The sequence below is a fragment of the Rhodoferax sp. LB1P47 genome, from assembly GCF_056521445.1.
Map to the genome: position 1 here is coordinate 230,687 of NZ_JBWMAU010000002.1, position 56,491 is coordinate 287,177.

Consider the following 56,491-nt stretch of genomic DNA (forward strand, 5'->3'; position numbering starts at 1 on the left):
CGCGCTGTACCAAGCAAAGCAGGCCGGCAGAAACCAGGTGCGCACTTTTACCCCCTCCGCTGCATAGGCCCCCACGGAATACGTGCATGGCCGATACCGACTTCCGCGCAACACCTTACCCCACCGACCGCACAGCGGCAGCAGCCATGTTTCACCTTCTGCAACAGCAGGCACAGGCCCACGCCACCCCGCTGCGCCCACCGCCGCCCGAGCCCACTACCTGCTGCGGGCGCGGCTGCAATGGCTGCGTGTGGGAGGGCTACTTTGCGGCGGCCACGTTCTGGCGCGAAGACGCGTTAGAAGCATTGGGAGCATGGGGCCGCTAAGAACCTGGGCGAGGGGAACCAAATCCCCGGCGCCAGGGTCTGTCCTGCCCCCTAGCCACTCTTCCTGCCCATGCTGCGCGCCCTGAAAGATATTTTTGAAAAACTGGTCGCTACGGCTACCGAACCCGCCCCCGCCGAGCAGCAAAGCGCGCTGAACCTGGCCACCGCCGTGCTACTGGTCGAGGTGATGCGGGCCAACCCGGCCAAGACCGCCGTAGAGCGCCAGGCCGTGGTGCTCATGCTGCAACAGCGCCTGCAACTCAACGGCGCGGCATTGACACAACTCATGCTGCAAGCCGAGCAATCAGCGGCCAGTGCCTACGACTACCAGCGCTTCACCACCCGCCTGAACGGGCTCTGCACGCAAGCCCAGAAAATCCAGATCGTGCAAGACATGTGGCAGGTGGCCTATGCCGACGGGCAGCTGGGCGCGGTGGAAAACAGCGTCATCAACCAGATGGCCGGGCTGCTGCATGTCACGCACGGCGAATACATCGCCGCGAAGATGCGCGCCAAAGAAACGGCAGGGCTGCTGTAGCCCGACTGGGGCCTGGCACATTGCCGTCGGCTGCTATGCTTTGGACATCGGTCCGTCGGTACGGATTGCGGTTACGCCCCGCCAGCGCACAACACCACACCAGCCCTCGCCATGCCACTTTCTTTGCTTTTTCGTGCCCACGCGTGGCCTAGGCTGCTCACAGCCACGGCTTTGCTCGCGGCACAAGCAGCGCTGGCATGGCTGCCGTGGGGCTGGCCTGTAGTGGTCGTGCAAGTGGCACTGGTGGCGCTTTGCGTGGCCTGGGTGGGCAGCTTGCGCAGCGCCGCACACGGCCATGCCACAGCGGATGCCAGCCCGGCACACGCCGCTGCCAGGCTGGCCTTGCAGCGGCTGGAAAAGGCCCTGGACGTGCTCCCCGACCATGCCACCTTTGCCTTGTTCGATGCGCAGGACCGGCTGGTCATGGTCAATGCACGCTGCCGCAAGATGTACCCCCAAACATCGCACGCGATGGTGCCGGGGGCCCGCTTTGAAGACCTGCTGCGCCAGGCCATTGCACAAGAAGAAGTGCCCGCAGAACTGCGCAACGAAGCCTGGGTGCAACAGCGGCTGCTTGAATTCCGCGCTGGTTCTGCCGTCACCACCCAAGAGCTACCGCACGACCGCTGGACCCGCGTCCACCAGTACAAATTGCCCGATGGCAGCACCGCCACGCTGCGCAACGACATCACCGAAACCGTGCGCAAAGAGCGCGCCCTGGAGCAAGCGCGGCAACAGGCCCAGCGGGCCCAGTCGCAACTATCCGAGGCGCTGGAGGCCATGCCCATCGGAATGGAGCTGTACGACGAGGAAGACCGGCTGGTCTACTTCAACCGCAAAATGGGCGAGATGCGGCCCTGGTTCTCACTAGAGGAAGGGCGCGGCCTGACCCACGAGGCGCTGCTGCGCATCGGCCTGCGCCAGGGCTTTCCGTTCGAGGCGATGGAGCACGAAGAAGCCTGGCTGGCGGCCCACCTGGCCGACCGTGGCCAACGCAGCACCCCCGAAGTACGCGCCTACCCCAACGGAGTCTGGGCGCATGCCTACGAAACCCGTACCCCCTCGGGCTATCTGATCACCGTGCGGCTGGACATCACCGAGCTGGTGCAGCAACGCCAGGCACTGGAAAAAGCCAACCAGCAACTGGCCCAGCTGTCGGCCACCGATGCACTGACCGGCATCGCCAACCGGCGGCATTTCGATGCCGTGCTGGCCACCGAATGGCTGCGCGGTGCGCGCCAGCAAGAGCCGCTGGCCTTGCTGCTGATCGACATTGACCACTTCAAACTCTACAACGACCACTACGGTCACCTGGCGGGCGACACCTGCCTGCGCCGTGTGGCCCAACTGCTGGCCACCTGCGTGCGCCGCGCGGGCGAGCTGGTGGCCCGCTACGGCGGCGAGGAATTTGTGCTGCTGCTCCCCGGCACCGACCGGGAGCACGCCCGCATGGTCGCCCAGCACTGCATGGACGCCCTGGCGCAAGAGCATATTCCCCACGCCAGCTCGCTCACCGCCGACCATGTGACCCTGAGCATTGGCATTGCCTACACCATCCCCGATGCCGACCGCAAGGCCGACACCCTGGTGGATGCCGCCGACACCGCGCTGTACCGCGCTAAAAATGCTGGTCGGCAGCAGTTTGAAGTGAGCCAGTTGTAGGCGACCAGCGCGTTCAGGCTCACGCCAACCCGAAAAATCTAGCAACTACCGCCACCGCGCGGCATTTCCCACCACTGCAGCGCCTTGATTTAGCTACCGTATCAATAGCTAAACGCACACATCCGACATGCGCAAAGCGTTAAAAATTAGCAACACCATTACGGCACGCCGGGTTATTACGGCACCGCCATCGGCCATGCGGGCGATTTTTCAAAAAAACCTAACATGTATCCATTAGTATCGTGAGCTGTGGGTGTTTATTTGTAACTTAACGGAAGCATGGCATGCGTGGTGATCAAGACAACGGCGGTATCGTATTTGGCTCGTTTTTTCAGTACCACGGCTGGCTAGCGCCCGGTGTCAAACTGTTCCGCAGCATCAGTTTTCCGGCCAAGGCCGCCTGGGTGAGCGTGATGTTCATGGTGCCGCTGCTGTACATGCTGACGGTGATCCGCAGCGACTCCCAGGCCCAAATCGAATTTGCCCGCAGCGAACAACAAGGCCTGACCTATGTAAAGCCGGTACTCGGCCTGATGGAGGCCGTGCAGGACTTCCGCCGGGCGGCCACCGACGGCCAGGGCATGGCCGAAGCACAAGACAAAGTCAAAACCGCTTTCAGCGCCGTAGAACAGGCAGAAAAAGAATCCGGCACCACCTTCCGCACCAACACAGGCTTTGCCGCCTTGCGCAAGGCCTATGACAGCCTGCTGCAAAAACCCAAGGCCGACGATGCCGATGCCACATTTGCCGCCCACACCGTGGTGTTGGATGCCGCCATCACCCTGCTGGGCAATATTGCCGACGGCTCCCAGCTCTCGCTCGACCCCGAGCTGGACACCTACCATCTGATGAATATCTCGGTACTGGTGGGTCCGCAGTACACCGAATTTCTGTCGCGCATTCGCCACCTGAGCGCCTTGACGTTGGCCTCGCAAGAGCCCCCTTCGGCCACCCACCGCCGCCTGACCAGCGACTCGGTGGTGCTGCTGCAATACATGGACGGGGCGATTGAAAACTCCTACCAGCAAGGCATCGTCAGCTTCCCCGAAGTCGCCAAAACCATCGACATGCAAGGCGTCGATGTTGCCCGTGAGGCCTTTCTGGCCGCAGTAGAAAAGCAGGTGCTGATCGACGTCCCCAGCGGCGATGCCGCCGCCATGCTGGTCCTGGGCCGGGCCGTGGGCGAAAAACAAAAAACCATGAACGGGCAGCTCCTGGCGCGCCTGGAATCGCAATTGCAAGCCCGGGTAGACCGGCTGGAGCGTGCTTTCCACACCACTCTGGGCATCGCCGTCTTTTTTGTGCTGGCGGCGCTCTACCTGATGCTGGCCTTCTACAAAGTAATGATGGGCGGCCTGCGCGAAGTGGCCGGACACCTGACCGAAATCACCCAGGGCAACCTGACCACCGCCCCCAAGCCCTGGGGCACGGACGAAGCCGCGCAACTGATGGTGACTATGGGCGACATGCAAACCAGCCTGCGCAAAATCGCCATGGGCGTGCGCGACAGCGCCGGCAGCGTGCAAACCGCCAGCGAAGAAATCGCCTCGGCCTCGCAAGACCTGTCGCAGCGCACCGAAACCAATGCCGCCAGCCTGGAGAAAACGGCCGCCAGCATGGAACAAATCGCCTCCACCGTGAAGCACACCTCGGACACCGTGCAAGGTGCCACCGCCATCGTGCGTGAAAACGCCGCCTCGGCCACCCGGGGCGGGCAGGTGATTGCGCAAGTCGTGAACACTATGGAGGGCATCCGCACCTCCTCTAACCAGATCGGCGAGATCATCGGCGTGATCGACGGCATAGCCTTCCAGACCAACATCCTGGCGTTGAACGCCGCCGTGGAAGCCGCCCGGGCAGGCGAGCAGGGCCGGGGCTTTGCCGTGGTGGCCTCCGAGGTGCGCTCGCTCGCCGGGCGCTCGGCGGCGGCAGCCAAAGAAATCAAAACCCTGATCTCCGCCAGCATCCAGCAGGTCGAAGCGGGCAACAAAGTGGTGGCCGAAGCCGGCGCCACCATCCAAGAAATCGTGGCCAACGCGGGCAAGATCGATGCGCTGATGGGTGAGATCGCCCACGCCACCCGCGAGCAAAGCCTCGGCGTCGCAGAAATTGGCGCCGCCATCAACGAGCTGGACCAGGGCACCCAGCAAAACGCCGCCTTGGTAGAAGAAACCGCCTCCGCCGCCGGCAGCCTGGCCGACCAGGCCCAGGGGCTGGCCGACGACGTGGCGTTTTTTAAATTTAAATAGCACCCCCAGGCTACAGCGCAAGCGCTTTCCGCCACCCCCCTTGCAGGGGGCAACAGCAGCGGCCTGGCAGAGCCAGTTCCGCGCTGTTTCTGGAAGGGGTGGTTATTTCGCGGGTTTATGCCTTTTAGGCTGCTAGCGCATATATCACCTGCGCTAGCAGCTATTTAAACCATAGCACCCTGCGGATCAATGGGCCTTGTCCCAGTTGGGCCCCACGCCCACCTCGGCTAGCAGCGGCACTTTCAGGTCGGCCACACCGGCCATCAGGCGGGGGATTTCGACGCGCACCCAGTCCACCTCGGACTCGGGCACTTCAAACACCAGTTCATCGTGCACCTGCATGACCATCTTGGTGCCGCGCTTTTCGGCATCTAGCGCTTTTTGCACCGCCACCATGCTGAGCTTGATCAGGTCGGCGGCCGTGCCCTGCATGGGGGCATTGATGGCGGCGCGCTCCAGGCCGGCCAGCAGCGCGCCCTTGGCGGTCTGGATGTTGGCCAGTTGCAGGCGGCGGCCAAACACGGTTTCTACGTAGCCCTGCTGCTTGGCCAGTTCGCGGGTGCTTTCCATGTAGGTTTTGACACCGGGGTAGCGGTCGAAGTAGCGGGCGATGTAGTTTTTGGCGGCGGTGTTGTCGATGCCCAGGTTCTTGGCCAGGCCATAGGCGCTCATGCCGTAGATCAGGCCGAAATTGATCACCTTGGCGTAGCGGCGCTGCTCGCTGGTGACTTGCTCTACCGTGACACCAAACACCTCGGCGGCGGTGGCGCGGTGCACGTCCAGTCCGTCGGTAAAGGCGCGTAGCAAGGCGGCATCGCCGCTGATGTGGGCCATGATGCGCAGCTCGATTTGCGAGTAGTCGGCGCTGGCAATCACTTTGCCAGGCGCGGCCACAAAGGCTTCGCGCACACGGCGGCCCTCGGGGGTGCGCACGGGGATGTTTTGCAGATTGGGGTCGTTGCTGCTGAGCCGCCCGGTCACGGCCACGGCCTGGGCGTAGTGGGTGTGCACGCGGCCACTGCGCGGCAGGATCAGCAGGGCCAGTTTGTCGGTGTAGGTGCCTTTGAGCTTGCTCAAGGACCGGTGCTCCAGCAGCTTGGCGGGCAGGGGGTAGTCCTCGGCCAGTTTTTCCAGCACTTCTTCGTCGGTGCTGCGTGCGCCGGTGGCGGTTTTCTTGACCACCGGCATGCCCAGTTTGTCGAAGAAAATTTCGCCCAGCTGCTTGGGGCTGGCCAGGTTGAAGGGCTGGCCCGCCAGTTCATACGCCTCGGTTTCCAGCTGCAAGATGCGCTGGCCCAAAACGTGGCTTTGGCCCGCCAGCGTGGGCGCGTCGATCAGCACGCCGTTGCGCTCGATGCGGTACAGCGCCTCGCTGCTGTCGATTTCCAGCTGGTAGATAAAGGCCAGGGCGGGAACCACTTGCAGCTGCGGCCAGAGCACGCGGTGCACGGCCAGCGTCATGTCGGCATCTTCGCAGGCGTATTCAGAGGTTTTTTCCACATCCACCTGGTTGATGGTGAGCTGGTGCACGCCCTTGCCGCACAGGTCTTCAAAGCTGATGCCGCTGCGGCCCAGGTGGCGCTCGGCCAGGCTGCCCAGGCCGTGCGGTTTATGCACTTCCAGCACATAGCTTTGCAGCATGGTGTCATGCGCGTAGCCCTGCACTTCGATGCCGTGGTTGGCGAACACATGGCGGTCGTACTTGATGTGCTGGCCCAGTTTGGGGCGGCTGGCATCTTCCAGCCAGGGCTTGAGTTTGGCCAGCACCTCCATGCGCGGCAGCTGGGCGGGCGCGTCGGGGTAGTTGTGCGCCACCGGGATGTAGGCGGCCTCGCCGGGTGTCACGCTGACGCTGATACCGACGATCTCGGCCAGCATTTCGTCCAGCGAATTGGTTTCGGTGTCCAGCGCCACCAGCTCGGCGGCTTGCAGCTTGGCCAGCCACCGATCGAAGGCATCCCAGGTCAGGATGGTCTCGAACCCCGGCGTGCGGGTGGGGGCGGCATCTACAACGGGTTCATCGAACAAGCCGGGTTCTGACGGCTTGGCGGTTTTTTCAGGCTTTTCAGCCTTGGGCGTGGGTTCTGCGGCAGCCGCAGCGTCCAGCGTGCGGGCCATGCCCTTGAAGCCAAACTTTTCATAAAAAGTCTTTAAAGCGCCCGTATCCTGTGCGGTGAAAGCTATCGAATCCATAGCAGGCAGGCCGTCGATGTAGCCCGCCAGCTCGCAGTCGGTCTTGATGGTGACGAGGCGGCGGCCCTGCGGCAGCCAGTCGGCGGCGTTGCGCAGGTTCTCGCCCGCCACGCCCTTGATCTCGGTGGCGCGGGCCATCAGCGCGTCCAGGCTGCCGTATTCCATCAGCCACTTGGCGGCAGTCTTGGGGCCGACCTTGGGCACGCCGGGCACGTTGTCCACGGTGTCGCCCACCAGGGTTTGGTAGTCCACCATCAGGCGGGGCGGCACGCCGAATTCTTCGGTCACCCCGGCCACGTCGCGGCGCTTGCCGTTCATGGTGTCGATGATGGTGACGTGCTCGTTGACCAGCTGGCTCAAATCCTTGTCGCCGCTGGACACCACCACCTCGATGCCCTGGTTGCCCGCCAGCACGGCCAGCGTGCCAATCACGTCATCGGCCTCCACCCCCGGCACAGCCACCACCGGCCAGCCCAGCAGGCGGATCACCTCGTGCACCGGCTCGATCTGCGTGCGCAAGTCATCGGGCATCGGGCTGCGGGTGGCTTTGTAGGCGGGATACCACTCGTCGCGGAAGGTCGGACCCTTGGCATCGAACACGCACACCGCGTAGTCGGCCCGCACCTCTTTGCGCAGACTGTTCATCATGTTGATGATGATGCGGATGGCACCGGTTTTTTGCACCGTGCCATCGGGCAAGGTGGTGCTCATGGTTTCGCCACCGGCAAAAAAGGCGCGGTACAGGTAGCTGGAGCCATCGACCAGCAGCAGGGTTTTCTTGTTCGTCATGGGGGGCATTTTGCCTGCGGGGGGGCAGACACTATTGCTTTACACGGGCTAATTACAATCAATTCTTATTACCATTTGCGTTTGAAATTTTGACTATGGCTTTTTCAAGCTGCCGCCGCAGCACCCTGGCCCTGCTGCTGTGCGGGCTGGCCTTTCCGGCACTGGCTGCCGATACATCCGCCAAAGCCGATAAGGCCACCCACCCCCCCACCCACGCTGCCCCGCGCAAGCTGGCCGCCGACCTGGGCAGTGGCGTGGCCGATGGCGTGTTTCCGCGCAACGTGGCGCACTACCAGGGCAGCACGCGGTTGGCCCAGCCACCGGTGCGCGTGGCGGTGCTGTCCACCGGGCAAAACGACGGCCTGCTGACGCTGGGCCTGGTGCCGGTGGGCACCACCCGCGACGACCAGGGCCGCCTGTATGCCGACTACCTGGCCCTGGGCTTTGCGCTGCGCCAGGCCGAGATGCGCCGCACCGCCGACCTAGGTGTGCGCAGCGCCCCCGACCTGGAGGTGCTGGCCGCCTTGCGCCCCGACCTGATTTTGGTCAACAAAGCCATGCTGACCCCGCAGATGCACGCGCTCTACCAGCGCATCGCCCCCACGGTAGTCACACGCGGCAACGGGGTGAATTGGAAGATCGACTTTCTGCTGCTGGCCGATGCCCTGGGCCGCAGTGACCAAGCCCGCGCCTGGCTCCAGCACTACCACGCCGATGCCAATGCGCTAGCCGGGCACTGGCGCGCCGGTGCTGCCCCCAGCGTGTCGTTTGTGCAGGCCAACGCGGCACGCAACCGGGTGATGGGCGTACGCTCGTTCACCGGCAGCATTGCCGAAGATGCGGGCCTGCAACGCCCGGCCAGCCAGCGCTTTGCGGGCAATTCGCAAGACATCAGCGGCGAGCTGCTGGACCAGGCCGATGCCGACTGGATCTTCTACGCCGCCCGCGACAAATCCCTGGGCAGCCTGACCGGCTCGCCCCTGTGGACCCGCCTGCGCGGAGCCGCCCAGGGCCACAGCGTACGCGTGGGGCTGGACCCGTTTTATCTGAACGCCGGCCCCCTGGCCGCCCGCACGGTGCTGGATGCACTGGCACAGACCACCCCTACCCCACTACCAAAACCATGACCGTCTTTCCCGCCGCCACCCCGGCCCGCCGCGCCGCCCGGGGCCTGGGGCTGATCTTGCTGCTGGCCGCCCTGCTGGGCCTGGTGCTGGCCAGTATTTCGCTGGGGGCGCGGCCGATTCCGCTGGCCCGGCTGTGGCAATTGCTGTGGCAGCCCGACGGCAGCGTCGAATCCGCCATCGTCTGGCAGATGCGCATGCCGCGTACCGCGCTGGGCCTGGCCGTGGGTGCGGCGCTGGGCGTGGCGGGCGGCCTGATGCAGGCGCTGACGCGCAACCCGCTGGCCGACCCCGGCCTGCTGGGCATCAACGCCGGGGCCGCGCTGGCGGTGGTGCTGGCCATGTCGGTGCTGGGCGTGGGCAGCTATGTGGGCACGCTGGGCTTTGCGCTGCTGGGCGCGCTGCTGGCGGCGGTGGGCGTGTATGTGCTCAGCAGCGGGGCCGCACCGAGCGCCCAGCGGGTGCGCCTGCTGCTGGCGGGCACGGCCATCAGCGCCAGCCTGGCATCGTGCACCGGCATCGTCACACTGTTTGACAGCACCACCTTTGATGCCTACCGCTTCTGGGTGGTGGGTGCGCTGGACGGGCGCAACGCCGACGTGCTGTGGCCCATGCTGCCGCTGGTGCTGGCGGGCTGCACCATTGCGCTGTGGCAGGCCCGGGCGCTGGACGCGATGGCCCTGGGCGACGAATTTGGCCAGGCGCTGGGCCTGCGGCTCAAGCCGGTGCGCATCTGGAGCTTCATTGCCATCGCCCTGCTGTGTGGTGCGGCCACGGCGGCGGCCGGGCCGATTGCCTTTGTGGGCCTGGTGATTCCGCACGCGGTGCGCCTGCTGGTGGGGCCACACTGGCGCTGGATACTGCCCTACGGCCTGCTGGCCGGGCCGGTGCTGGTGCTGGGCAGCGACATTCTGGGGCGGCTGATTGCCGTGCCCAGCGAGATCGAGGTCGGCATCGTCACCGCCTTCATCGGTGCGCCGGTGCTGCTGGCCCTGGTGCAGCGCAGCCGCACAGGGAGTGCGGTATGAACCTGAACATCAGCAGCGGCATCTGGGCCGAACTGGCGCACCGCCGCACCCGCACGGTGCTGGTGGGTTTGCTGCTGGCCGCTGTGGCCGTCAGCCTGCTGGGCCTGCGCCTGGGCAGTTACGACCTGGCCTGGGGCCGGTTTTTCAGCACGTTGTGGGGGGGCGACGATGGCATGGCCCGCATGGTGCTGCTAGAGCTGCGCCTGCCGCGTGCCCTGGTGGCGCTGGGTGCGGGCGCGGCGCTGGCCACGGCCGGGGCCATCTTCCAAAGCCTGTCGCGCAACCCGCTGGCCAGCCCGGACATCATCGGCCTGACCACCGGCTCAGCCACGGGTGCGCTGGTGGTGATTCTGTGGCTGGGCGACCGGGCACTCAACGTACCGCTGGGCGCGCTGGTGGGCGGGCTGGCCACGGTGGCGCTGGTGTATTTGTTCAGCCTGCAACGCGGCATGCAGGGCCAGCGCTTGGTGCTGATTGGCCTGGCGGTGGCGGCCATGCTGGCCTCGGTGAACGACTTTTTGCTCACCCGCGCCGAGCTGGACCAGGCCCTGGCCGCCAAGATGTGGCTGCACGGCAGCCTACAAGGCAGCGGCTGGCTGCAAGCCCAGCGCCTGGGCCTGGGCTGCGCCGTGCTGCTGCCGCTGGCCTGGCTGCTCAGCCCGCGCCTGCGCCTGCTGGAGATGGGGAATGAGTTGGCCACCAGCCTGGGCCTGCACGTGGGCCGCAGCCACACCTACCTGACCCTGGTGGCCGTGGCCCTGACCGCGCTGGCCATTGCCTGCGCCGGGCCGATTGGCTTCATCGCGCTGGCTGCGCCGCAACTGGCCCGCCGCCTGTGCCGCGCCCCGGGCATCGGCCTGTGGAGCGCAGCCCTGGTGGGCGCCGTGCTGTGCGCCAGCGCCGACCTGCTGGCGCGGCTGCTGCTGGCCCCGTTCCAAATCCCCGTGGGCCTGGTCACCAGTGCGCTCGGCGGAGCTTATTTGACTTACCTTTTAGCCCGTGAGTGGAAGAGCCATGACCTCTAAATCTATGCAAACACCCACCCCCCGCCCGTCCCACGTAGTCGGCGCTTCACGCCTCCGGGGCGAAGACCTGACCCTGGCCTACGGCGACACCCGCGTGGCCGAGCATTTAAGCGTGGACATTCCCGATGGTGCGTTCACCGTCATCGTGGGCCCCAACGCCTGCGGTAAATCCACCCTGCTCAAGGCCCTGGCGCGGCTGCGCACCCCGCAGGCAGGGCAGGTGTATTTGGATGGTGCGCTGATCGGCAGCTACCCCACCCGCGAAGTGGCCCGCCGCCTGGGCCTGCTGCCGCAAACCGCTATTGCGCCCGAGGGCATCCGCGTGGCCGAGCTGGTGGCACGCGGGCGGCATCCGCACCAAAGCCTGTTTGGTGGCTGGACGGCGGCCGACGACCGCATCGTCGCCCAGGCCCTGCGCGCCACCGCGATTGAGGACCTGGCGGACCGGCTGGTCGATGAACTCTCGGGCGGCCAGCGCCAGCGCGTGTGGGTGGCGATGGTGCTGGCGCAAGACACGCAGTTGTTGCTACTGGACGAGCCCACCACCTACCTGGACCTGGCGCACCAGATCGATCTGCTGGAGCTGTTTCGCGACCTGAACCGGCGCGAAGGCCGCACCCTGGTGGCCGTGCTGCACGACCTGAACCATGCCTGCCGCTTCGCCGACCACCTGGTCATGCTGCGCCAGGGCCAACTGGTGGCGCAGGGCGCGCCCAAGGACATCATCACCGCAGCCCTGGTGGAGCAGGTGTTTGACCTGCCCTGCCGCATCATTGAAGACCCGGTGTCGGGCACGCCGCTGGTGATTCCCGTGGGGCGGGTGCGCACAGATTAAGCGTAGGTATCGACGCTCTCGCCCAAGCCCGGAGTGCGGGCGGGTGGGCGCTCGGTGGCCTGTGCCACTTGGGCGGTTTTTTGCTGGTTCAGCTGCTCTTGCTGCTGCTGGCGCTGGATGGCGGCAATCTGCGCCTGCACCATCTGGATTTGGGCCTGTAGCAGTTTGATCCGCTCGGCTTTGGCCTTGGGGTCCCCATCCCCGGTTGCCGCGCTTTTCAACTGCTCCGTGAGCTGGCGCATTTGCTTGAGCAAGCCCGCAATCTGCTGGCCTGCCTGGGAGCCTTGGGTGCGGATCGCGGTGGAGGATGTGATTTGCATGTTTGGGTTATCGGCAGATGGCACGACATCTTGATGCACAAACGGTAGCGGCTTGCAAGCCGCTACACACTCCTAAATACATAGCTACCAGCGCAGGTAGTACCTGCGCTAGAGCCACTTTTTTTATAAATCCAACTTCCAGGTCAGCTTGGCCGTGCGCGGTGCGCCCGCCGCCAGCCGCGTGCCGCCAGCGGCCCAATACTGTTTGTCGGCCACGTTGTCCACGTTCAGTTGCAGACTGGTCTGGTAGTCCCACAGGCGGGTGGCGTAGCGGGCGCCCAGGCTGTACAGGGTCACGCCGCCCAGCCAGGCCTGGTTCAGGTCGTTCACCGGGCGGCGGCCGGTGTAGTAGGCCCCGCCGTTGACCGACAGGCCGGGCACGCTGGCCAGGGCGTACGACAGGAAGGCGCTGCCGGTCTGCTTGGCGGTGTTTTCCGGACGCTTGCCGTTGTAGTTGGCGTTGATGTTACGGAACTCGGCATCCAGCCACTGGGCCGAGGTTTGCCAGGCCAGTTGCTTTGTTAACTGGCCCTGGGTGGCCAGCTCGATGCCGGTGTAGCTTTGCTCGCCGTCGGCGGTGTAGACGTTGCTGGTGTTGGTGTAGTAGCCGGGGCGGTTGATGTTGAACAGCGCGGTGGACAGCAGCGTGCCGCCCGGTGTGCGCCAGCGCATGCCCAGCTCTTTTTGCTTGCTCACGCCGGGGGCCAGGCGCTCACCCACGTTGGCCGTGCCGGTGGGCGCGGTGTCGCCCTGCTCCAGTCCGTCGGCAAAGGAGGTGTAGGCCGACAGGTCGGGGGTGATCTTGTAGACCAGCGCGGCCATCGGCGTGCTCTTGCTGTCGTCGTAATGGGCCGTGCCCTGGTCGCTTTGGTAGCGGCTATGGCGCAGGCCCAGCATGAGCTGCCACTGGGGGGAGAGCTGGATTTGGTCCAGCGCGTACAGGCCCGTGTCTTGCGTATCCAGCGCGGCGGTGGTGGCCGTGGTGGGCACGGTGCCATAGACCACGCTGGTGATGGGCAGCGGGTTGTACAGGTTTTGCGATGCGACGGTATAGGTTTGCTGGTAGATCGGGTCTTGGCCGTAGCGGGTGCGGGTAGCGCCCAGCGTCAGGCCGTGCTGCACGCCCAAGGTGGCAAAGCTGCCGAACAGCTCGGCGCGCAGCATGTCGGTCTGGGCCTGCAAGGTCTGGATGTTGCCGCGTATGCTGCCCGCGCCCGTGGCCACGGCGGCATCGTTGGCAAAGCTGAAGATGGCCAGTTTGCGGTCGCGCTCCACCTGCGACTGGCCCGCCTCTACCGTCAGCGCCCAGTTGTCGCTGAGGGCGTAGTCGGCACGCACCTGGGCGTTGCGGGTGCTGGTTTCAAACTTCGCCATATCGGGGCCGACCAGCTTCTTGGCATCCACCGGGTTGGGGAGGGTAATGGCCCCGTTGACTGCCGTGCGCAGGGCCACGCCGACTTGCTCGGTGGTTTTGCGGTGGTCGAACTCCAGGTCGGCCTTCAGCGTGAGGCGGCTGGTCACACGCCAGTCAAAGGCGGCCGAGGCGAAGCCGCGATTGCCGCTGTCCACGCCGTTCAAATACGAGCCCAGTGCCCCGCTCGCCGCGTTCACGCGCAGGCCAAACTGCTGCTCATCGCCCAGGCGGCGGCCCACGTCCACGGTGGACAAGGCGGTGCCGTATTGGTCGACCACCAGGCCCAGCGAAGTCACCGGCTGGACACCGGCGCGCTTGGTGACCAGATTCACGATGCCAGCGGGCGAGGTAAAGCCGTAGTACAGCGCCGAAGCGCCCTTGAGCACTTCCACGCGCTCCTTGTTTTCCATCGGGATTTGTGAAAAGTTCAGCACCGGCATGGAGCCGTTGAGCCGGTAGTTGCTGCGGTTTTCCACGCTGATGCCCCGGATCACCAGCTGGTCCCAGGTTTCTCCGCCGTTTTGCTGGCGCGTCACGCCCGCCGTGTTGCGCAGCGCGTCATACAGGCCCGCTGCACCTTGCAGCTCCAGCACCTCGCGGGTGACCACATTGACGGTAGACGGCACGTCCATGATGTCCGAGCCACGAAAGCTACCCGCCTCCACCGTTTGGGGCGCAAAGCCCTGGGCCGTGGCGGCCCGCACGGTGACGGGGCGCAGGGTTTGCAGGTCGGCATCTTGCGCCAGGGCCATTGGCGCTCCGTAGGCACCGTAGATGACGGACAAAAGAAAAGAAAGTGGGCGTAATCGGTTGGGGCAGTGCATAGCGGAGTTAAAAAACAAACAATGAAAATTAAGGGTATTCCATTATTTCACGCAAACACAAATACAAACCATTTGCATTTGTGTAAAGACACGCCCCGGTGCGGGTTAAGAACTAGCCGCGTCCCGCACCACCAAACTCCATGCACAATTTATTCCGGACCTGCGCAAAACTCCGGCGCTGCGGACGCCCACTTATATATAACAAAGACTGCACCCATGAAACGCTTGCCCGCCGTGCCCCGCACATTGACCGCCACCGCGATCGGCATCACCGCCGCCCTGCTGGCTGCTTGCGCCACCCCGCCCGAGCCCCAAGGCAGCCTGCGCAAGGAAACCGTTTTGGCCATCACCACCGGCATGGAGCTGGTGAAGTTCAACGCCGGGCAGCCGGGCCGCATCCTGGCGCGCCTGCCGGTCACCGGCCTGGCGGCGGGCGATAGGCTGGTGGGCATGGACTTCCGGGTGGCACGCGGCGTGCTGTTTACGCTGGCCCAGTCGGGCCGGGTCTACACCGTCAACACCAGCACCGGCGCGCTCACCGCCGTGCCTGCGGCCCCGCTGGCACTGACACTGCCCAGCGGCCTTTTTGGCTTTGACTTCAACCCGGCGGTAGACCGCATGCGCATCGTGCATGAGGGCGGCATGAACCTGCGCATCCACCCCGACACCGGTGCGGTGGTAGACGGCAATGCCGCCCTGGCCGGGGTGCAGCCCGACACCCAGCTGTCGTATGCCCCTGGCGACGCGAATGCGGGCAAAGCCCCCAACGTGTCTGCCGTGGCCTATACCTACAACACCGTGAACGAAAAAATCACCACGCTGTACGCGATTGACCGCGCCCTGGGCGTGCTGGTCATGCAGGGTTCGCGCGAGGGCACCACCCCCGCCGTGTCGCCCGATACCGGGCGGCTCACCACCATCGGCACGCTGGGACTGGGGCCGCTGCTGGATGCCACGTTTGACATCTCGGACGTGGGCAACACCGCCCTGGCAGCGGTGCGCTCGCCCCAAGCCCCCAAAACCCGCCTGCATGTGGTGGACCTGGCCACCGGCGGCAGCACCGCCCTGGGCACCGTGGGCAACGGCAGCCCGCTGATCGGCATGGCGATCGCGCCCTGAGCGGACTGGAACGCGCGGGTCTTTACCGACTTTACCGACCCGCCATCAGTTCTTCCCGTGCTGCGTCATAGGCCCGCTTAGGCACTGGCACAGCATTGGGGTTGCCCAAATCCACCATGTGGACGCGGTAGGTTTCGCGGGCGGTGAAGGCAGCGATCGCGGCAATCACCGTCACCGCCAAGGTGATGGCCCCCACGGTGAACGGAATGTCCAGCGCGCCGGGTGGGGCCACGTAGGCAAACAGCGCAGGCAGCAAGGCGGTGACCAGGGTGCCCAAATTTTGCGAAATCGCCATGCCCGAGACCCGGGTGCGGGTGGGGAACATCTCGGGGTAAAAGCTGGGGAACACGGCGTTATAGCCCTGGTACACGATGCCCCACATCAGGATGGACATGCAAATCGCCAGCGGCACGCTGTGGATGCTGATGGCATACAGGTACACATAGGCCAGCAGGCCCGAGGCCAGCGCACCCACGATGATGGGCGGCTTGCGGCCAATCTTGTCCGACAGATTGCCCACAAACGGAATCACCAGCACCGCCACGATGTTGCCCAGCACCGGAATCCACAGGTAGATGTCTTTCTCAAACCCAATGCCGTAGCCGGGCTGCACCGCGTAGGCCGCGCCAAAGATGGTGGTGACCACCGGAATCACGTTCATCAGCGAACAGCACATCACCCGCAACATGTCGCGCCAGCTCTCGGTAATGGCCTGCACGAAGGGGGCCTTGGGCACTTTGCCATCCACGTTTTCTTCGGTGAAGGCCGGGGTTTCGTCCACCTCGCGGCGGATGATGTAGCCCGCCACGATCACCAAAAAGCTCAGCAGGAACGGAATGCGCCAGCCCCAGCTGTTGAACTGCTCGGTGGGCATGTAGTGGGCCAAGGGCAAGAACACGGCGGCCGCCAGAATCTGCCCGGCCTGTACGCCTTGCAGGGTAAAGCTGGCATAGAAGCCGCGCCGCCCAAACGGGGCGTGCTCCAAAATCATCGAGCTGGCCCCCGAGATCTCCCCGGCCACCGCAAAGCCCTGGACCAGGCGCATCAGCACCAGCAAGGCGGGTGCCCACAGGCCGATCTGGTCATAGGTGGGCAGCAGGCCCACGGCCACGGTGGAAAAGCCCATCAAAAACATGCAGATGATCAGCACCTTCTTGCGGCCCTGGGTATCCCCCCAGTGGCCCAGAAAAAACGCCCCGATGGGCCGCGCCACGTAACCCACGCCGTAGGTGGCCAGCGAGGCGATGATGGCCGTCTTGGGGTCGCCCTTGGGGAAGAAGATTTGCGGAAAAATCAGCGCCGCTGCCGTGGCATAGATGAAAAAGTCGTAATACTCCAGCGCCGATCCGATCCAGCCGCTGGCGGTGGCCTTTTTCGACTGGTTCTTGCTATGCGCCGCGCCATCCAGGGTGTTAGCCATGCATGTCTCCTAGGGGGTTGGTGGGTTGAAAAAGCTGCGCCCCGGTAAGAGCCGTGCAGAAAAGGTAACGAGAAGCAGGGGAAAACCCTTGCAGCTTTACTCTAATACGATCGGTGATCGCACAATGGCGTTCGTTAATCGCCCAAACCGAGGGTAAGCCCTAGTCTTTTGCGGTCGGCACGCTGTGTGCGCGGCAACACCCCCGCCCTGCACAACCAAAAAAAAGTATGTTTTAGGCCTCTAGCGCTTATAAAACATGCGCCAATAGCTATGAAACATATAGCACACTAACTTCATACACACTTCACACCCTGCCTTTAATCTCAGCCGCCTGTATGACACCCCACACGCCCCCCTACTCCCGCCGCCGCGCCCAATCCGGCAAACTCTGGCTCACCGCCCTGTGGGCCTGCCTGGGCCTGGGGCTGGTGGGCGGCCTGCTGGTGGCCTTGGCGGCCGCCTGGTACTACCCCAACCTGCCCGATCTGGACAAGGTGACCCGCTACCAACCGCAGCAGGCAATGCAGGTGTTCACCAGCGACGGGGTGGAGATTGCCCAGTTTGGCTCCGAGCGGCGGGTGTTTTTGCCCCTGGCCCAGATCCCCCGGCAGATGCAAGACGCAGTGCTGGCAATTGAAGACGCCCGCTTTCGCGAGCACAGCGGCATCGACCCGATTGGCGTGCTGCGCGCCGTGGTGGCCAACCTCACCGGGGGCCGCCGCCAGGGGGCATCCACCATCACCCAGCAGGTGGCGCGCAACTTCTTTTTAAGCAACCGCAAGACGGCAGAGCGCAAGCTCAAAGAGGCCATGCTGGCGCTGAAGATCGAAAAGTCCCTTACCAAGGACCAGATCCTGGAGCTGTACATGAACCAGATCTACCTGGGCCACCGCGCCTACGGGTTTGGGGCCGCCGCGCAGGTGTACTTTGGCAAGCCGCTGGCCCAGTTGTCGGTGGCCGAGATGGCCTTGCTGGCCGGGCTGCCGCAAAACCCGGCCTACGCCAACCCCATCACCAACCTAGAGCGCGCTACCCGCCGCCAGCAGCTGGTGCTGGGCCGCATGCGCAGTGTGGGGGCCATTACCGAGGCGCAATTTGCCCAGGCCACGGGTGAAAAGCTGGTCATCCGCTCGCCGCTGCAAGTGCCGGTGCACGCCGAATATGTGGCCGAAATGGCCCGCCAGGCGGTGTTTGAGCGCTACGGCCAGCAGGCCTATTCGCAGGGCTTCAAGGTCACCACCTCGCTCATCTCCACCGACCAGCAGGCCGCCTACGCCGCGCTGCGCAAGGGCGTGCTGGCGTTTGACCGCAAGCAGCCCTACCGGGGCCCGGAAGAATGGGAAGAGCTGCCCAGCGACCCGGCCGAAGAAGATGCCGCCGCCGCGATGGCGCTAAAGGACTACAGCGACGACGAAGACCTGCGCGTGGCCATCGTGCTGCTGGCCAGCCCGCAGGCCGTGGTGGCCCGGCTGGCCACCGGCGAGACGCTGCAAATCAGCGGCGAGGGCCTACGCTGGGCCCAGGCCGCCCTTGGCCCCAAGGCCACCGCGCCGCTGGCCATCAAGCGCGGGGCCATCCTGCGCGTACAACACACCGACACTAAAACCGGCTGGTCGATTGCCCAGTGGCCCGAGGTACAAAGCGCGCTGGTAGCGCTGACCCCCGGCACCGGTAGGGTGCGGGCGCTGGTGGGTGGGTTCGACTTTTCGACCCAGCAGTTCAACCACGTCACCCAGGGCTGGCGGCAGCCGGGTTCCAGCTTCAAGCCGTTTTTGTACTCCGCTGCCATCGACCAGGGCGTGATGCCATCCACCGTGGTCAACGACGGCCCGCTGGACCTGCCGGGGGTGAACGGCGGCCCAGGTTGGAACCCACAAAACGACGACGGCCAGTTCCTCGGCGCCATCCCGCTGCGCACCGCCCTGGCCAAGTCGCGCAACCTGGTCAGCGTGCGGCTGGTGCAGATGCTGGGCGTGCAGCCCGCGCGCGAATGGGCCGCCCGCTTTGGTTTTGACATCAACAAACAACCCGACAACCTGACCCTGGCGCTGGGCGCGGGCAGCACCACGCCGCTGCAACTGGCCTCGGCCTACGGCGTGCTGGCCAACGGTGGCCATGTGCTGGCGCCGGTGGTGATCGAGCGCATCACAGACGCGCAGGGCACCGTGCTGTTTGAAGCGCCACCGCCCCCGGTGCTGGCCGACCTGCTGCCCGCCGTGCCCGAACGCAACCTGTTCATCACCAACAGCCTGCTGCAAACCGTGACCGGCAGCGGCACCGCCGCCAAAGCCCAGGCCACGCTGAAGCGCCCCGACCTGTACGGCAAAACCGGTACCACCAACGACTCGGTAGACGCGTGGTTTGCCGGTTTCCAGCCCAGCGTGGTGGCCGTGGTGTGGACCGGCTACGACAAACCCCGCAGCCTGGGCCGCGAATCGGGCAGCAGCGTCTCCCTGCCCATCTGGATCGACTTCATGGGCCGTGCTCTCAAAAATATACCGGTCGCGCCCTTCGCCGCGCCGCCCAGCGTGATGCGCGACGCACTCGACGACTGGACCTACACCGACCCGCCCGAGAAGGGCGAGCTGATCCGCCTGGGCTTTGACGAGCCGACAGAGGCCCCTGGCCCCTAACTCGCCGGTACAGCCGCCTACAATCCAGGCCATGCGCGCTCACCACATCCTTCCCATTTTTCTATTCGGTCTATCGCCCCTATCCTCCATAGGGGCGGCCACCCCTGCTACCCCACTGGACCAGCGTATCCAGCACATCGAAGTGCAGGATGCGGATGTACGCATCCAAGAGCTGCGCGTCGGCGGCGAGACGCAAACCATCACCGTCCAACCCCGCAACGGCCTGCCCGCCTACGAGGTGGTCCCGGCCAACGGCGCACGCAACCGAAGCATTGACGGCCGCGACGGCGGCCAGGGCAGCGTGGGTGTGCGGGTCTGGAAACTGTTGAACTTCTAAGCATGGCGGTCTATACCAAAGTCTCTTTGAAAGAGGCCAACGCGCTGGTGCGCCAGCTGGGTTTAGGGGATGTGACGGCGCTACGCGGCATCCAGGGCGGAATTGAAAACACCAACTACTTCGCCACCACCGACAGCGGCGAGTTCGTGCTCACCCTGTTCGAGCGCCTGACGTTCGAGCAGCTGCCCTACTACCTGCACCTGATGAAGCACCTGGCCCAGCGCGGCATCCCGGTGCCCGACCCGGTGGGCATCCAGGGCGGCGCCAAGGCGGGCAGCATCCTGCACACGGTTAAAAAGAAACCCGCCTCGGTGGTGACCAAACTGCGCGGCAAAAGCGAGCTGGCCCCCGGTGTGCTGCACTGCGCCGCCGTGGGCGACATGCTGGCGCGCATGCACCTGGCCGGGCGCGACTTCGGCATGGCCCAACCCAATCTGCGCGGCCTGCCCTGGTGGAACGACACCGCCCCGGTGGTGATGCCGCATCTGGACCCGGCCCAGGCCGAGTTGCTGCGCAGCGAACTGGCCTTTCAGAACCACGTCGCCGCGTCCAGCGCCTACGCCGCCCTGCCGCAAGGCGCCATCCACGCCGACCTGTTCCGCGACAACGTGATGTTCGACAGCGTGGACGGCGTGCCAAAGCTCAGCGGCTTTTTCGACTTCTACTTTGCCGGCACCGATGCCTGGCTGTTCGACATCGCCGTGTGCCTGAACGACTGGTGCATTGATTTGCCCAGCGGAGCCCACGACGCAGCCCGCAGCGATGCCTTTCTGGCCGCCTACAGCGCCGTGCGCCCCCTGATCGCCGCCGAGCGCCAGCTGCTGCCCGCCCTGCTGCGTGCCGGGGCGCTGCGCTTCTGGATTTCGCGCCTGTGGGACTTTTACCTGCCCCGTGAAGCGGCCATGCTCAAGGCCCACGACCCCAGCCACTTCGAGCGGGTGCTGTCTGAGCGCATCCGCCACCCGGTCACTCTGTAAATTCCCATGAAACTCCAAATCGTCCCCGCGCGCACAGGCACCCTGTGGGTGCGGCTGGGCATCCAGACCTTCTTCAAGCAACCGCTGGCGCTGGCCGGGCTGTTCTTTTTGTGCATGGCCGCACTCAGCATCATCAGCCTGGTGCCGATACTGGGCAGCATCGCCGCGATGGCGCTGTTGCCCACGATGGCACTGGCCCTGATGGCCGCCACCCTAGAGGCCACCAAGGGCAGCTTCCCCACGCCTGCCATTCTGCTCAGCGCCCTGCGTGCCGGGCAGCAAGGCATACGCCCGCTGCTGGTGCTGGGTGCCCTGTACGCGGCGGGGTTCATGGCGGTGCTGGGTATCTCGATGCTGGTCGATGGCGGCGAATTTGTCCGCTTCTTCCTGGGCGACCGCACGGCCGAAGAAGCCAGCAAAGACCCGGTGCAACTGCTCTCGGGCATGCTGACCTTCATGCTGCTGTACATGCCGCTGTCGCTAGCCTTTTGGCACGCGCCCGCACTGGTGTACTGGCACGGCATCAGCCCCGGCAAAAGCCTGTTTTTCAGCCTGGTGGCCTGCTGGCGCAACAAAGGCGCGTACCTGGTGTTCGGCCTGACCTGGTTCGGCGTGCTGCTGGGCGTGGGGCTGGCAGCACAAATCCTGGCCCTGCTGCTGGGCGTGCCCGCTCTGCTGGGGGTGGGCGTGTTTGTGGTCACGCTGCTGGGCAGTTGCGTGTTTTTGACCTCGGTGTACTTCACGTTCCGCGACAGTTTCAGCGCCGATACGGTGGAACCAGCCGCCCCAACTGCTATTGAATAAATAGCTTCTTGCGCAGGTGGCACAAGCGCAAGACACCGATTTCTTATAAATTCAGTCACTGCCCAGGTCCACCGCAGCGGGCTCGGCATCCGCCCGGCGGCCCAGGTAGCCATCAATCTCCTGTGCTGTACTGCGCGCGCTGCGCATCACGCCCACCAGCGTGGCCGAGGCCATGCCTGTCCATTCGCCATAGCCCACCAGCCACAGACCGGGTTGTTGCACCGCCTGGGTGCCGTGCACCGCGACCCGCCCGTCTTGCACCACACCCAGACCCTCCAGGTGGTCTAGTGCAGGCACAAAGCCGGTGCACCACACCACCACATCCACGTCGAACGCCGTGCCATCCGGCCAGACAACGCCGTGCGCCGCCATGCGGGTGAAGGGACGCCGGGCCTGCAAAACCCCGCGCTCCCGGGCAGCGGCCACCGAGGCAATCACCACGATATCGCCCAGGCCGCCCACGGGCTGCTCCAGTGTGCGCCCCTCCTGGGCCGCCTTCCAGCGTGCGGTGGCCCGCTCGAACAGCACCCGGCCATCCACCGCATCGGGCAGGAAAACCGGCGGCTGGGACGTGACCCACAGGGTTTCGGCCACCTGGGACACCTCGGCCACGATCTGCGCACCGGAGTTGCCGCCGCCCACCACCAGCACACGCTTGCCGGCCCATGCCGCCGCGCCCGCGTAGTGCGCAGAATGCAGTTGCACACCCTGGAACACGTCCTGCCCCGGGTAGGGCGGCGTGTAAGGCTTGCGCCAGGTGCCGGTGGCGCTGACCACGGCCTGGCAGGGCCAGGTGCGCGACCCGGCCCGCACCACGAAACCGTGCTCTGCGCGCTCCACACCTGACACCCAGACCGGGCGCTCTACCGGCAGGGCATAGCGGGCTTCGTACTGCCGCAGGTAGTCGATCACGTTCGCGCGCGTGGGGTACATCCCCTGCACTGGCGGCATGGGCCACCCGGCGATGGAGCTCCATGCGGCCGGAGAAAACAGCTGTAGCGACGGCCACGCGTGTTGCCAGGCACCCCCCGCAGCGGCTTCGGCATCCAGGATCACAAAAGAACGTTTGGCGCGGCGCAAAAAATAGGCCACCGACAGGGCCGCCTGCCCTCCACCCACAATGATGACTTCCGGGTGTGCAGTGGACATGTGGGGCTTTCGGTTTCAGATGGATTTTTGGTTCACGCGCTGCGACAGCGCTTCGGCACTCTCTTTTCGCTCGCTGTAGCGGTCGGTCAGGTACGGCGACGCATCCCGCGTCAGCAGGGTGAACTTGAGCAGCTCCTCCACCACGTCCACCACCCGGTCATAGTAGGCCGATGGCTGCATCCGCCCGGCCGCGTCAAATTCTAAAAACGCCTTGGCCACCGACGACTGGTTGGGGATGGTGACCATGCGCATCCAGCGGCCCAGCACGCGCAGCTGGTTCACGGCGTTGAAGGATTGCGAACCGCCGCTGACCTGCATCACCGCCAGCGTTTTGCCCTGGGTGGGCCGCACCGCGCCCTGGGTGAGGGGAATCCAGTCGATCTGGGTTTTCATCACCCCGGTCATTGCGCCATGCCGCTCAGGGCTGGTCCAGACCATGCCCTCGCTCCACAGTACCAGCTCGCGCAGCTCCTGCACCTTGGGATGGGTGTCGGGCGCGTCGTCGGCCAGCGGCAGGCCGTGCGGGTCGAAAGTGCGGGTTTCCGCCCCCATCGCGGTCAGCAGCCGGGCGGCCTCCTCGCTTAACAGGCGGCTGAACGAACGCTCGCGCAGTGAACCGTAAAGCAGCAGGATGCGCGGCGGGTGGGTGCTGGGCGGCGCGCTATGCAACGCCGCTTGGGTGGGCACCTGGAACAGCGCCGGGTCGATGTTAGGCAACACGTCAGGGGACAAGGCGTTCCCCTTGGGCGTTGACGACCTGCTCGCCATCTTCCTTGGCAAACGCGCCCTGCTGGGGCGATGGCAAGATGTCCAGCACCGCCTCGGACGGACGGCACAGTTTGGCCCCCAGCGGGGTGGTGACGATGGGGCGCTCCAGCAGGATCGGGTGGGCGGCGATGGCATCGAGCAGCGCGTCGTCGGTCAAAGCCGGGTCGTCCAGCCCCAGTTCCTCGTACGGCGTGCCCTTCTTGCGCAACACGGCGCGCACCGGTAGCTGCAACTGGGCCAGCAAGGCCACGAGTTGGTCGCGGCTGGGCGGGGTTTTCAGGTACTCGACGATGGTGGGCTCCATGCCCGCATTGCGGATCAGAGCCAGCACGTTGCGTGAGGTGCCGCAGGCCGGGTTGTGGAAAATAGTCGTGGTCATGGTGCTCCTTTAATTTCAAAAAGTCGGGCCAGCCCCAGGCCCGCCAACGCGCCCGCGCACTGCGCCAGCACAAAACCGGGTGCGCTGGCCGGGGCGATACCGGCAAATGTGTCACTCAGCATGCGCCCCAGGACGGCGGCGGGGTTGGCAAAGCTGGTGCTGGCCGTGAACCAGTAGGCCGCGCCGATGTAGCTGGCCACCAGCAGGCTGGCCTTGCCCGCCGGGGCACGCAGAATAGTGAAAATCAGCCCGGCGGTAGCCACCGCTTCGGCGATCCACTGGCCGCTGCCGGTGCGTAGCTTGGCGCTGGTTTGCAGGATGGGCAGGTCGAACATGGCATGCGCCAGCCAGGCACCCAGCACCGCACCGAGCAGCTGAAACACTATAAAAAGAATAGCTGCTTGCGCAGTTTTTATATGCGCTAGATGCCCTTTTGACCACATAAGCAATGTGACCAGCGGATTGAAGTGCGCACCGCTCACCGGCCCCAGGGTTTCGATCAGCACATACAGCGCCCACACCGTCACCAGCGTATTTGCCAGCAGGGCCACGGCCATGTTGCCGCCCGCCAGCCGCTCGGCCATGATGCCGGAGCCAATCACCGCGCACAGCAGCGCGGCGGTGCCCAGGCATTCGGCCAGCAGCTGCTGGGCCAGACTGCAAGGATGGACCGCCCGGCTCACGATTTCGACAAGGAGCGCACGGCGGTTTGCAGCATCAGCTTGTCCACGCTGGCGGCGGGCAGGTTGACAAGCAGCTCCAGACGGCGGCGGATGGCGTGCAGGGTTTGGCGGAACGCATCCAACCGCTGCGCATCCGTGCCCAGCACGTCGGACGGATCGGGGTAGCCCCAGTGCGCGGTGGCGGGCTGGCCGGGCCAGTAGGGGCAAGCTTCACCGGCGGCGTTGTCGCACACGGTGATCACCAGGTCCATGTGCGGCGCGTTCAAACCGCCGAACTGGTCCCAGTTTTTGCTGTGCAAGCCTTCGATGCTGACCCCGGCGGTTTGCAACACCTGCAAGGCCATAGGGTTGGGCTGCTGGTTCTCGCGCGGGCTGCTACCTGCGGAATGGGCCTTGAAACGACCACCTGCAATGTGGTTCAGCATGGCCTCGGCCAGGATGCTGCGGGCCGAGTTGTGGGTGCACAAAAACAGGACGTTGATGGGTTGGGTTGCCATAAAAGACTCCAGTGGGTTAAAAAAATTTGCTACAAAATAAAGAGCTGCATACGATGCTGTGACCAGCACGAAGTGCCGATTTTTTATAAATTTGAACCTAGCATTCCACACAGCCGGTAGCGGCCACCTCGCAGGCCACGCCCTGGCAGCAGTGCTCGGTCAGGTAACCCAGCAGGGCGGTCATCTGGTCGAAGTTGGCGCGGTAGATGAGGTGGCGGCCCCGGGGCTCGCTGGCCACCATGCCCGCGTGGGTGAGTTCTTTCAGGTGGAACGACAGCGCGCTGGGGGCCACACCCAGTTGCTCTGCCATGACACCGGGGGTCAGGCCATCGGCCCCGGCCACGACCAGGGCGCGGAAGGCACGCAGGCGCTGGGCTTGGGCCAAGGCGGCCAACGCACGTACGGCAGCAGCTTCATCGAGTGGAATTGATTTCATATTTCAAGTTTAGTTGAAATATTGAATGGTTATTCCCCCAAACCTGAGTAAGCCACTATGTCATTCAACATTCACATCTTTGTCACATGCACCGATGAAGATGTGCGGGTTCTCCTACAACCCACTGACCCACGCATATGACTACCAACTTCAACGAAGAAGACTCCAACCGCTCGGCCAACCCACACTTTGACGCAGTGCTGGATACACGTCTGAGCCGCCGCAACCTGCTGGTCAGCGGTGCAGGCACGGCCGCCACCACCCTGCTGGGCGCGGCCGCCCTGACCGGCTGCGCCACCGACGGCGCCATGTCATCGGCCGGCAACGAGCGCCTGTTGGCCTTCAACGCCGTGCCCAAGAGCCTGGCCGATTCCGTGAGCGTGCCTGCGGGCTACAAAGTAGAGATCATTTACGCCCTGGGCGACCCGATTCTGGGCGGTGCAACCCCGTTCAAAAACGACGGCAGCGATGCCGACATGGAAAAACGCGCGGGCGACCACCACGACGGCATGGAATGGTTTGGCCTGGATGCCAGCGGCAAGGCATCCAACAGCGCGGTGAACCGGGGCCTGCTGGCCATGAACCACGAAGCCACCACGGACGAAAAACTGTCGTCCTTCTTCATCCACGCCAACGGCGGCAAGTCGGCCCTGCCCCGCCCCGCCGCCGAGGTGGACAAAGAGCTGATGATCCACGGCCTGTCGGTGGTCGAAGTCAGCACCGCAGGCGGTGCCTGGAAGTACCAGCCCGGCTCGGCCCTGAACCGCCGCGTCACCACCATGACCGAAGCCGTGCTGCGCGGCCCGGCGATGGGCAGCGCCCATGTGGTCACCAAATTCAGCACTGACGGCACACGCTGCCGTGGCACTTTGAACAACTGCGGTACCGGCAAAACCCCTTGGGGCACGTTTGTATCCGGTGAAGAAAACTGGTACGGCTACTTCTTCCGCGATGCCAAAGACGACGACAAGCGCGGCAAAAAAGACCCATCCGTTGCGGGCCTGGTGCGCTATGGCCGCGTAGCCGGTGCCGCCAGCCGCCACGGCTGGGAAACCGGTGGCAGCACCGACCAGTACGTACGCTGGAACAACAGCGCCAGCGCTGCCAACGCCCAGGGCGACTACCGCAACGAGATGAACACCTTCGGCTATGTGGTCGAAATGGATGCCTACACCCAGCAGCCCCTGCGCAAGCGCACCGGCCTGGGCCGCTTTGCCCATGAGAGCGTGAGCTTCTCCAAGCCCGTGGTCGGCGAGTCGGTGGTGGCCTACATGGGCGACGATGCCCGTGGCGAATACATGTACAAGTTCGTCTCCACCGCCAAGTGGGATGCCGCCGATGCGAACCCCGCCGACCGTCTGGCAGCTGGCGATAAGTACCTGGACCAAGGCACGCTGTTTGCTGCCAAGTTCAAAGCCGACGGCACAGGTGAATGGCTGGAGTTGTCGATGAACAACCCCTACGTAGCCGCCAACCCCGACTTCGAGTTCAAAACCGCTGCCGACATCGCCGTCTTCACCCGCCTGGCCGCCGACGCCGCCGGTGCCACCAAGATGGACCGCCCCGAGTGGGGTGGCATCAACCCGCGCACCGGCGAGTTCTACATGAGCCTGACCAACAACGCCAACCGCACGGTAGACGGCGAGGTCTCCACCGATGCCGCCAACCCACGCTACTACACCGACATGAAAGACGGCAAGGAAAGCAAGGGCAACGTCAACGGCCACATCATCCGCACCGCCCAGGCCAGCCCCACGGCTACGGCTTTCAAGTGGGACGTGTACCTGTTTGCAGCCGAGGCCGATGCCGACAAGAGCCTGGTCAATCTCTCCGGACTGACCGACGATAACGACATGTCTGCCCCTGACGGCCTGGCCTTCAGCGAGGCCACCGGCCTGTGCTGGATCCAGACCGACGACAGCGCCTATACCGACAAAACCAACTGCATGCTGCTGGCTGGCATGCCGGGCCGCGTGGGCGACGGAACCAAGCAGACCCTGAGCTTCCCGCGTGCCGACGGCAGCGTGAAAAAAGTGGAAACCTATGTGGGCAAAACCCCCACCCCGGCCACGCTGAAGCGCTTTCTGGTCGGCCCCAAGGACTGCGAAATCACCGGCCTGTGCGAAACCCCGGACGGCCGCGCGCTGTTCATCAACATCCAGCACCCCGGCGAAGGCACCAAGATGGCCGACGTGAACACCCCCGCCAAGTACACCAGCCAGTGGCCCGCCAACGCCGGATACGGCGCCGGCCAACGCCCCCGCTCGGCCACCATCGTGATCACCAAGATCGACGGTGGGCGCATCGGCACGTAAGCTAGCGCGGCCCCTGCGGGGGCTGCACACAGCAAAAAGCCCGCAGGCGCGATGCCAGCGGGCTTTTTTAATGCTTGCGGGGTTTACGCCATCTGCAAAAACGCCACCGGGTCGCGCGCAATGCGCAAACCCTGCTCGCGGGCGTGGGCCAGGGCGCTGTCTTCCGTGATGAACGGGTTGTCGAAGTTGAAGGTGCGCTGGCTGGGGATGGGCATGCCGTAATGTTGTTCGATACCCACCCGCGCCAGCCAGGTGCCGTCCATCAGGGGCTTGGCAAACAGCGAGACGACAAAATCGCCGACGTGGAATTCATTCAGGTCTGTCATGGCGGGCTCCGTGGCTTGGTTTTCCACCATGCTGCACGCGGTGTGTGACGCGATGAAGACGGTCGCGTCAGGGCACCGGGGTGAGCTTCGCCACACTCAGCGCCAGCCACTTCACGCCGTGGCGGGGGAAGTTTATTTGCGCACGGGCATCGTCGCCGCTGCCTTCCAGCAGGTTGACCTTGCCTTCGCCAAACTTGGCGTGGAACACCAGCATGCCGACGCGCAGGCCGTGGCTGGGGGCGGCTTTTTGCGGTGGCACGGGGGGGCTGGCAAAAGGTGCAGATTCAGCATTAAATGTGCCTCTGGCGAAGGTACTACCTGCGCCACCAGCTATTGATTTAGGAGTAAATCCATAGGCGGAGGATTTGGAGGTGATCCACTTCAACGCCGATTCGGGCAGCTCGTCGAAGAAGCGGCTGCGCGGGTTGTAGCGGGTCTGGCCGTGCAGCAAACGGCTTTGCGAGAAGCTGAGGTACAGGCGCTGGCGGGCGCGGGTGATGGCCACGTACATCAGGCGGCGCTCTTCCTCCAGGCCCTGGCGGTCGCTGAGGGAGTTTTCGTGCGGAAACAGGCCCTCTTCCATGCCGCCGACGAAGACGGCATCGAATTCCAGGCCCTTGGAGGAGTGCACGGTCATGAGCTGCACCGCCTCCTGGCCGGCTTTGGCCTGGTTGTCACCGGCCTCCAGCGAGGCGTGGGTCAGGAAGGCGGCCAGGGGCGACAGGGTTTCACCACTGTCCTGGTCGATGAAGCCCTCGGCAGCAGGCAGGTTGGGGTCCAGGCCCTGGCTGGCAGGGGATTGGCTGAGTTCGTCCAGCGGCAGGGCCACGGCATCGCGGCCAAAGCCTTGCTGGGAGACGAAGCTTTCCGCCGCGTTGACCAGTTCGTTCAAATTCTCGACCCGGTCTTCGCCTTCGCGATCGGCCTTGAAGTGGGCCAGCAGGCCGCTGTGGTCCAGCACCAGGTCGATGATTTCGCGCAGGGTGCGGCCTTCGGTCTGCTCGCGCAGCACGTCCAGCTTGGCGACAAAGGCACCGAAGTTAGCGCCTGCTTTGCCGGGCACGATGCTCACTGCGTCGTGCAGCGAACATCCGTTGGCACGGGCGGCATCTTGCAGAATCTCCAGGCTGCGCGCACCGATGCCGCGCGGCGGGAAGTTGACCGCACGCAGAAAGCTGGTGTCGTCGTTGGCGTTTTCCAGCAGGCGCAGGTAGGCCAGCGCGTGCTTGATTTCGGCCCGCTCGAAGAAACGCAGGCCGCCAAACACGCGGTAGGGAATGGCGGCGTTGAACAGCGCGGTTTCGATCACCCGGCTCTGGGCGTTGCTGCGGTACAGCACGGCGATTTCTTGCCGGGGCATGCCGTCGCGGACCAGCTGCTTGACCTCGTCGACGATCCACTGGGCTTCGTCCAGATCGCGGGGGTTCTCCACCACGCGCACCGGCTCACCCGGGCCTTGCGTGGTGCGCAGGTCTTTGCCCAGGCGGTTGCTGTTGTGGCTGATGAGCTGATTCGCCGAGTCCAGGATGTTGCTGAAGCTGCGGTAGTTTTGCTCCAGCTTGATCTGCTGGGTCACACCGAATTCACGCACGAAGTCGGCCATATTGCCGACCCGCGCGCCCCGGAAGGCATAAATGCTCTGGTCGTCGTCGCCCACCGCGATCACGCTGCCACCGGGTAGGGCTGTGCCGGTGGCCAAATCTTTGGGGCCGTGGCCGGAGAGCATCTTGATCCAGGCGTACTGCAGCTTGTTGGTGTCCTGGAACTCGTCGATCAGGATGTGGCGAAAGCGCCGCTGGTAATGCTCGCGAATAGCATCCTGGTCGCGCAATAGCTCGTAGCTACGCAGCATCAGTTCGCCAAAATCGACCACCCCTTCGCGCTGGCATTGCGCTTCGTACAGGGCGTAGATTTCAATTTTTTTACGGGTCTGCGGGTCATGGCTCTCCACCGCCTCGGGGCGCAGCCCTTCTTCCTTGCAGTTGCCGATGAACCACTGGGTTTGCTTGGCAGGGTACTGCTGGTCGTCGATGTTGAACTGCTTCATCAAGCGTTTGATGGCGCTGAGCTGGTCTTGCGTGTCCAGAATCTGGAAGCTCTGCGGCAGATTCGCTAGTTTGTAATGCGCCCGCAGCAGGCGGTTGCACAGGCCGTGGAAGGTGCCGATCCACATGCCGCGCACGTTCACCGGCAGCATGGTGCCCAGGCGCAGCACCATCTCCTTGGCGGCCTTGTTGGTGAAGGTCACCGCCAAGATGCCGCCGGGGTTGACGCGCCCGGTTTGCAGCAGCCAGGCAATGCGGGTGGTGAGCACCCGGGTCTTGCCGGAACCGGCCCCGGCCAGAATCAGCGCGTGGCCGGTGGGCAGGGTGACAGCCGCCAGTTGCTCAGGGTTAAGGTTGTGGAGGAGCGGCGCATCCTGTGCGGCCAAGTTAGTATTTGCGGAAAACATAGGCCGATTGTAGGAACCCCATGCAACCCACCCTGCCCTTCTGGGCCACCGCACTGCTGCTGGTGCTGCACCAAGCAGCCAGCGCCCAGGCATCCTGCTCCAGCGATGGCCAACCCGCCCCCACGGCTTTGCTGGAGCGCTTCATCAGCGCCGATTGCGCGGCCTGCTGGGCCGATGTGCAGGTAGCCCAGCCACGCCACGGCATGGTGGCGTTGGACTGGATCGTGCCGGGGGCGTTGGGCGACGATGCGCCCTTGTCGGCCGCCGCCCGCCAGGATGGCCTGGACCGCCAGCGGGCGCTGGTACAAGTACTTCTGCCCGCCGCCACGCTACCAAATTTGCTACAGATCCGCGTGGCCCGTGGCCCGGCGTTGGGGGGCTACATCGGCACATCTATTGCTTTGGAGTCGCCCGAAATTCCCCACGGCCCGCTCACCGCCTGGCTGGCCTTGGTCGAAACCATTCCGGCCGGGGCCGATGGCACGGCGGTCGAACGCAACCTGGTGCGTACTACCTTGGTACTGGACTGGAGCGCAGCGGGTGCGCACACGGAAATCCGGCCCTTGGGCGTGCCCGAAGGCGCGCAGCCCGCCCGCCTGCGGGTGGTAGGCTGGCTGGAAGATGCCCGTGCGCATGTGGTGGCGGTGGCGCAATCGGTGTGCGCACCCAGCGAAGATTAAAGGAGGACTAGAGCCATGTTTTCAGTCTATGGAGTCACAGGGCGGGTGTTCACCGGCACGGTGGAGCAACTGCGCCATATCGACAAGGTACATGCCGTGGCGCGACTGCACGCTATTGAGCCCAACGATCTGGTGGTGGAGCCCGAGTTTTCCGTTCCGCCGTTCGAGGCCGATACACCCCACCCCCACCCCAAGGCCTTGCTACCCGCCACGGCTGTTGCCGCCTACACCCAAGTGAGCCAGCCCGATACACCCCGACAGCCGCTGGACCGGGTGGACTTGTTGATGACCCAACCCGCCATCACCGTCCGCACCGATGTGCCACTGGCCATTGCCGCCGCCCTGCTGGCCCGCCACCGCATCGGCCAAATGCCGGTACTAGATGCAAAAGGCCAATTGGTTGGCATGCTGCTGCGGGCCGATATCTACCCCACGCTGGGCAGCCCCAGTGCCAGCGACTGGGCCGACCGCATGGCCCTGCCTGTGGCCAGCGTGATGTGGACCCCGGTGGCCAGCGTGACGGCTGACACCGACATCCGCCGCGTCGCCCAGGCGCTGCTGGACACGCATCTGCCCGGCCTGCCGGTGGTGGATGACAACGGCATGCTCACGGGTTTTGTTTCGCGCACCGACATCCTGCGCGCCGTGGCCAACGACCCACCCTTGGATGTATGGGGCTGACCCACCGGAGCCAGACAACAAAAAGCCCGCATCGGCGGGCTTTTTGAGGAGCGGTGAACGCGATCAGGCGTGTGCAGCGCGCAACTTCATGGAGAAGTCTTGCAAGGCTTTGATGCCGCTGCTTTCGGCACGGTGGCACCAGGCTTGCAGGTCGATGGTGAGCTGTTCACGCGACTGCGAGGTGTTGAGCCACATCTGGCGCAGCTCTTCGCGCATCACCACCATTTTGTCGAGCACGGGGTGGGCAGCGCGGGCCTGGGCCAATTGCGGTTGGGCAGCAGCGGGCACTTTTTCGGCATCGCGGTGCATCCAACGCTTGGCCGCTTGCAGGGCCGACACATCGCCCTGGCGGGCTTGGATCGCATCCAGTTCGGCCTTGCAGGCACGGCGCAATTCGCGGGCGTAGCCAGCCATGACTTCGTAACGGTTGGTGATCAGCGCTTCCAGGGTTTTCTCGTCGGCTACGGGTTTGACAGCGCCCAGTTGCAGCTTGGGCGGGGTCTTTTTGACCTTGGCCAGGCCCACTTTTTCCAGCGCACAGATGTACATCCAGCCAATATCAAATTCGTAGGGCTTGACCGAGAACTTGGCCGACGTGGGGTAGGTATGGTGGTTGTTGTGCAACTCTTCGCCACCAATGATGATGCCCCAGGGCGAGATGTTGGTGCTCGCGTCAGGTGCTTCAAAATTGCGGTAGCCAAAGTAGTGGCCAATGCCGTTGATGACGCCAGCAGCCCAGAACGGTGTCCACACCATCTGGATGGCCCAAACCGTCAAACCAGCTACACCAAACAAGGCCAGGTTCAAAATCAGCATCAGGCCCACGCCTTGCCAGCTGAAGCGGCTGTACAGGTTGCGTTCGATCCAGTCGTTAGGGCAGCCGTGGCTGAACTTGGCGATGGTTTCCAGGTTTTTGGATTCTTTGCGGTACAGCTCGGCACCGGTCCAGAACACGGTTTTGATGCCGTGCGCTACGGGGCTGTGCGGGTCGTCCTTGGTTTCACACTTGGCGTGGTGCTTGCGGTGGATGGACACCCACTCTTTGGTCACCTGGCCAGTAGCCAGCCAGAGCCAGAAGCGGAAGAAGTGGGCCGGCAGCGCGTGCAGGTCCATCGCCCGGTGCGCCTGGTGGCGGTGCAGGTAAATGGTGATGCTGGCAATGGTGATGTGGGTGGTGACCAGCGTGTACAACACGACCTGCCACCAGGACAGGTTCAACAGACCGTTCGCAAGCCAGTCAACCGCTGCGTTCAACACAGCCCAATCGGGTAACAACATAGGTAAAAAGCCTCAATGTTTTAGAAAAGCCGAGCGGTATCCGTACGCCGACCAAGCCTTCTATTATAAATTGGGGGACTGAAATTACCTAGAGCAGCACCCCCACACATACCCCAGTCTTACGCCTTATTTCTTTTGCCACACGGCGGCAAAGAAGCCGTCTGTTCCGTGGCGGTGTGGCCACAGACGCAAAAACTCGCCGCCACTGACCGGACCGCTGCACAGGGTGGCCGCGTTCTCTACCTTCAGATGGGTCAGGATGTCCGCCGTTTCAAGGGGGGTGAAGTCGGGATTTGCGGCCGAGAAGGCCAGCGCGATCTCTTCGTTTTCAGCCGGCAAGATGCTGCACGTGGCGTAGACCAAGCGGCCGCCGGGCTTAAGCAGTCGGGCCGCGCTTTGCAGGATGGCGGTTTGCTTGACCACCAGCTCTTCCACTGCCTTGGGGGTTTGCCGCCATTTCATGTCGGGGTTGCGGCGCAGGGTACCCAGGCCGGAGCAAGGGGCATCGACCAGCACGCGGTCGATCTTGCCGGTCAGGCGCTTGATGCGGTCGTCGCGCTCATGGGCGATGGCGGCAGGGTGTACGTTAGACAAACCGCTGCGCGCCAGCCGGGGCTTGAGCGCGTCCAGCCGGTGGCCGGAGGTGTCAAACGCGTACAAACGCCCGGTGCTACGCATGCCCGCACCGATGGCCAATGTTTTGCCACCCGCACCGGCGCAGAAGTCCACCACCATTTCGCCACGCTTGGCATCCAGCAGCAGGGCCAGCAACTGCGAGCCTTCGTCTTGCACTTCGATGGCACCACGGGTGAAAGCATCGAGCTTGGTCAGCGCGGGCTTATCGCTTAGGCGCAAGCCAAACGGCGAATACGGGGTGGCGACAGATTTAATGCCAACCTTGGCCAGCTCTTTTTGCACGTCGTCGCGCTTGGCGTTCAGGGCGTTGACGCGTAAATCCAGGCCTGCGCCGTGGACCAGGCTTTCCACCAGCGGCCAAAATTCGTCTTTCAGTTGGTCTTTCAGCGGCTGCACCAGCCACTCGGGCAGGTTGTGGCGGTGGCGGTCCAGCAGGTCTTCAGACTTGACTTTGTCGCAGTTCTCCAACCAAGTTTTCTCTTGGTCGGTCAGCGCACCGTACAAGAAGTCGCGCGGACCGTGGAAACCCAAAATCGCCAGGCGACGCTGCTTGGAGCCACTGCCGGAAGGGGCAAAGTGGTCAAACAGCAGTTTTTTGCGCAAAACCGTGTAGACGGTTTCGGCCAGGGTGGCTCGCTCACGTGGGCCCAGCGACCGGTTGTCGCGGAAAAACCGCGAAACCACCGAGTCGGCAGGGTGTTCAAATTGGAGGGCTTGGCGTACGAGTTCAGAACACTCGTCGAGGAAATCTTTAGGATGCATAACGCATATTGTCCCACGCCGCTTTTTACTGCCCCCTATTTTCATGTCCAACGACAAACTCCCCCCGCTCCTTACCACCCCGCCCGGCCGCTACCGCCACTACAAGGGCATGCTGTATGACGTGCTCGGCACGGTGCGGCACAGCGAAACGCTGGAGCCGATGACGCTGTACCGCGCCCTCTACGGCGAACATGGCCTATGGGTGCGCCCGGCGGCGATGTTTGAAGAAGAAGTGGTGATCGCAGGTGTGCGCCAGCCGCGCTTTACGCTTATCGAGGCAGGCGCAGCGTAGCGACCAACCCGGCGGCAGCACCGTTGCGCAGTTGCAAACTGCCCCGGTGCTTGCGCGCAATGTCATGGCTGATGGACAGGCCCAGGCCGACTCCACCGTGGTGGCGGTTGCGTGAAGCCTCGACACGGTAGAACGGGGCCAGCACCTGTTCTAGCTCGGATTCTGGCAATCCGGGGCCGGGATCCATGACTTCGACCAGCAGGTAATCCGCCGCATCCTTGAGCTGAATGTGCGCTGCGCCGCCGTAGCGGATGGCGTTCTCCACCAAGTTGCCGATGCAGCGGCGCAAGGCCGAGACCTGGGCCAGCAACGGGGCCGCGCTGCCGCTAATGCACACCGTGTGCCCGCAGGCCAGCTGGTCATCGGCCATGCTTTGCACCAGCGACTGCACATCCAACAGCACAAAGGGCTCCTCAAGGGCTGCGCCGCGCAGGTAATCCAACGTGGCGGTGATCATCGCGTCCATCTCGACGACATCGTTTTGGAAGGCTTGCTTTTGCGCCGGATCGTCCAGCCCTTCGGCCCGCAAGCGCAAGCGTGTCAGCGGGGTGCGCAGATCGTGCGACACCGCCGCCACAAAACGGTCGCGCTCTTGCAATTGCTGGCGGATTTGCGCTTGCATCTGGTTAAACACCCGACTGGCCTCGCGGCATTCCAGCGGACCGTCTTCGGGCAAGGCTGGGTGGTCCACATCTTCACCCAAGGCATGGGCCGCGCGGGCGAGGCGGCGGATCGGTTCCGACAACCAGCGGGCGGCAAACCAGGCGGCCAGCACCAAGGCACCCAAGCGCACGCCAACATCCAGCCACAGGCCCGGTACCAAATCGGCCCAAGACGCAGGTGGCGGAGGGCCATGCTTTGGGCGACCGCTATCCGACGGCTCCGGGTTCCAGGCGAACAGGTCTGCGCCCGCGTCTGGCATGGGCATGGGCATGGGCATGGGCATGGGCATGGGCATGGGCATGGGCGGGCGGAGCTGAAACATCATGGTCAATGCCAGCACGTGGCTGACCAATACCGCCACCGACAGCAGCAAGGCCAAGCGGCCAAACAATGTGGCGGGTAGCAGCCGCGCGAAAATCCGCTTCAGAGATGCCACGCAGGCTGACCCAACACGGATTGCGCGGTAAACATATAACCCGAGCCCCGCACTGTTTTGATCAAGGATGGCACATCCTGCGACTGCGTGGTGTCGCTCAACTTTTGCCGTAGCCGCGATACCAGCAGATCAATGCTGCGCTCGAACGCATCCATAGCCCGGCCTCGGGCCTGCTCCATCAGCTGGTCACGGCTCAGCAAGCGGCGCGGTGCCGCCAAAAAGCTGGATAACAAGCGGAATTCGGCGTTCGACAGCGGCACCACCAGACCCGATGGGGCAGTCAAGCGCCGCTCGTGCCGGTGCAGTGCCCAACCATCGAAATACACCACATCGCTGCCCACCTCTTGCAAGATCCGGTCGTGTACGTTGGCCGCACGGCGCAATACGGTGTGGATACGGGCCACCAGCTCACGCGGCTCGAAGGGCTTGCTCATGTAGTCGTCAGCCCCCATCTCCAGACCCAGCACCCGGTCGTAGTGGTTGGTGCGCGCCGTCAGCATGATGATCGGAATACCCGAATGCTGGCGCAGCTCACGCGCCAAGCTCAGGCCGTCCGCGCCGGGCAGCATGACATCGAGCACCACCAGGTCAATCGGCAGCGTGGCCAATTGCTGGCGCATGCTGGGCCCATCACAGGCGGTATGGGTGCAAAAGGAGAAACCCGACAGGTAGTCGCGCAACAACGTGGTGATGCCTTCGTCGTCATCGACGACCAAAATTTGCCGAGTGGGGTTCATAAATTGTTCATTTCTGCGAAAAGTGTAGGCAGACACAAGCCCCCCAAAGGCCAAAACTAGGCGCTCTTTACCCTTCTTTTCCAACGCTCAAACCGGCTTTTGTACCAAGCCAGATACACAGCGGACAAACCAGCTTTACCGGGCAACACAAAAATCAGACGCACGATTCACGCAGCCCCCCTTCACGTTAAAGGACCCGCCATGACCGCCATAAGCCCTGTCAGCAACAGCAGCAACGCCTGGGCCACCATGGCAGCAGAGCGCAAAGCCAAACTGTTTAGCAAAACAGATACCGACAGCAGCGGGGGCGTAAACGGTGCCGAACTGCAAACCTTGATGGACAAGGTGTCTGAGCGCACCGGTGTCACCAATAGCAACACAGCGGCCCAACTGATGGGTGAGTTGGATACCAATGCCGACGGCAGTCTGAATGCCGACGAACTCCAAAAGGGCATCCCCAGCATCGTCCCTCTGCCCAGCACGATGGACTTTGCCCAGACCCGCAGCGACACCAGCACCACCGTGACCACCACGGTGACAACCACCACCACCGTCACTGACGACGACGGCGACAGTGGCACATTTGCCAGCCTGGACACCGATGCCGATGGCCAACTGAGCAAAGCCGAATTCGACGCAGGTGGCCCGCAAGCTGCCGGTGGGCCACCACCCGGCGGCCCACCGCCCTCGGGCAGCAGCACCGACAGCACCACCTACGACCCGCTGGACACCAACCAGGACGGCATCGTCTCGGCCGCCGAAGCCGCTGCCGGGGCCGCAGCGGGCACGCTCAGCGCCGACAGCACCTTGGAGGCTCTGCTCAAGGCCATCGACACCGACAAAGACGGCAAACTCAGCAACACCGAAGCCAATGCTTTTGCCAAGCAAGTGACCACTGCCGTGGAAACGCTGCAAAAAACCGCCAGCACCAACAGCGCCAGTGCAGACAGCATCGACCTGAACCAGTTGGCGCAGCAGTTGCTCAAACAGTACGCCGCGATTGCCGCAGGTTCGGCCAGCAAGACCACCGGCTCCACCTTCAGCGTTACAGCATAAAAACAGGCTCTAGCGCATATTTAATATGCGATGCAAGCTACACTTTCAGTAGTTAATTTGAGTACTTCATCAGCAGATCATGGCGACGCAGTTGCAGCTACCATCTATTGCAATGACCGCGCTGCCACATCCTCCACCATCCGATCCGTCGCCCACGCCCAACCGCAAACAACGCGCCGCCAGCATCACCGTGAACGATGTGGCGCGTCTGGCCGGTCTATCGGCCATGACAGTGTCGCGCGCCATCAACACCCCCGATCGCCTACCGCCTGCCACGCTGGCCAAAGTGCGCGCCGCGATTGCCAGTACCGGCTACGTGCCCAACCTGCTGGCCGGCGGCCTGCGGTCCAACAAAAGCCGCCTAGTAGCGGCCCTGGTACCCACCCTGATCAGCCCGGTTTTCAACGAAACCGTACAAGCACTGACTGCCGCTCTGCGGCTACAGGGTTACCAACTGATGCTAGGGCAAACCGGCTACACCGATCCATTGGAAGACGAACTGCTGGGGGCCATCATTGGCCGCCGACCAGATGGCATTGTGCTGACCGGTGTGGTGCATTCGGACGATGCGCGCCGACGGCTACAGGCCTCGGGCATTCCGGTGGTCGAAACCTGGGACCTGACGCCTGAACCTATAGACATGCTAGTCGGCTTTTCGCACAGCGCGGTGGCCGATGCAGTGTGCCGCTACCTGGTTGGTCGGGGCCACCAGCGCTTGGCCGTCATTGGGGGCGACGACGAGCGCGCTCAGCGTCGCAGCCAGGCTTTTGTAGCCACCGCTCACAGCCTGGGACTGCCAGAGCCATTGGTACATGTCGTCCCCGCGCCCACCACTCTTGGCAGCGGGCGCTCAGGCCTGCAGGCCTTGCTGTCACGCAATGCCGACTTTGATGCGGTATTTTGCAGCTCTGACCTGCTGGCACTGGGCGTGTTGACCGAGGCCCAGGCTCTGGGCATAGCGGTTCCCGGCAGACTTGCGATGGTGGGCTTTGGCGACCTGGCTTTTGCAAGAGATCTGCACCCCGCACTGACCACTGTTCGTATCGACGGCACACGCATCGGCACCGAGGCCGCGCGCTGCATTGTGGACCGCGTTGAAGGTCGCACCATCCCACACCACACCATCGATATCGGCTTCACCATCATCGAACGCGACAGCGTTTAAGCCGACACCAACCTAGGGATACCTCTAGGTCTCCTCGCATTGACAGTCAAATTGTTAACGATAACAATAAAAGTTAACGTTAACACAATCCATTTGATGTTGACACTCATGGCAAGGCACATGCCACAACCCTTGCCGCACTTTGACCCACAGGAGACATAAATAATGAACACACAAAAACCGCTGGGGGCCACGGCCCGTACTAGAGCCCTCCAATGCCATACCAAGACCCAGCTGGCACTGGCCCTGGGTTTGGCTTTGACCCTGGTCAGCTGCGGCGGTAACGACACCGAGGTGGCCCAGCCCTTGATCGGCGCACGTTCCAAGGCCGTGCTGAACGTGGATGGCAAACAATTCAAAGACGCCAACGGCAATGGCAAGCTGGATATATACGAAGACTGGCGGCTGCCGCTAGAGCAGCGTATTGACGACCTGGTAGCCCAAATGACGCTGGAGGAAAAAGTCGGCCTGATGCTGATCGACACCCTGAACGCCGGAACGGCCGGGGCCGCACCGGTATCCGCCGCAGGCTTCATCAATACCCAGAAGATGAGCCGCTTCATCTTTCGCAGCGTGGTGTCCGCCACGCCGACCACCGGCCAAGTCACCCCAGAGCAGGCAGCCAACTTCACGAATACCGTGCAGGAGATGGGCGAGGCCACCCGCCTGGGCATCCCGGTAATATTTAAATCCAACGCCCGTAACCACTACGAGAAAGACCCTCGCTTTGGCATCAGCGAAGCCGCAGGCGCGTTCACCGAATTCCCCAAGGAAGCGGGTCTGGCCGCCGCATCTTTGGGCGCAGGTGATATGTCGGTGGTCCAGCAATTCGCCACGGTGATGGGCGACGAGTGGAAGTCCATCGGCCTGCGCGGCATGTACGGCTACATGGCCGACCTGTCTACCGAGCCACGCTGGTACCGGGTGCACGAAACCTTTACCGAAGATGCCGACCTGAACGCCGACATCATGAAAACGCTGGTGCAGACCCTGCAAGGTACGACCATCAAGGACGGCAGCTCGGTGAACGCAAAGTCGGCGGTGGCATTGACGATGAAGCACTTCCCGGGCGGTGGCCCGCAGGAAGGTGGTTTCGACCCGCACTACGCACACGGCAAGAACCAAGCCTATCCGGCTGGCAATTTCGCCTACCACCTCAAGCCCTTTTTGGCCGCGCTAGAAGCAGGCGTATCGGCCGTCATGCCCTACTACGGCGTGCCCATCAACGTGACTTACGAAGGTGTAACCTACGACCAGATCGGTTTTGCCTTCTCCAAGCAGGTGGTCACCGACCTGCTGCGCGGCAAACTCGGCTTCAAAGGCTACGTGAACTCCGACACCGGCATCATCAACGACCGCGCCTGGGGGATGGAGAAAAAGACTGTTTCCGAGCGCGTAGCCGCCGCCATCAACGGCGGTACAGAAACGCTGTCCGGCTTCAGCGTCAACAAGACCATCACCGACCTGGTCAGCGCCGGCCTGGTGTCCGAAGCCCGGGTCACCGAAGCCGCCAAGCGCCTGCTGAAAGAGCAGTTCCAGCTGGGACTGTTCGAGAACCCCTACATCAACGCCAGCCTGGCCAGCGGCAGCATTGGTAGCGATGCCCACCGCGCAGTCGGCATGGAGATCCAGCGCAAATCCGTCGTACTGCTGCAAAACCAAAACCAGGCCAGCGGCAGCAAAACCTTGCCACTTCAAGCAGGAGCCAAGGTCTACACGATGGGTCTGGCCAAGACCGACACTACGAAATATGGCTATACAGTGACCGACGGCGAGGCCCTGGTGGGTGGCGTGCGGCCCAGTGCGGCAGGCCACGACTACGCGGTAATCCGGGTCGAGGTATCGAACAACAATCTGCTGGCGGGTACGACTACCAAGGTCACCAGCAGCTACAAGAGCAACGATCCTGCCACCGGCGGCAAGATCAACCCCGCGACCGGCAAAGCTTGGGGCGCGCTCGACCGCTGCGTGGCCACCAGCGATTACACGGCGGAAGACGCGGCCAAGGCCTGCCTAGACAACGGTCTGAACTTCGGCGGCTCGCTGCCGTGGGAAAACGGCATGCTGTCCTTCACCGAGATGGCGACAGCCCAGTCATGGCTGGTTTCGCCCTCCCTGGCGGACATCAAGGCAGTAATGAACGAAGTCGGTGCCAAGAAGACCGTACTGGCTATTTACTTTCGCCAGCCCTACGTACTCGACGATGCCAGTGGTCTGAAGGGTGCTGGCGCCATTGTTGCGGGCTTCGGTATCAGCAACACCGCGCTGCTGGACGTGCTGAGCGGCAAGGTGCTGGCCAGCGGTGCAGCGTTCAAGCCGCAGGGCAAGCTGCCGTTTGCGCTGGCCAACAATGTGCAGGCGGTGGTAAACAACCAGCCGGATGCACCCGGCTACCCCACCATCGACACGCTGTACCCATTCGGCTTCGGACTCAGCTACTGAAATTTAGTGACCCCCAGGCGGTAGAACTTCGCTTCTGTCTCCCACCCCTTGCGGGGGGTGGCAAAGCCAGTTCTGCTGTGTTTCTGGAAGGCTTGTAATTCCCTTCCGTAAGACCCGGGCAGTCAGAAAATTTATAAAAAATCGACCTTAGCGTTTATTACACAAGCGCAATTAGCTATATTTTTAATAGCAAATTAGCCACCACACGTGGATACAGCAAGTGCTCTTGGGTGAGCACCCGTGCGGCCAGCAACTGCGCGGTGTCGCCCGGCAGCACCGGCACTACGGCCTGGCCCAGAATGGGGCCGTGGTCTAGCTCGGCGGTCACCTGGTGCACAGTAGCCCCGGCAAAGCAGCAGCCTGCGTCCAGCGCCCGCTGGTAGGTATTCAGCCCCGCAAAAGCCGGTAGCAGCGACGGGTGGATATTCACCAGCCGCCCCGCATAGCGCGCCACAAACCCCGGCGTCAGGATGCGCATAAAACCCGCCAGCACCACCAGCGCGGGTTCATGGCGGTCAATCACCTGGGCCAGTTGGGCATCAAACGCCGTACGCGGATCGGGTGCATCGGCAAACGCCTTGTGCTCCACCACCTCGGCCGCCAGCCCCTGCGCCCGCGCAAAGTCCAGCCCCGCCGCTGTGGCCTTGTTGCTCACCACCGCCACCACTTTGGAGCCCAAACGCCCGGCCCAGTCGTCCCGCAACGAGGTGCGCACGATCGCGGCCATATTGGAGCCGCCGCCAGAGATCAAAATAACAATGTTCTTCATACTGACCGGAATTATCCCTGTGACTACCCTCCTCTCGCCCACCGAAGCCCGCGTCCTTGCCACCTTGATGGAAAAAGCCCGCACCGTGCCGGACAGTTACCCCCTATCGATGGCCGCACTACTCAACGGCTGCAACCAGAAAACCAGCCGCGAACCTGCCATGAACCTGACCGAGGCCGAAATCGCCGAAGCCCTGGGCAGTTTGAAAGATGCAACCCTGGTGCGCGAATCCAGCGGCAGCCGGGTCACCCGCTTCGAGCACAACTTCCAGCGCGGCATCGGCGTACCCGAGCAGTCGTCGGTGATATTGGGCCTGTTGATGCTGCGCGGCCCGCAAACCGCAGGCGAACTGCGGCTGAACACCGAGCGCTGGTACAAGTTTGCCGACATCTCCTCGGTGGAAGGCTTTCTGGACGAAATGCTGGAGCGCAGCACTGAGAAAGGCGGCCCGCTGGTGGTCCAGCTGGCCCGCAGCCCCGGCGAACGCGAGCAGCGCTGGGCGCACCTGCTGTGCGGCCCGGTGGATCTGAATGCTGTCGCCAGCAAAACGGCTGACACCGGCAACACCACCCGGTTGGAAGCGCGGATCGAGGCGCTAGAAGAAGAAGTGGCCCAATTACGGGCCACGGTGAACAAGCTGTGTACCGAGCTGGGGCTAAATTAACAACCGCGACGACTTCGGCACGTGGGCCATCAGAAAATCCATCTGGTCGGCCAGGATGCGGCGGTTGCGCAAAATAAAGTCTTCCCACAGGCTGGGCACGTAAGGCGTGTATAGCAGCGGCATATGGGCCTGCTCGGGCGTGCGGTTGCTCTTGCGGTGGTTGCAAGCCTTACAGGCGGTGACTACATTCATCCAAGTGTCCGCGCCCTTCTGGCCTAGCGGTTTGATGTGCTCGCGGGTCAGCACGTCTTCATGGAAATGGTTGCCGCAGTATGCGCAGACACAGCGGTCGCGCACAAACAGCTTGGTGTTGGTCAGGCTGGGGCGCAGGTCAAAGGGGTTGATGTTGGGCACACCGCGCGTGCCGATGATGCTGTTGACGGTAATGATGGACTGCGTACCGGTGATGGCGTTGTGCCCACCGTGGAACACCGCCACCTGCGCGCCCATCTCCCAGCGCACATCCTCGGCAGCGTAGTGCACGACGGCTAGCTCCAGCGATATCCACGACTGGGGCAACCCTTGGGCTGAGAGCTTCAAGACCTTCACGAAACGCCTCCTGGAACGGTTGATAAACCACTTACCGGAAATGCTGCCTGTTTGCTACGTCACAATATACCTTGTTCCATGACTTATTACGTGACAGCGCTTATTCGACGGGCGCGATTCGCTATCAAAAAGATAACATTCCATGCTGGTTTTCCGTGGCTTCCAACACCCTGGCATTGCGCCCCACTGCGCGCTCACTATCGGCAATTTTGACGGCGTGCACCGTGGCCACCAGGCCATGCTGGCACTGTTGATCAACGAAGCCCGGCACCGGGAAGTACCCAGTTGCGTCATGACCTTCGAGCCGCACCCGCGCGACTACTTTGCCCAGGCCCTCGGCCAGCCCAACCTAGCCCCGGCCCGCATCGCCACCCTGCGCGACAAACTCACCGAACTGCACCGCTGTGGCGTGGACCAGGCGGTGGTGCTGCCCTTCGATGCCACCTTCGCCGCCCAAGCGCCCGAGGCCTTCATCGGCGACGTGCTGGTGCGCGGCATGGGCGTGCGCTATGTGCTGGTGGGCGACGACTTTCGCTTCGGCGCCAAGCGCACGGGCGACTACGCCATGCTGGACGCGGCGGGCGATGCCCAGGGCTTTGACGTCGCCCGCATGAACAGCTATGAGGTGCGAGGCCTGCGCGTCTCCAGTTCGGCCGTGCGCTCGGCCCTGGAAGAAGGCCGCATGGTGGATGTAGCCCGGCTGCTGGGCCGCCCGTTCAGTATCAGCGGCCATGTGGTGCACGGACGCAAACTGGGGCGGCAACTGGGCGAATCGGCCCCGGGCCGCCAGGACGGCTTTCGCACCCTAAATTTGCGCTTTGCCCACTGGAAGCCCGCCGCCAGCGGCATCTTTGCAGTCAAGGTGCATGGCCTGGGTGAACAAGCCCTGGTGGGCGTGGCGAACCTGGGCATCCGCCCCTCGCTGGACCCGAACGACACCAACGGTGGCCGTGTGCTGCTGGAAACCCACTGCCTGGACTGGCCCGCCAGCCTGGGCCCCGAGGGGGCCTACGGTAAAATTATCCGCGTGGAACTGCTGCACAAATTGCATGAAGAATTGAAATACGACAGTCTGGATGCCCTGCAAATCGGCATCGCCAAAGACTGCGACGACGCACGGGCGTACTTCGCCAGCTTGCACACAGAAACCAGCCGCCAGACAACGCGCGACCGAATTTAGACGATCTCAAGGCCCGCCCGGCCACCAGATCTCGCAGCCCACGCCTGTCGGCTGCCTTCCCAACGTGCCAATCGAAAATCCCATGACCGAATCAACCGCCACCGACTACCGCAGCACCCTGAACCTGCCCGACACCCCCTTCCCCATGCGCGGCGACCTGCCCAAGCGCGAGCCAGGCTGGGTCAAGGAATGGGAAGACCAAGGCATCTACAAAAAGCTGCGCGCCTCGCGCTGTGGTGCGCCGCGCTTCGTACTGCACGACGGCCCGCCCTACGCCAACGGCAACATCCACATCGGCCACGCTGTCAACAAAATCTTGAAGGACATGATCGTCAAGGCGCGCCAACTCAAGGGCATGGACGCGACCTACGTGCCGGGCTGGGACTGCCACGGCCTGCCGATCGAAAACGCGATTGAAAAGCTGCATGGCCGCAGCCTGAGCCGCGACGAAGTGCAGGCCAAAAGCCGCGCCTTCGCCGCCGAGCAGATTGCCGGGCAGATGGCCGACTTCAAGCGCCTGGGTGTGCTGGGCGAGTGGGACAACCCCTACCGCACGATGGATTTTGGCAACGAGGCCAACGAAATCCGTGCCCTGAAACGCATCATGGAACGCGGCTTTGTCTACCGGGGTTTGAAGCCGGTGTACTGGTGTTTCGACTGCGGCAGCTCGCTGGCCGAGTTCGAGATCGAATACGCCGACAAAAAGTCGCAAACGCTGGACGTGGGCTTTGAATGCGCTGAACCCGAAAAGCTGGCTGCCGCCTTTGGTCTGGAGTCGCTGCCCCAGCCCGCCTTCGCCGTGATCTGGACCACCACCGCCTGGACCATCCCCGCCAACCAGGCCCTGAACCTGAACCCGTCCCTGACCTACGCCCTGGTGCAAACCGAGCGCGGCATCCTGCTGCTGGCCGAGGATTTGGTGGAAAAAGCCACCGCCCGCTTCGCCCTGAATGGCACGGTGCTGGCCACCGCCCTGGGCGAAAAGCTGGCCTTCATTAACTTCAAGCACCCGTTCTACGAAGTGGACCCGGGCTACCGCCGCCTGAGCCCTGTCTTCCTGGCCGATTACGCTACGGCAGACGACGGCACCGGTATCGTCCATTCGTCCCCCGCCTACGGCGTAGAGGATTTCAACTCCTGCGTGGCCAACGGCATCAAGACCGACGACATCCTGAACCCGGTGCAAGGCAATGGCCGCTACGTGGATGACTTGCCGCTGTTTGGCGGGCTGAACATCTGGAAGGCCGCACCCCTGGTCATTGAAAAACTGCGCGAGCACGACCGCCTGTTTGCCACGGAAGTCATCACCCACAGCTACCCGCACTGCTGGCGGCACAAAACCCCGGTAATCTACCGGGCCGCCGCCCAGTGGTTCATCCGCATGGACGAGGGCGAAGGCGTATTCACGGTCGATAAAGCCCCGCAAACCCTGCGCAAACTGGCCCTGGCCGCCATCAACGAGACCAGCTTCTACCCCGAAAACGGCAAAACCCGGCTGCGCGACATGATTGCGGGGCGGCCCGACTGGTGCATCAGCCGCCAGCGCAACTGGGGCGTGCCCCTGCCATTCTTCATCCACACCGCCACCGGTGAACTGCACCCGCGCACCATGGAGATCATGGACCAGGCCGCAAGCATGGTGGAAGCGGGCGGCGTGGAGGCCTGGAGCAAGGCCACGGCCGAATCCATCATCGGTGCCGATGCAGAGCACTACACCAAGGTCAACGACATCCTCGACGTGTGGTTCGACTCCGGCACCACCCACGAGCACGTGCTGCGCGCCAGCCACAAAGAGCAATCCGCTTGGCCCGCCGATCTGTACCTGGAAGGCCACGACCAGCACCGCGGCTGGTTCCACAGCTCCCTGCTCACCTCGTGCGCCATGTACGACCACGCGCCGTACAAGGGCCTGCTGACGCACGGCTTCACCGTGGACGGCAAAGGCCGCAAGATGAGCAAGAGCGAGGGCAATGTGGTTGCGCCGCAAGAAGTCAGCGACAAGATGGGCGCGGAAATCATCCGCCTGTGGTGTGCATCGACCGACTATTCGGGCGACCTGGCCATCGACGCGAAAATTTTGGCCCGCGTGGTGGACACCTACCGCCGGGTGCGTAACACGCTGAAGTTTTTGATGGCCAACGTCAGCGATTTCAATCCCGCGACGGACGCAGTGCCCGCAGACCAGTTGCTGGAAATTGACCGCTACGCCCTCAGCCGTGCCGCCCAGTTGCAGGCCGACATCCTGGCGCACTACGAGGTGTACGAGTTCCACCCCGTGGTCACCAAGCTACAGGTGTATTGCTCGGAAGACCTGGGTGCGTTCTACCTGGACGTGCTGAAAGACCGGCTCTACACCACCGCGCCGAAGTCGCTGGCCCGCCGCAGCGCGCAAACCGCGCTCTGGCAAATCACCCACGCCATGTTGCGCTGGATGGCCCCGTTCCTCAGCTTCACTTCTGAGGAGGCATGGAAGATTTTTGGCACCAGCGAATCCATCTTCCTGGAAACCTATGCCGACCTGGGCACGCCGGACGCCGACTTGCTGGCCAAGTGGAGCCGCATCCGCGAGATCCGCGACACGGTCAACAAAGACATCGAAGTGCTGCGCGCCGATGGCAAAGTGGGCGCATCCCTGCAAGCCAATGTAGACCTGACGGTGGCGGCAGACGACTTTGCCCTGCTGTCCAACCTGGGGGCAGACCTGAAATTCGTGTTCATTACATCAGCTATTAATTTAATAGCTGGTAGCGCAATCAGTACCTGCGCTACAGCCAGTTTAGACACCAAGTGCGAGCGCTGCTGGCATTACACGCCGGATGTGGGTGTGGACGCAGCCCACCCGACGATCTGCGGACGTTGCAGCAGCAATCTGTATGGAGCCGGTGAAACCCGGGTGTTTGCGTAATGGCTAGCAAAAGCAAATCCACCTTCTCCAAATCCAGCCCCAGCCTGCTCCCCTGGCTGGGCCTAGCGCTCATTATTTTGATAGCCGACCAGTTCACCAAAGTGCTGATCATGGGCTACTACCACCTGGGCGACAGCACCTATGTGACCAGCTTTTTCAACATTGTGCGGGCCCACAACACCGGCGCGGCGTTCTCGTTTTTGGCGGGTGCGGGCGGCTGGCAGCGCTGGTTCTTTACCGGCATTGGCATTGCGGCGGCGGTGTTCATCGTCTACATGTTGCGCTCGCACCCCGGGCAAAAGCTGTTCTCGTTTGCGATGGCCTGCATTTTGGGCGGGGCGATTGGCAACGTGGTGGACCGGCTGCTACACGGCTACGTGGTGGACTTTTTGGACTTCCATTGGCGTGGCATGCACTTTGCGGCCTTCAACCTGGCCGATGCGGCCATCACCATCGGCGCCATCAGCCTGATTCTGGACGAGCTGCTGCGGGTCAAGCGGGGTAAATAAGCATCAGCGGCGCTGGGGCCGAATGGACAAAACAGGTCATGGCGATATGCATGGAGATAGAAAAATGCGGTTCAAATTTATCGGCGTGAATCGTCCAGAGATTCGCGTGCTCATCATCGCCATAGTTGCGACTACTTGCCTAGGAGTAAACGCAGCAGCGACGACTATGCCGCCGACCAGCTGCCCAGCACCGGACGCGTTGCTGCAAATGGCGAACGACGGGGATAGGAGTGCGCAATTTGTCGTGGGTAGGCGGCTATTGCAGGTATCACAGGCAGATGTAAAGGCTGGCATTGACTGGTTGCAACGCGCTGCCGAGCAGGGCAGCGTATCGGCACAGGTTTTACTTGGCACGCTGCACCTTGACGGCAAAGGGGTACCGAGCGACCCCTTTGCCGCTGGTAAGTGGCTTTTGATGGCTGCTGAGCGAGGAAATTCAGAAGCGCAGTCCCGTCTCGCCGTTATGTACACGGATGGCATTGGCGTGCCGAAAGACAGCTTTGAGGCATTGCGTTGGAAGTTTGAATCAGCATCTAAAGGCGAACAACGGCGCACTGCAATTGCTACAGCGACTAGTCCACTCTCTGTTCGTGCCGGACGGGCTTCCATCCTTGAGTATGTGCCCTATGCTGAGCAGGGCAGTTCGCTCGCCCAGTACACACTAGGCCGCATGTACTTTGATGCACCCTATGGCCAGCGCGATGAGAAGTTGGCAGTCGAATGGTTGAGAAAAGCTGCTACGCAAGGACATCCGAGAGCCGCGATTGAATTGGCCGAAATTCTTGCTTTGGGTATCGGCGTCAGTGCCGACGATCAAGAGGCGCTTGCGTGGTATCGCGTGGGGGCAAAGCAGAATTTCACCCGGACTACTTCCTCCATTCTGGATGTCAGCCGTAAATATGAGTCCGGGCGCGGCGCTTCTTTTAGCATGGAGAAGGCCCTTTTCTGGCTGCTGAAGGCGGCGGAAATGGATAGCCCCGTGGCACAAAAAGACCTGGGCCTGCTGTTCACGAAAGGCATGGGCGTCCCCAAAGACCCTGAACAAGGACTCCACTGGTACCAACTAGCGGCCAACCAAGATAATTCAGAGGCGCAATATGCCCTTGCGCAGATGTATATCGAGGGAAATGGGCCCGCCCCAGACGTGAATGCGGCGTATTTTTGGTGGGCGCTGTCTGCGCGAAATGGGCGCTCAGGTGGCGAATTGAACGCTGCCGGGTACTGGAACCAAAAACTTCCAGGTGAACGAAAGACATTAGACGAGGCAGTTAAGAATTGGACACCGATCATCAACGGGTCCTACATAAGTGACCACCGCCTCTTGCTAACGCTGTGTGGAGCAGGTGTTTAAGAACGTGTTCAAAGTCTTTTTAAGGCCGTATTGAGTGCCGCAACCTGCTCGACGCGGGCCAAGAGCGCAAAATAGCATGAAGCCAATCATAGGAGTGCTGCGATGACCCCTACCGCTATAGAAGAAGCCACCAGCGCCCTGCTGGCCCCCCTGTTGACACTGCCTGCCGACCAGCGCCATGCCTTGATTGGCCAGCTCTGGGACAGCTTGCAAACCGAAGCCCCTACGCCACTGCCCGCCTGGAAAATAGAAGCTTTGCACGCCAGCCGTGCGCAGTATCTGGCCCAACCTGAAACGGCAGTTAGCTGGGATGCCATGCAACAAGGCATGGCCCAGAAATACGGCTGGGACCAGAGCTAGGATGCATGGACTCCAGTTCACCGCCACCGCGCAACAGCAGTTTGATGCAGCACTGGATTGGTACGTAACCATCCAGCCCGCCTTGGGGCTGCGCTTCAAGCAAGCCACAGCGCACATTTTGGAGCGGGTGCAGCGCAATCCACGACAGTTCAAACTGGCCATTGACCCTTTCAGGCGTGTCGGCATCCCCCACTTTCCATTTGAAATTTTTTATGCGCTGGAAGACACCACCCTGGTGGTCTACAGCGTCTTTCACACCTCACAAGACCCCGCCCAATGGCACACGTTGTTGGGACATTAAGCATGGCCAAAAGCAAATCCACTTTCGGCAGATCCAGCCCCAGCCTGCTCCCCTGGCTGGGCCTGGCGCTCATTATTTTGATAGCCGACCAGTTCACCAAAGTGCTGATCATGGGCTACTACCACCTGGGCGACAGCACCTATGTGACCAGCTTCTTCAACATTGTGCGGGCCCACAACACCGGCGCGGCGTTCTCGTTTTTGGCGGGCGCGGGCGGCTGGCAGCGCTGGTTCTTTACCGGCATTGGCATTGCGGCGGCGGTGTTCATCGTCTACATGTTGCGCTCGCACCCCGGGCAAAAACTGTTCTCGTTCGCCATGGCCTGCATTCTGGGCGGGGCGATTGGCAACGTGGTGGACCGGCTGCTGCACGGCTACGTGGTGGACTTTTTGGACTTCCATTGGCGTGGCATGCACTTTGCGGCCTTCAACCTGGCCGATGCGGCCATCACCATCGGCGCCATCAGCCTGATTCTGGACGAGCTGCTGCGGGTCAAACGGGGTAAGTAAGCCCCGCCCGCGCCCCGCAAGCCCGCTGACGCGGGCTTTTTTTTTGCCCCGCACTTTCACCGGATTTACGCCGCTGCGCCTGTCATCACTGCGTCACGTTTTCTTTGTCCAATGAAATCGTTTTCACTCGGGATGATTTTGTGAGTATCAAAGACGTAGCACTGCAAGCCGGGGTATCGATGGCCACCGTGTCGCGGGTTTTCAACCTGCCCCACAAGGTGCATGCCGCCACCCGCGAACGGGTGCTCCACATCAGCCAGGCGCTGGGCTACCTGCCCAATGCCAGCGCCCGCAGCCTGCGGACCCAGCGCAGCCGGGTGATCGGTGTGGTGCTGCCCACCCTGCTGAACCCGGTGTTTGCCGAGTGCCTGGACGGCATTGCCAAAGCCGCCAGCGCAGCGGGCTACGCCATCTTGCCGATCACCACCGACTACGCGCTGGAGCAGGAAGAACGGGCCGTCAACCAACTGCTGGCCAGCAATGTGGACGGCATGGTGCTGGTGGTGTCCAACCCCGGCACCTCCAGCGCACTGGAGCGCCTGCGCAGCGCGGGCCTGCCCTATGTGCTGGCCTATAACCGGCACGCCGCCCACCCCTGTGTGTCGGTAGACAACGCGCAGGCCGTACAGGAGCTGGTGGCACGGTTGGCCGCCCTGGGCCACCAGCGCATCTGCCTCATCAGTGGGCAGTTGGCCGCCTCCGACCGGGCCCAGCAGCGCTACCGGGGCTTTTGTGCGGGCATGCAAGCGCAGGGGCTGGACGGCTCGCAGTGGCTAGAGGTGCCCTTCATGCAAACCGCCGTGCAAACCATCCGCAGCCTGCTAGAGCTGCACCCGCGCCCCACGGCACTGGTGTGCTCCAACGACCTGTTGGCGATTCGCAGTATCCGCGCCGCACACTTGGCGGGCCTGCGGGTGCCGCAGGACATCAGCATCACCGGCTTTGACGGCATCGCCCTGGGCGAAGACCTGACCCCGGTGCTCAGCACCATCAGCCAGCCGAATGCCGATATCGGGCGCTGCGGCGTAGAGCTGCTGGTAGCCGCTATGCACACCGGCAGCCCCGTGCCGCCCAGCGCCAGCCGCTTGCTGGCCTACGGTTTTCGCGCGGGCGAATCCTGCGCGCCGGTCCCCCATTCATAACAAGAAGCTACCGCCCCATCCATCCTTTCACCCACGGAGTTTTTATGCGCAAACCTTTGCAAAACCTCGCCCGTACCGCCCTGCTGGCACTCGGCCTTGCCGCCGGAGCCAGCGCTATGGCGCAAAACGCCATCTGCTACAACTGCCCGCCCGAATGGGCCGACTGGGCCAGCCAGCTCAAGGCCATCAAGGCCAAAACCGGCATCACCGTGCCGCCGGACAACAAGAACTCCGGCCAGTCGCTGGCGCAGCTGGTGGCCGAGAAGGCCAGTCCGGTGGCCGACGTAACCTACCTGGGCGTGACCTTCGCCATCCAGGCGCAAAAAGAAGGAGTCATCAGCCCCTACAAACCGGCCGGTTGGGCCGATATTCCCGACGGGCTGAAAGACCCGCAAGGCCACTGGTTCAGCATCCATTCCGGCACCCTGGGCTTCATGGTGAATGTGGATGCCCTCAAGGGCAAACCGGTACCGCAGTCTTGGGCCGACCTGCTCAAGCCCGACTACAAGGGCCTGATCGGCTACCTGGACCCGGCCTCGGCCTTCGTCGGCTACGTGGGGGCGGTGGCAGTCAACCAGGCGCGCGGCGGCACGCTGGACAACTTCACGCCCGGCATCGACTACTTCAAGGCGCTGCAAAAGAACGAGCCCATCGTGCCCAAGCAAACCGCCTATGCCCGCGTGCTGTCGGGGGAGATCGCCATCCTGCTGGACTACGACTTCAACGCCTACCGCGCCAAGTACAAGGACAAAGCCAACGTGCAGTTCGTCATTCCCACCGAGGGCACGCTGGTGGTGCCCTACGTGATGGGCCAGGTGGCCAACGCGCCGCATGCCGACAACGCCCACAAGGTGCTGGACTTCGTGCTGTCCGACGAAGGCCAGGCGCTGTGGGCCAATGCCTATCTGCGCCCGGTGCGTGCCACGGCCATGCCGAAGGACATCCAGGCCCGCTTCCTGCCCGCCAGCGAATATGCCCGCGCCAAAACCGTGGACTACGGCAAGATGGCCGCAGTGCAAAAAGCCTTTTCCGACCGTTACCTGAAAGAAGCGCAGTAAATCTGCACAGAGTCTGCATAAAGGTGCCCCGCATGTCTTCCCACTCCCGCCTGCTGGGCGCCTGCGCGGCACCCGCTGTGGCTTTTTTCGCGGCCTTTTGGCTGCTGCCGGTGGTGCGCCTGTTGGCCCTGCCGGCCGAAAAAGGCTGGACCACCTATTTCGCGGTACTGCTGGACAGCCGCTACCTGCGCAGCCTGCTCAACACGCTGGGCTTGTCGCTGGTGGTGACGCTGGCGACCCTGGTGCTCGGCGGTCTGGTCGGGATCACGCTGGCGCGGCTGCGCTTTAGGGCCAAGCCGCTGCTGCTGTCGCTGCTGACCCTACCGTTGTCGTTTCCCGGCGTGATCATCGGTTTTTTCATCATCCTGCTGGGGGGCCGCCAGGGCCTGGTGGCCGACCTGACCGAGTGGCTGGGCCTGGGCCGCAGCACGTTTGCCTACGGGCTGACGGGCTTGTTCCTGGGCTACCTGTACTTCTCGCTGCCACGCGCCATTGCCAGCTACACCGCTGCCGCCAGCGCGATGGATGCCCAGCTGGAAGAGGCCGCCCGTTCGCTGGGCGCGTCCCGCTGGCAAGTCGCCAAAGATGTATGGATTCCTGAGCTAGCGCAGACTACGCTTGCGTGTGGCGCTATTGTTTTTGCAACCTCTATGGGGGCCTTTGGCACGGCCTTCACGCTGGCCAGCAAATTTGAAGTGCTGCCCATCACGCTCTACAACGAATTCACCAACTACGCCAACTTCGCGCTGGCCGCCAGCCTGTCGATCACGCTAGGCCTGATCACCTGGTTAAGCCTGTTCCTGACCCGCCATACCTCCACCCGGCACTGAACCTATGGCCCACTCCCTACCCCCCCGACACCCCCCACCCTTGCTGCTGGCGCTGACGGCGCTGGTCAGCGTCTTCATGCTCGCGCCCATCGCCCTGTCGGTGCTGGCCGGGCTGGTCAACAACTACAGCACCGGCCTGGCCAGCGGATTGACGCTGCGCTGGATCGCCGAGGTGCTGGAGGTCTACGGCAGCACGGTGGCCGCCTCGCTGCTGCTGGCCCTGCTGTGCGTGGTGGGCAGCCTGCTGCTGGGCGTGCCCTGCGCCTATGCACTGGCACGCAGCCGGTCGCGCTGGGCCAGACTGTTTGAAGAGCTGCTGACCCTGCCGGTGGCCGTGCCCGGCCTGGCGACCGCGCTGGCGTTGATCCTGGCCTACGGGCAGTTGCGCAGTTTTCGGCAAAGCTTTGCCTTCATTTTGGTCGGGCATCTGGTGTTCACCCTGCCGTTCATGGTGCGCACCGTGGGGGCCGCGTTTCGGCGCCCCGAACTGCTGGCGCTGGAGGAAGCCGCGCGCTCGCTGGGCGCCAGTTTTTCTCAGCGCTTCATGGGCGTACTGGTGCCTGCCGTGCTGCCCGCCATCGTGGCAGGCAGCCTGATGGTCTTCACCCTATCGGTGGGCGAATTCAACCTGACCTGGATGCTGCACACGCCGCTGACGCGCACCTTGCCGGTGGGCCTGGCGGACAGCTACGCGTCGATGCGCATCGAGATCGGCTCGGCCTACACGCTGGTTTTTTTACTGGTCATCCTGCCCGTGCTATGGGGCTTGCAGTGGCTCGGACATTTCATGGAAAAACGCAATGGAACTTGAACGCACGCGCGTCGATGTAATCGACTGCGCTAAAACCTATGCCGACGGCACGCGCGGCCTGCTGCCCACCACGCTGGTGGTCGAACCCGGCGAGGTGCTGGCCCTGCTGGGCCCCTCGGGCTGCGGCAAAACCACCTTGCTGCGCCTGATCGCCGGGCTGGAAACGCCGGACGCGGGCAGCTGCATCCGGTTCGGCGGTGAGGACGTGACGGCACTGCCCATCGAGCGGCGCGGCATCGGCATGGTGTTCCAGCACTACGCGCTGTTTCCGCAGATGTCGGTGGTGGCCAACATCGGCTACGGCCTGCGCATCCGGGGCGTGCCGTTAGCCGAACAGCGCAAAACTGTCGGCGAGCTGGTCGATCTGGTGCGCCTGAACGGCCTGGAGCACAAGCGCCCGGCCGAGCTCTCCGGCGGCCAGCGCCAGCGCGTGGCCCTGGCCCGCGCGGTGGCGGTGCGCCCGCGTGTGCTGCTGCTCGACGAGCCGCTGACCGCGCTGGATGCCAAGCTGAAAGAATCGCTGTGCGACGAGCTGGCCGAGCTGCTGCGCCGCCTGCACATCACCGCCATCCACGTCACCCACGACCAGCAAGAAGCGCTGGCGATTGCCGACCGCCTGGCGGTCATGCAGGCCGGCCGCATCGTGCAAATAGGCGACGGCGAGACGCTGTACCGCCGCCCCGGCCATCCGTTTGTGGCTACTTTTTTAGGCCGGGTGAATACGCTGCAACGCGGCATCCAGCCGCTGATGCGCAACCAGCTGCCACTGGGCGGTCTGCTGCTGGAATGCCCGCCTGCCCGCGCGGGCCAAGGCACGCTACTGGTACGCCCGGAAGACATCCACATCGGCCCGGTGCAACCCGATGCAGGCCAGGCCGTGGTGCAGCGGCGCAGCTTTCTGGGCCACCGCGTGCAGCTCACTCTGGCGCTGGCCGACCAAGCCCCGCTCCACGCCGAAGTAGACCGCGACCACCCCGCCCAAGTGGGCGACACGGTGGGCATCCGCATCGCCCCCGAACACCTGATGTCTTGCGAAGAAACGGTATGACGACTCTGCTACTCCAACTCTCCGACCTGCACATCCGCGAACCCGGCCGCCTGGCCTACGGCCGACTCGACACCAGCCCGTACCTGCAACAGGCGATAGACACCCTTCTGCGTTTGCCGCAGCAGCCCGATGCGGTCGTCATTACCGGCGACCTGACCGACTTCGGCCGCGCTGCCGAGTACGCCCATCTGCACGCTCTACTGGCACCGCTGACCATGCCGGTCTACCTGATGCCCGGTAACCACGATGACCGCGAACAGCTGCGCGCCAGCTTTGCCGAGCACACCTATTTGGGTAGCAGCGGCTTTGTGCAGTTCAGCGTGGCCATCGGCGGGATGCAACTGGTCGCGCTCGACACCGTGGTGCCCGGTGCCAGCCACGGCAGCCTGTGTGCCGAGCGCCTCCAGTGGCTGGCCGACACGCTGGACCAGCACCACCACCGCCCGGTGGTCATCGCCATGCACCACCCCCCGTTTGCCACGCTGATCGGCCACATGGACCGCATCGGCCTGCTGCACGGTGCGGCAGAACTGGAAGCGCTGGTGGCCCGGCACCCGAATGTGGAACGCCTTATTTGTGGCCATCTGCACCGCAGCATCCAGGTGCGTTTTGGCGGCAGCATCGCCATGACGGTGCCCTCGCCCGCCCACCAGGTGTGCCTGGACCTGGCCCCCGACGCAGCCTCCGCCTGGACCCTGGAGCCCCCCGGCTTCGCGCTGCATGCGCTGGGCAGCCACGGCCCGCTCGTCAGCCATCTGGTGGCCAGCGGCCGCTTTGATGGCCCGTATCCCTTCCATGACGGTGGGCAGTTGATCGGGTAATTGCTATCTAAAATATAGCTATTAGTGCAGGTAGGAATTACGCTAGCGGCCTTTTTCCCTTAAATTTTAAAGACCTCTGCCCGCAAAAAGCCCTTGCTATGGCCGCATAGAAAGGGCTTTTTTTGCGCCCCAAAAACAAGAACCACAAAGTCACACAAACGTAACTTTGCGCACATAGCATGACCTGACTTAACCGGGCAGCGGCTGGGTTAGGCAATTTTTTGACCCCCACTT

General features: G+C 63.4%; 53 protein-coding genes (1 of these 53 only partly in view). 35 read left to right on the forward strand and 18 right to left on the reverse strand.

Annotated elements, in window-relative coordinates:
- The 5 genes from AC0969_RS04980 to AC0969_RS05000 form a co-directional block, all read left to right on the forward strand.
- On the forward strand, positions 1 to 67 hold the 3' end of the coding sequence (locus AC0969_RS04980) for a sensor domain-containing diguanylate cyclase (RefSeq protein WP_479623029.1). The gene continues 923 nt to the left of window position 1, outside the view; only the last 67 of its 990 coding nucleotides appear in the window; its start codon lies beyond the left edge, outside the window; it ends in the stop codon at positions 65 to 67.
- Between the two features lie 19 nt (positions 68 to 86).
- Entirely contained in the window at positions 87 to 326 is a 240-nt protein-coding gene (locus AC0969_RS04985; protein WP_479623030.1) for an oxidoreductase-like domain-containing protein, read from the forward strand.
- A gap of 70 nt (positions 327 to 396) precedes the next feature.
- Entirely contained in the window at positions 397 to 864 is a 468-nt protein-coding gene (locus tag AC0969_RS04990; RefSeq protein WP_479623031.1) for a tellurite resistance TerB family protein, read from the forward strand.
- A gap of 111 nt (positions 865 to 975) precedes the next feature.
- Positions 976 to 2,526, forward strand: coding sequence for a GGDEF domain-containing protein (locus AC0969_RS04995; protein WP_479623032.1), 1,551 nt, complete (start codon positions 976 to 978; stop codon positions 2,524 to 2,526).
- A 284-nt stretch (positions 2,527 to 2,810) separates the two neighbouring features.
- Positions 2,811 to 4,775, forward strand: a complete 1,965-nt coding sequence (locus AC0969_RS05000; RefSeq protein ID WP_479623033.1) for a methyl-accepting chemotaxis protein — start codon at positions 2,811 to 2,813, stop codon at positions 4,773 to 4,775.
- Between the two features lie 186 nt (positions 4,776 to 4,961).
- Here AC0969_RS05000 and polA read toward each other — a convergent pair whose 3' ends face one another.
- Positions 4,962 to 7,757, reverse strand: coding sequence for a DNA polymerase I (gene polA / locus AC0969_RS05005; protein WP_479623034.1), 2,796 nt, complete (start codon positions 7,755 to 7,757; stop codon positions 4,962 to 4,964).
- A 95-nt stretch (positions 7,758 to 7,852) separates the two neighbouring features.
- Here polA and AC0969_RS05010 point away from each other — a divergent pair, with 95 nt between their 5' ends.
- The 4 genes from AC0969_RS05010 to AC0969_RS05025 are packed head-to-tail and all read left to right on the forward strand — an operon-like array spanning position 7,853 to position 11,769.
- Positions 7,853 to 8,884 carry an iron-siderophore ABC transporter substrate-binding protein gene (locus AC0969_RS05010; protein ID WP_479623035.1) on the forward strand — a complete coding sequence of 344 codons (1,032 nt, stop codon included), beginning with the start codon at positions 7,853 to 7,855 and terminating at the stop codon, positions 8,882 to 8,884.
- The gene (locus AC0969_RS05015) at positions 8,881 to 9,909 is read left to right on the forward strand and encodes a FecCD family ABC transporter permease (RefSeq protein ID WP_479623036.1); all 1,029 of its coding nucleotides are present in this window, start codon (positions 8,881 to 8,883) and stop codon (positions 9,907 to 9,909) included. The genes AC0969_RS05010 and AC0969_RS05015 overlap by 4 nt, the downstream gene beginning before the upstream one ends.
- Entirely contained in the window at positions 9,906 to 10,934 is a 1,029-nt protein-coding gene (locus AC0969_RS05020) for a FecCD family ABC transporter permease (RefSeq protein WP_479623037.1), read from the forward strand. The genes AC0969_RS05015 and AC0969_RS05020 overlap by 4 nt, the downstream gene beginning before the upstream one ends.
- On the forward strand, positions 10,924 to 11,769 hold the full coding sequence (locus AC0969_RS05025; protein WP_479623038.1) for an ABC transporter ATP-binding protein: 846 nt from the start codon (positions 10,924 to 10,926) through the stop codon (positions 11,767 to 11,769). The genes AC0969_RS05020 and AC0969_RS05025 overlap by 11 nt, the downstream gene beginning before the upstream one ends.
- Here the strand turns inward: AC0969_RS05025 and AC0969_RS05030 are convergent.
- Together AC0969_RS05030 and AC0969_RS05035 are read right to left on the reverse strand one after the other, a co-directional pair.
- Entirely contained in the window at positions 11,766 to 12,089 is a 324-nt protein-coding gene (locus tag AC0969_RS05030; RefSeq protein WP_479623039.1) for a FlxA-like family protein, read from the reverse strand. The two genes, AC0969_RS05025 and AC0969_RS05030, sit on opposite strands and share 4 nt — an antisense overlap.
- A 123-nt stretch (positions 12,090 to 12,212) precedes the next feature.
- Positions 12,213 to 14,255, reverse strand: coding sequence for a TonB-dependent siderophore receptor (locus AC0969_RS05035; RefSeq protein ID WP_479623129.1), 2,043 nt, complete (start codon positions 14,253 to 14,255; stop codon positions 12,213 to 12,215).
- Positions 14,256 to 14,543: 288 nt separating this feature from the next.
- Between AC0969_RS05035 and AC0969_RS05040 the strand changes: the two genes are divergently transcribed.
- The gene (locus AC0969_RS05040) at positions 14,544 to 15,446 is read left to right on the forward strand and encodes a DUF4394 domain-containing protein (protein WP_479623040.1); all 903 of its coding nucleotides are present in this window, start codon (positions 14,544 to 14,546) and stop codon (positions 15,444 to 15,446) included.
- 31 nt (positions 15,447 to 15,477) lie between these two features.
- Here the strand turns inward: AC0969_RS05040 and AC0969_RS05045 are convergent, their stop codons facing one another.
- Positions 15,478 to 16,866: an MFS transporter gene (locus AC0969_RS05045; RefSeq protein WP_479623041.1), complete on the reverse strand. Its 1,389-nt coding sequence runs from the start codon at positions 16,864 to 16,866 to the stop codon at positions 15,478 to 15,480.
- Positions 16,867 to 17,201: 335 nt separating this feature from the next.
- Here AC0969_RS05045 and AC0969_RS05050 point away from each other — a divergent pair, with 335 nt between their 5' ends.
- Genes AC0969_RS05050 through AC0969_RS05065 form a run of 4 tightly spaced genes read left to right on the forward strand, consistent with a single transcriptional unit; the run spans position 17,202 to position 21,617 of the window.
- Positions 17,202 to 19,499, forward strand: a complete 2,298-nt coding sequence (locus AC0969_RS05050; protein ID WP_479623042.1) for a penicillin-binding protein 1A — start codon at positions 17,202 to 17,204, stop codon at positions 19,497 to 19,499.
- 31 nt (positions 19,500 to 19,530) lie between these two features.
- On the forward strand, positions 19,531 to 19,836 hold the full coding sequence (locus tag AC0969_RS05055) for a hypothetical protein (RefSeq protein WP_479623043.1): 306 nt from the start codon (positions 19,531 to 19,533) through the stop codon (positions 19,834 to 19,836).
- Positions 19,837 to 19,838: 2 nt separating this feature from the next.
- The gene (locus AC0969_RS05060) at positions 19,839 to 20,813 is read left to right on the forward strand and encodes a homoserine kinase (RefSeq protein WP_479623044.1); all 975 of its coding nucleotides are present in this window, start codon (positions 19,839 to 19,841) and stop codon (positions 20,811 to 20,813) included.
- A gap of 6 nt (positions 20,814 to 20,819) precedes the next feature.
- Positions 20,820 to 21,617, forward strand: a complete 798-nt coding sequence (locus AC0969_RS05065; RefSeq protein ID WP_479623045.1) for a BPSS1780 family membrane protein — start codon at positions 20,820 to 20,822, stop codon at positions 21,615 to 21,617.
- Between the two features lie 51 nt (positions 21,618 to 21,668).
- Here the strand turns inward: AC0969_RS05065 and AC0969_RS05070 are convergent, their stop codons facing one another.
- The 6 genes from AC0969_RS05070 to AC0969_RS05095 all read right to left on the reverse strand — a co-directional run bounded on the left by AC0969_RS05070 (position 21,669) and on the right by AC0969_RS05095 (position 25,529).
- Positions 21,669 to 22,766, reverse strand: coding sequence for an ArsO family NAD(P)H-dependent flavin-containing monooxygenase (locus AC0969_RS05070; protein WP_479623046.1), 1,098 nt, complete (start codon positions 22,764 to 22,766; stop codon positions 21,669 to 21,671).
- Between the two features lie 15 nt (positions 22,767 to 22,781).
- Positions 22,782 to 23,534: an arsenical resistance protein ArsH gene (gene arsH, locus AC0969_RS05075; RefSeq protein ID WP_479623047.1), complete on the reverse strand. Its 753-nt coding sequence runs from the start codon at positions 23,532 to 23,534 to the stop codon at positions 22,782 to 22,784.
- Positions 23,488 to 23,913 (reverse strand): arsenate reductase (glutaredoxin), encoded by a 426-nt coding sequence (gene arsC / locus AC0969_RS05080; protein ID WP_479623048.1) that lies wholly within the window; start codon positions 23,911 to 23,913, stop codon positions 23,488 to 23,490. Before arsC ends, arsH begins: the two co-directional genes overlap by 47 nt.
- Positions 23,910 to 24,596 (reverse strand): aquaporin, encoded by a 687-nt coding sequence (locus AC0969_RS05085; RefSeq protein ID WP_479623049.1) that lies wholly within the window; start codon positions 24,594 to 24,596, stop codon positions 23,910 to 23,912. Before AC0969_RS05085 ends, arsC begins: the two co-directional genes overlap by 4 nt.
- Positions 24,593 to 25,093, reverse strand: coding sequence for an arsenate reductase ArsC (locus AC0969_RS05090; protein WP_479623050.1), 501 nt, complete (start codon positions 25,091 to 25,093; stop codon positions 24,593 to 24,595). Before AC0969_RS05090 ends, AC0969_RS05085 begins: the two co-directional genes overlap by 4 nt.
- A 97-nt stretch (positions 25,094 to 25,190) precedes the next feature.
- Positions 25,191 to 25,529 (reverse strand): ArsR/SmtB family transcription factor, encoded by a 339-nt coding sequence (locus tag AC0969_RS05095; protein ID WP_479623051.1) that lies wholly within the window; start codon positions 25,527 to 25,529, stop codon positions 25,191 to 25,193.
- Positions 25,530 to 25,666: 137 nt separating this feature from the next.
- Here AC0969_RS05095 and AC0969_RS05100 point away from each other — a divergent pair, with 137 nt between their 5' ends.
- Positions 25,667 to 27,844 carry a PhoX family protein gene (locus tag AC0969_RS05100; RefSeq protein ID WP_479623052.1) on the forward strand — a complete coding sequence of 726 codons (2,178 nt, stop codon included), beginning with the start codon at positions 25,667 to 25,669 and terminating at the stop codon, positions 27,842 to 27,844.
- Between the two features lie 83 nt (positions 27,845 to 27,927).
- On the opposite strand, the gene AC0969_RS05105 is transcribed toward AC0969_RS05100, so the two are convergent.
- Together AC0969_RS05105 and AC0969_RS05110 are read right to left on the reverse strand one after the other, a co-directional pair.
- Positions 27,928 to 28,170, reverse strand: coding sequence for a hypothetical protein (locus AC0969_RS05105; RefSeq protein WP_479623053.1), 243 nt, complete (start codon positions 28,168 to 28,170; stop codon positions 27,928 to 27,930).
- Between the two features lie 67 nt (positions 28,171 to 28,237).
- A complete protein-coding gene (locus AC0969_RS05110; protein WP_479623054.1) occupies positions 28,238 to 30,622 on the reverse strand; it encodes a UvrD-helicase domain-containing protein in 2,385 nt (794 codons plus the stop codon).
- A gap of 20 nt (positions 30,623 to 30,642) precedes the next feature.
- Here AC0969_RS05110 and AC0969_RS05115 point away from each other — a divergent pair, with 20 nt between their 5' ends.
- The gene (locus tag AC0969_RS05115; RefSeq protein WP_479623055.1) at positions 30,643 to 31,302 is read left to right on the forward strand and encodes a hypothetical protein; all 660 of its coding nucleotides are present in this window, start codon (positions 30,643 to 30,645) and stop codon (positions 31,300 to 31,302) included.
- 15 nt (positions 31,303 to 31,317) lie between these two features.
- A complete protein-coding gene (locus AC0969_RS05120; RefSeq protein ID WP_479623056.1) occupies positions 31,318 to 31,983 on the forward strand; it encodes a CBS domain-containing protein in 666 nt (221 codons plus the stop codon).
- Between the two features lie 63 nt (positions 31,984 to 32,046).
- Here AC0969_RS05120 and AC0969_RS05125 read toward each other — a convergent pair whose 3' ends face one another.
- Together AC0969_RS05125 and AC0969_RS05130 are read right to left on the reverse strand one after the other, a co-directional pair.
- Positions 32,047 to 33,261, reverse strand: a complete 1,215-nt coding sequence (locus tag AC0969_RS05125) for a DesA family fatty acid desaturase (RefSeq protein WP_479623057.1) — start codon at positions 33,259 to 33,261, stop codon at positions 32,047 to 32,049.
- A 126-nt stretch (positions 33,262 to 33,387) separates the two neighbouring features.
- Positions 33,388 to 34,659 carry an RsmB/NOP family class I SAM-dependent RNA methyltransferase gene (locus AC0969_RS05130; protein ID WP_479623058.1) on the reverse strand — a complete coding sequence of 424 codons (1,272 nt, stop codon included), beginning with the start codon at positions 34,657 to 34,659 and terminating at the stop codon, positions 33,388 to 33,390.
- Positions 34,660 to 34,702: 43 nt separating this feature from the next.
- Between AC0969_RS05130 and AC0969_RS05135 the strand changes: the two genes are divergently transcribed.
- Positions 34,703 to 34,951 (forward strand): DUF1653 domain-containing protein, encoded by a 249-nt coding sequence (locus AC0969_RS05135; protein ID WP_479623059.1) that lies wholly within the window; start codon positions 34,703 to 34,705, stop codon positions 34,949 to 34,951.
- Here AC0969_RS05135 and AC0969_RS05140 read toward each other — a convergent pair.
- On the reverse strand, positions 34,929 to 36,050 hold the full coding sequence (locus tag AC0969_RS05140; RefSeq protein WP_479623060.1) for an ATP-binding protein: 1,122 nt from the start codon (positions 36,048 to 36,050) through the stop codon (positions 34,929 to 34,931). The two genes, AC0969_RS05135 and AC0969_RS05140, sit on opposite strands and share 23 nt — an antisense overlap.
- Entirely contained in the window at positions 36,038 to 36,787 is a 750-nt protein-coding gene (locus AC0969_RS05145; RefSeq protein ID WP_479623061.1) for a response regulator, read from the reverse strand. The genes AC0969_RS05140 and AC0969_RS05145 overlap by 13 nt, the downstream gene beginning before the upstream one ends.
- A gap of 201 nt (positions 36,788 to 36,988) precedes the next feature.
- On the opposite strand from AC0969_RS05145, the gene AC0969_RS05150 reads away from it, so the two are divergent.
- From AC0969_RS05150 to AC0969_RS05160, 3 genes are all read left to right on the forward strand, one after another.
- Positions 36,989 to 37,843 carry an EF-hand domain-containing protein gene (locus tag AC0969_RS05150; RefSeq protein WP_479623062.1) on the forward strand — a complete coding sequence of 285 codons (855 nt, stop codon included), beginning with the start codon at positions 36,989 to 36,991 and terminating at the stop codon, positions 37,841 to 37,843.
- A gap of 112 nt (positions 37,844 to 37,955) precedes the next feature.
- A complete protein-coding gene (locus AC0969_RS05155; RefSeq protein ID WP_479623063.1) occupies positions 37,956 to 39,008 on the forward strand; it encodes a LacI family DNA-binding transcriptional regulator in 1,053 nt (350 codons plus the stop codon).
- Between the two features lie 165 nt (positions 39,009 to 39,173).
- Positions 39,174 to 41,450 (forward strand): glycoside hydrolase family 3 protein, encoded by a 2,277-nt coding sequence (locus AC0969_RS05160; RefSeq protein WP_479623064.1) that lies wholly within the window; start codon positions 39,174 to 39,176, stop codon positions 41,448 to 41,450.
- 175 nt (positions 41,451 to 41,625) lie between these two features.
- Here the strand turns inward: AC0969_RS05160 and purN are convergent, their stop codons facing one another.
- The gene (purN, locus tag AC0969_RS05165) at positions 41,626 to 42,219 is read right to left on the reverse strand and encodes a phosphoribosylglycinamide formyltransferase (protein WP_479623065.1); all 594 of its coding nucleotides are present in this window, start codon (positions 42,217 to 42,219) and stop codon (positions 41,626 to 41,628) included.
- Between purN and AC0969_RS05170 the strand changes: the two genes are divergently transcribed.
- Positions 42,209 to 42,883: a YceH family protein gene (locus tag AC0969_RS05170; protein WP_479623066.1), complete on the forward strand. Its 675-nt coding sequence runs from the start codon at positions 42,209 to 42,211 to the stop codon at positions 42,881 to 42,883. The genes purN and AC0969_RS05170 overlap by 11 nt on opposite strands.
- Here the strand turns inward: AC0969_RS05170 and AC0969_RS05175 are convergent.
- Positions 42,875 to 43,432 carry an HNH endonuclease gene (locus AC0969_RS05175; RefSeq protein ID WP_479623067.1) on the reverse strand — a complete coding sequence of 186 codons (558 nt, stop codon included), beginning with the start codon at positions 43,430 to 43,432 and terminating at the stop codon, positions 42,875 to 42,877. The two genes, AC0969_RS05170 and AC0969_RS05175, sit on opposite strands and share 9 nt — an antisense overlap.
- A 142-nt stretch (positions 43,433 to 43,574) precedes the next feature.
- Between AC0969_RS05175 and AC0969_RS05180 the strand changes: the two genes are divergently transcribed.
- From AC0969_RS05180 to AC0969_RS05240, 13 genes are all read left to right on the forward strand, one after another.
- A complete protein-coding gene (locus AC0969_RS05180) occupies positions 43,575 to 44,612 on the forward strand; it encodes a bifunctional riboflavin kinase/FAD synthetase (protein ID WP_479623068.1) in 1,038 nt (345 codons plus the stop codon).
- A gap of 82 nt (positions 44,613 to 44,694) precedes the next feature.
- Positions 44,695 to 47,517, forward strand: coding sequence for an isoleucine--tRNA ligase (gene ileS, locus AC0969_RS05185; protein ID WP_479623069.1), 2,823 nt, complete (start codon positions 44,695 to 44,697; stop codon positions 47,515 to 47,517).
- Entirely contained in the window at positions 47,517 to 48,026 is a 510-nt protein-coding gene (gene lspA / locus AC0969_RS05190; protein WP_479623070.1) for a signal peptidase II, read from the forward strand. Before ileS ends, lspA (AC0969_RS05190) begins: the two co-directional genes overlap by 1 nt.
- 22 nt (positions 48,027 to 48,048) lie before the next feature.
- Complete coding sequence (locus tag AC0969_RS05195; protein WP_479623071.1) at positions 48,049 to 49,377, forward strand: SEL1-like repeat protein; 1,329 nt, start codon at positions 48,049 to 48,051, stop codon at positions 49,375 to 49,377.
- Between the two features lie 102 nt (positions 49,378 to 49,479).
- A complete protein-coding gene (locus tag AC0969_RS05200) occupies positions 49,480 to 49,737 on the forward strand; it encodes an addiction module protein (RefSeq protein WP_479623072.1) in 258 nt (85 codons plus the stop codon).
- A 1-nt stretch (position 49,738) separates the two neighbouring features.
- Positions 49,739 to 50,038, forward strand: coding sequence for a type II toxin-antitoxin system RelE/ParE family toxin (locus AC0969_RS05205; RefSeq protein ID WP_479623073.1), 300 nt, complete (start codon positions 49,739 to 49,741; stop codon positions 50,036 to 50,038).
- A 2-nt stretch (positions 50,039 to 50,040) separates the two neighbouring features.
- The gene (lspA, locus tag AC0969_RS05210) at positions 50,041 to 50,547 is read left to right on the forward strand and encodes a signal peptidase II (RefSeq protein WP_479623074.1); all 507 of its coding nucleotides are present in this window, start codon (positions 50,041 to 50,043) and stop codon (positions 50,545 to 50,547) included.
- Positions 50,548 to 50,687: 140 nt separating this feature from the next.
- Positions 50,688 to 51,689, forward strand: a complete 1,002-nt coding sequence (locus tag AC0969_RS05215) for a LacI family DNA-binding transcriptional regulator (RefSeq protein WP_479623075.1) — start codon at positions 50,688 to 50,690, stop codon at positions 51,687 to 51,689.
- A gap of 44 nt (positions 51,690 to 51,733) precedes the next feature.
- Entirely contained in the window at positions 51,734 to 52,747 is a 1,014-nt protein-coding gene (locus AC0969_RS05220; protein WP_479623076.1) for an ABC transporter substrate-binding protein, read from the forward strand.
- A 32-nt stretch (positions 52,748 to 52,779) separates the two neighbouring features.
- Positions 52,780 to 53,577: an ABC transporter permease gene (locus AC0969_RS05225; protein WP_479623077.1), complete on the forward strand. Its 798-nt coding sequence runs from the start codon at positions 52,780 to 52,782 to the stop codon at positions 53,575 to 53,577.
- A gap of 4 nt (positions 53,578 to 53,581) precedes the next feature.
- Positions 53,582 to 54,388: an ABC transporter permease gene (locus AC0969_RS05230; protein ID WP_479623078.1), complete on the forward strand. Its 807-nt coding sequence runs from the start codon at positions 53,582 to 53,584 to the stop codon at positions 54,386 to 54,388.
- On the forward strand, positions 54,378 to 55,436 hold the full coding sequence (locus AC0969_RS05235; RefSeq protein ID WP_479623079.1) for an ABC transporter ATP-binding protein: 1,059 nt from the start codon (positions 54,378 to 54,380) through the stop codon (positions 55,434 to 55,436). The genes AC0969_RS05230 and AC0969_RS05235 overlap by 11 nt, the downstream gene beginning before the upstream one ends.
- The gene (locus AC0969_RS05240) at positions 55,433 to 56,257 is read left to right on the forward strand and encodes a phosphodiesterase (protein WP_479623080.1); all 825 of its coding nucleotides are present in this window, start codon (positions 55,433 to 55,435) and stop codon (positions 56,255 to 56,257) included. Before AC0969_RS05235 ends, AC0969_RS05240 begins: the two co-directional genes overlap by 4 nt.
- The last annotated feature ends 234 nt before the right edge of the window (positions 56,258 to 56,491 follow it).

Bases quoted from the DNA above. Each gene is read 5' to 3' on its own strand.
- AC0969_RS05235 (WP_479623079.1), top strand. From the start codon at position 54,378: ATGGAACTTGAACGCACGCGCGTCGATGTAATCGACTGCGCTAAAACC.
- AC0969_RS05000 (WP_479623033.1), top strand. From the start codon at position 2,811: ATGCGTGGTGATCAAGACAACGGCGGTATCGTATTTGGCTCGTTTTTT.
- AC0969_RS05025 (WP_479623038.1), top strand. From the start codon at position 10,924: ATGACCTCTAAATCTATGCAAACACCCACCCCCCGCCCGTCCCACGTA.
- arsC (WP_479623048.1), bottom strand. From the start codon at position 23,913: ATGACCACGACTATTTTCCACAACCCGGCCTGCGGCACCTCACGCAAC.
- AC0969_RS05135 (WP_479623059.1), top strand. From the start codon at position 34,703: ATGTCCAACGACAAACTCCCCCCGCTCCTTACCACCCCGCCCGGCCGC.
- AC0969_RS05065 (WP_479623045.1), top strand. From the start codon at position 20,820: ATGAAACTCCAAATCGTCCCCGCGCGCACAGGCACCCTGTGGGTGCGG.
- AC0969_RS05225 (WP_479623077.1), top strand. From the start codon at position 52,780: ATGTCTTCCCACTCCCGCCTGCTGGGCGCCTGCGCGGCACCCGCTGTG.
- ileS (WP_479623069.1), top strand. From the start codon at position 44,695: ATGACCGAATCAACCGCCACCGACTACCGCAGCACCCTGAACCTGCCC.
- lspA (WP_479623070.1), top strand. From the start codon at position 47,517: ATGGCTAGCAAAAGCAAATCCACCTTCTCCAAATCCAGCCCCAGCCTG.
- AC0969_RS05170 (WP_479623066.1), top strand. From the start codon at position 42,209: ATGTTCTTCATACTGACCGGAATTATCCCTGTGACTACCCTCCTCTCG.
- AC0969_RS05145 (WP_479623061.1), bottom strand. From the start codon at position 36,787: ATGAACCCCACTCGGCAAATTTTGGTCGTCGATGACGACGAAGGCATC.
- AC0969_RS05110 (WP_479623054.1), bottom strand. From the start codon at position 30,622: ATGTTTTCCGCAAATACTAACTTGGCCGCACAGGATGCGCCGCTCCTC.
- AC0969_RS05180 (WP_479623068.1), top strand. From the start codon at position 43,575: ATGCTGGTTTTCCGTGGCTTCCAACACCCTGGCATTGCGCCCCACTGC.
- AC0969_RS05195 (WP_479623071.1), top strand. From the start codon at position 48,049: ATGGACAAAACAGGTCATGGCGATATGCATGGAGATAGAAAAATGCGG.
- AC0969_RS05045 (WP_479623041.1), bottom strand. From the start codon at position 16,866: ATGGCTAACACCCTGGATGGCGCGGCGCATAGCAAGAACCAGTCGAAA.
- AC0969_RS05040 (WP_479623040.1), top strand. From the start codon at position 14,544: ATGAAACGCTTGCCCGCCGTGCCCCGCACATTGACCGCCACCGCGATC.
- AC0969_RS05020 (WP_479623037.1), top strand. From the start codon at position 9,906: ATGAACCTGAACATCAGCAGCGGCATCTGGGCCGAACTGGCGCACCGC.
- arsH (WP_479623047.1), bottom strand. From the start codon at position 23,534: ATGGCGAGCAGGTCGTCAACGCCCAAGGGGAACGCCTTGTCCCCTGAC.
- polA (WP_479623034.1), bottom strand. From the start codon at position 7,757: ATGACGAACAAGAAAACCCTGCTGCTGGTCGATGGCTCCAGCTACCTG.
- AC0969_RS05125 (WP_479623057.1), bottom strand. From the start codon at position 33,261: ATGTTGTTACCCGATTGGGCTGTGTTGAACGCAGCGGTTGACTGGCTT.
- AC0969_RS04995 (WP_479623032.1), top strand. From the start codon at position 976: ATGCCACTTTCTTTGCTTTTTCGTGCCCACGCGTGGCCTAGGCTGCTC.
- AC0969_RS05120 (WP_479623056.1), top strand. From the start codon at position 31,318: ATGTTTTCAGTCTATGGAGTCACAGGGCGGGTGTTCACCGGCACGGTG.
- AC0969_RS04985 (WP_479623030.1), top strand. From the start codon at position 87: ATGGCCGATACCGACTTCCGCGCAACACCTTACCCCACCGACCGCACA.
- AC0969_RS05160 (WP_479623064.1), top strand. From the start codon at position 39,174: ATGAACACACAAAAACCGCTGGGGGCCACGGCCCGTACTAGAGCCCTC.
- AC0969_RS05205 (WP_479623073.1), top strand. From the start codon at position 49,739: ATGCATGGACTCCAGTTCACCGCCACCGCGCAACAGCAGTTTGATGCA.
- AC0969_RS05050 (WP_479623042.1), top strand. From the start codon at position 17,202: ATGACACCCCACACGCCCCCCTACTCCCGCCGCCGCGCCCAATCCGGC.
- AC0969_RS05220 (WP_479623076.1), top strand. From the start codon at position 51,734: ATGCGCAAACCTTTGCAAAACCTCGCCCGTACCGCCCTGCTGGCACTC.
- AC0969_RS05035 (WP_479623129.1), bottom strand. From the start codon at position 14,255: ATGGCCCTGGCGCAAGATGCCGACCTGCAAACCCTGCGCCCCGTCACC.
- AC0969_RS05055 (WP_479623043.1), top strand. From the start codon at position 19,531: ATGCGCGCTCACCACATCCTTCCCATTTTTCTATTCGGTCTATCGCCC.
- AC0969_RS05095 (WP_479623051.1), bottom strand. From the start codon at position 25,529: ATGAAATCAATTCCACTCGATGAAGCTGCTGCCGTACGTGCGTTGGCC.
- AC0969_RS05010 (WP_479623035.1), top strand. From the start codon at position 7,853: ATGGCTTTTTCAAGCTGCCGCCGCAGCACCCTGGCCCTGCTGCTGTGC.
- AC0969_RS05115 (WP_479623055.1), top strand. From the start codon at position 30,643: ATGCAACCCACCCTGCCCTTCTGGGCCACCGCACTGCTGCTGGTGCTG.
- AC0969_RS05150 (WP_479623062.1), top strand. From the start codon at position 36,989: ATGACCGCCATAAGCCCTGTCAGCAACAGCAGCAACGCCTGGGCCACC.
- AC0969_RS04990 (WP_479623031.1), top strand. From the start codon at position 397: ATGCTGCGCGCCCTGAAAGATATTTTTGAAAAACTGGTCGCTACGGCT.
- lspA (WP_479623074.1), top strand. From the start codon at position 50,041: ATGGCCAAAAGCAAATCCACTTTCGGCAGATCCAGCCCCAGCCTGCTC.
- purN (WP_479623065.1), bottom strand. From the start codon at position 42,219: ATGAAGAACATTGTTATTTTGATCTCTGGCGGCGGCTCCAATATGGCC.
- AC0969_RS05130 (WP_479623058.1), bottom strand. From the start codon at position 34,659: ATGCATCCTAAAGATTTCCTCGACGAGTGTTCTGAACTCGTACGCCAA.
- AC0969_RS05070 (WP_479623046.1), bottom strand. From the start codon at position 22,766: ATGTCCACTGCACACCCGGAAGTCATCATTGTGGGTGGAGGGCAGGCG.
- AC0969_RS05030 (WP_479623039.1), bottom strand. From the start codon at position 12,089: ATGCAAATCACATCCTCCACCGCGATCCGCACCCAAGGCTCCCAGGCA.
- AC0969_RS05240 (WP_479623080.1), top strand. From the start codon at position 55,433: ATGACGACTCTGCTACTCCAACTCTCCGACCTGCACATCCGCGAACCC.
- AC0969_RS05200 (WP_479623072.1), top strand. From the start codon at position 49,480: ATGACCCCTACCGCTATAGAAGAAGCCACCAGCGCCCTGCTGGCCCCC.
- AC0969_RS05060 (WP_479623044.1), top strand. From the start codon at position 19,839: ATGGCGGTCTATACCAAAGTCTCTTTGAAAGAGGCCAACGCGCTGGTG.
- AC0969_RS05155 (WP_479623063.1), top strand. From the start codon at position 37,956: ATGACCGCGCTGCCACATCCTCCACCATCCGATCCGTCGCCCACGCCC.
- AC0969_RS05090 (WP_479623050.1), bottom strand. From the start codon at position 25,093: ATGGCAACCCAACCCATCAACGTCCTGTTTTTGTGCACCCACAACTCG.
- AC0969_RS05230 (WP_479623078.1), top strand. From the start codon at position 53,582: ATGGCCCACTCCCTACCCCCCCGACACCCCCCACCCTTGCTGCTGGCG.
- AC0969_RS05105 (WP_479623053.1), bottom strand. From the start codon at position 28,170: ATGACAGACCTGAATGAATTCCACGTCGGCGATTTTGTCGTCTCGCTG.
- AC0969_RS05015 (WP_479623036.1), top strand. From the start codon at position 8,881: ATGACCGTCTTTCCCGCCGCCACCCCGGCCCGCCGCGCCGCCCGGGGC.
- AC0969_RS05100 (WP_479623052.1), top strand. From the start codon at position 25,667: ATGACTACCAACTTCAACGAAGAAGACTCCAACCGCTCGGCCAACCCA.